This is a genomic window from Bombilactobacillus sp. ESL1187, assembly GCF_058107155.1.
The window spans coordinates 922,742-980,412 of sequence record NZ_JBYLTZ010000001.1 but is presented as its reverse complement, the minus strand read 5'-3'; the positions used below and the strand labels follow the sequence as shown (position 1 = coordinate 980,412).

Sequence of the window (57,671 nt, the reverse complement as noted above, 5' to 3'; positions counted from 1 at the left end):
ATTTAGTACAGCAAAAATAGTTCACACAATAAGATAAATGCACAAGAAAACATCTTAACATTTACCAAGCATTAATCCAACCTTATTGATCAATTTAATTTATAATTTTTGAACATAAATAGTGACAACTAAAACAAAAAAGGTTGCGACAAAAATTGTTTAGAAGTTTTGCTTGCACTTCCAACTTTTGTCTCAACCTAATCTTTTGATCTAGTATCTATTAAAACATCTTAAATGCTTGATCAATTGTTTGATATTCACTCGCAGTTAAGTTAATTTTTAAAGCGGCGGCATTGCCCTGAACTTGCTTGACATTCCGTGCTCCTGGGATGACCACACTAACTAGCGGATTAGCCATATACCAAGCTAAAACAACTTGCGTGACTGTCGCAGCATGAGCTTGCGCAATGGTCCGAACTTGTTCCAAGCCAGTAATTGCATCATTGAACTTAGATTCAGTTAAATCTTCCAATAACTTACCGCCGTCACTTTGGTGAAACTTGTTCCAATCGGCTTTAGTATATTTACCAGTTAACAAGCCCGAAGCTAATGGGAAATATGGTACAAACGAGATTTGATGATCTTTGAGATATTGCATTTCTTCTTGGGCTGGACTTTTATAGATTAGACTAAATTGATCTTCTACAATGTCAACTTGACCATCTTTATTAGCTTCCTTAATTTGCTCCAAAGAAAAGTTAGACACCCCGATGGCGCGAATTTTACCTGCTTTTTTCAAATCAACTAAAGCAGCCACGGCTTCATCTTTAGGAGTCTTTTCATCAGGAAAATGAATATAAAAAATATCAATGTAGTCGGTCTTTAACCGCTTCAAAGCCTTATCAACAGCTTCTGTTAAAAATTGTGGAGTGTTATTCATGGCGAAGTTTTGGGCTGGATCTTGTGCCGCCTTATCAGCCACAATTATCTTGGAACGATCATATTCTTGCAAGACGTCGCCAATAATCTCTTCCGAACGCCCGCGTCCATAATCAAACGCCGTATCTAAAAAATTAACACCTTGGGCAATAGATTCGCGTAACAAATCATAGCCATCTTGCTCCTTCAAATTTTGAAATAGATTATGACCACCAACTTTATTAGCACCCAAACCTAACTTAATTGTCGTTACATCACTTTTACCAATCTGAACTGTCTCAACCATAATAATCTCTCCTTTCGTCAGCACTAGTTATTCTGCAATTTTCGCCAAAATATATTCATTAATCCCCGAACTCATCGATAGCGCTAACATTTGTTTCTATAAATTATTATATTACTAAAAAACACTTTTACTAGTATTTAGTTTGAAATTGCTACCAAATGACGGCAAACAAATTTTTAATTAAGCAAAATTTGAACAATTAAAAAAAGCTGGCAACAGGCAATGAAATTGCTTGTTTACCAACTTTCTGATTTGATTAACTACCAAATATTGACCCGCTTTTCTGGTTCTAACCACATACCATCATGTTCGCCAACATTAAACGTAGTATAAAACTCGTCCATGTTTTGGGCTTGGACATTGGCCCGTAAAGGAGCTGGCGCATGCACATCCATACTCAAAAACATTTCCATCAATTGTGGTGTGGATTTGGTCCGCCAAACGCGCGCCCAATTCATAAAGAATTCTTTTAAATCAGCATCCGCTTCAGACTTAGTGGCCTCTAAAGCACAGCTTAAACCACCAGCATCTGCCACATTTTCACTCACAACCAATTTTCCATTGACTTTGCCATCCGCAAAATCAATCCCATCAAATTCATGAATCATCTTTTGCGTTAATTCTTTAAATTTCGCATAATCTTCTTTAGTCCACCAGTCATGCAGGTTTCCATATTCATCAAATTGAGCACCGTTATTATCAAAACCATGCGAAATTTCATGAGCGATCACGGCTCCAATGCCACCGTAATTAGCACTGCTAGATTGCTCTAAACTGTAAAATGGCGCCTGTAAAATTCCGGCGGGGAATGTAATGTCATTACGAGATGGGTCATAACAAGCATTAACCAAATGCCCCGGCATTGCCCATTCGCCCCGATCCACTGGTAGTTTAAATTTAGCAAAATTGTCAGCAATCAAAACTTCAGTAATGGCTTGAATATTAGCCCATAAAGATTCCTTTGGATCAACAGTTATCTTTTGGAAAACAGCATTAACTTTTTCAGGATAGCCTATTTTGAGCACCATCTTATCTAACTTCACAACAGCTTGTTGTTTGGTTTGAGAGCTTAGCCAATCATTCTGCTGAATCCGCTGTTCATAAATTGCAATCATTTTACGGACCATTTGCTCAACATCCGCTTTGGCTTGCTCACCAAAATAAGTTTGCCCATAATACTGGCCAATGACTTCATCAAAATATGAGCCTGCTAAATGATAAGCTTGCTTTAATGGTGCCTGTAATTCTTGATTACCGCTCAAAGCCAAACTGAACTGTCCGGCAATTTCTCGTAAATCCTGACTTAAATAAGCACCCGCACCCATAACATAATTAACTAACGTCCAGCTCTTTAAGTTATCAAAAGTAGCTGCATTAACAATCTCTGTAAAGTATTTATAAAAACGCGGTTCACTGACATTTACAGTGGCTACGTTGTCTTCGACTGCTCCTTCGATCAAGCTCTGAAAATCAACGACGCCGCCTAATTTAGTCAAATCACTTAAGGCTGTTGGGTTATAGTCTTTGACATAATCGGCTTTTTCTTCAGCACTTTTCACTACTTTAGCTAATGACTGATCAAACGCCACGGCTTGTTGGGCAATCTGGGTAGCATTGGCGGCAGTTTCTCCAATGGCTTGTAGTAATTGTGTTGCTGTTTGTTGATAAACTGCTAACAATTTTTGACCACTCGGATTATCTTCATAATAAGTCGTATCTGGCAAGATCAAACCCGGCGCAGAAAAATCGACAACATTTTTACTGGTATCCTTCATATCTGCCGTCACATAAACACTAAAAGGCAATGGATATCCTGCTGCTAGCCATGCTGGCAATTGCTTAACCCAATCGGCCAAACTAGTAACTTGCTTAATTTGCTCATAACCAGCTTGGGCAGGCTGAAAGCCCTCTTGATTGCGGCGCTCCATATCAGCGGCTACTTGATAAAATTTAACAGCCTGCGCCAGTAACGGATTAGTAATTTCTTTAGTGCCCGCCGCAAAATCTGCCAAATCTTGCATTAATTGTTGTTCAATGCCTAAATCCAAATCTGAAAAACCACCGACACGCGACTTGTCAGCAGGAATTTTGGCAGTCTTTAGCCATTCACCATTGACCGCCAAATACAAATTATCTTGCGGGGTCGCAGTTGCACCTTTAGTCGTATCGCCTTGACCACCAACTACTTGTTGGATTGTTGAACTCATATCATTGCCTCCTATAACTTTATTAATTAATAGTTCAAATTCTATCACAATCAAGTGGCAGACGATAATATTTACAAACAACATTATAATAATGCAATAAAAAAGCTCCTAGATCTAATCGCATCTAGGGGCTATTTGAATTTAATTAAAATATAAATGGATACTATTATTTGCGAATTGCTTCAAACTTTTCTGTTTGTTCTTTAATACTCTTTTCTGCTGCTAAACGTTCAATGCTGGAAGCACCAAAGAATCCGTCAATTCCGTTAACACGTTCAATAACATAAGCTGCATCTTCAGGTTCAGCAATTGGACCACCATGACAAATTACCATAATATCTGGGTTGACTTTACGTCCAGCATCCAAAATTGCCTGTACTTTTTCAACGCATTCATCCAAAGTTAAAGCGGTCTGTGCCCCAATGGCACCTTTGGTAGTTAACCCCATATGCGCAACCAAGATATCAGCACCCGCTTCAGCCATTTTCGTTGCCTGATCAGTATCAAAAACATAAGGTGTTGTTAGCATTCCTAATTCATGAGCCTTATGAATCATGTCTACTTCTAGATCATAACCCATACCTGTTTCTTCCAAGTTTTGACGAAATACACCATCAATCAAACCAACCGTTGGAAAGTTTTGAACACCATTAAACCCTTGATCCTTTAATTGCTTTAAATAAATATCCATTACTCTAAACGGATCAGTTCCACAAACGCCCGCTAAAACAGGAGTATGCTTAACAATTGGTAGCACTTCTTGGCCCATCTCAACTACAATCTGATTAGCGTCACCATAAGACAATAGACCGGCTAAAGAACCACGACCAGCCATTCGATAACGACCAGAATTATAAATAATTAACATATCTGCACCACCAGCTTCACTACTTTTAGCAGTAATACCGGTTCCTGCACCAACCCCAACTAACACTTCACCTGTTTGGCGTTTTTGTTTAAAATCTGCAATAATTTGACTTCTGCTTCTATTATCCAATCTAATCATTTCCTTTCATCAAATAATTTAATTCCGTCACACAATTAGAGGTAAATTGTGGATCATTTATGTTATAGAGTAATTCTTTAACTGTAACTAACTGATTATACAAGCGAGATTTTAATGTAGTAACAAATGCTTGATCAGCATCAGGATCATAAAATGGACCACCTATAGCATCCAACTCTGAAAATCCTTTTAAAGGAATCATAAACGTAACAGGTGATTGTGCCTGATTTAATTTATCACTAATATATTCGGCAAACATTTTATTTTCAGCTGGCGTTGTCCGCATTAAGGTTACAGTCGGATTATGCTTAACTAAATTGCGCTGTCGATACTTATCAGGAACACTATCAAATGTTCCAAAATTAACCATGTCTAAAGCTCCTGGAGCAATTACTTCAGGAATTTTGGATATAATCCCCGCTTCTAATCGTGTAGGTCCAGCTGTCAGGACACCGCCACAAAGTTCATCAGCAATTTCTGTAGTAGTTAAATCTATAATGCCCTCAAAATAATTTTGGGAAATTAAAGATTCCATCGTTTTACCACCAGTTCCTGTAGCATGAAAAACCAAAGTTTCTAAGTTTTGCTGTGTCAATAATTGACGCACATGATCCACTGCCGGAGTAGTCACTCCAAACATGGTAGCTCCAATTAATGCCTTGTCATCACTTTCAGTATGAACTTTCAAATTAACCATTCCCGAAACAGCTTTGGCAGCATTTTCGAATACATTCCGTGAGATTTTATTGATACCGGAAACATCAACGATTGATGGCATCATTAAAATGTCACTGGTTCCTACATAGTCACTAGTATTACCTGAAGCCATCGTCGAAACCATGACTTTAGGCACACCCAAAGGTAATGTCCGCATCGCTGGAGTAACCAAAGCAGTTCCACCTGAACCTCCTAGTGATAAAATTCCTTGAAATTTACCTTCTCGATATAACCTTGGCAATAGTATTCTTAACCCATGGCCCAAGATAGCATTAGCTTCACCACGTGTATAATTACTGCGAATATCATCCATGGTTAATTCTTCAACATTAGCTATTTGATCATCATCAATATCTACTGGTACCGTTGGTTCAAAAACACCTGCATTGATCATAATTACTTCGTTTCCCAACTGTTCCAGTATCTGACGAACATAGCCATACTCTTGACCTTTGGTATCTAAAGTCCCTACTAAAGCAATTGTGCTCATTAATTAACCTCCCTTCAACTTTATGAATTCATATTATGTCAAAAGCGGTTACAAAAACAGGTAATATTGTTCACGCTACTAGTGATTATATGTGTTTTAAATAAACACTAGGAGATTGACCAAAATACTTTTTAAAAATTTTATTAAACTGTGCATAATCAGAATAACCAACTAATTCCGCAATTTTACTAAGTGATTGCTCTTGATGTTTCATCAATTCTACTGCTTTATTAAGACGAAAACGGACCAGATATTCTGTAAATGATTTATTAGTTTGCTTCTTAAACATCGTGCTTAGATAAGTAGGTGATAAATGTAAAATCTGTGCTAAATCTGCTAAGCGAATAGGTCTTGAATAGTTATTTTGAATATAATTTTCAATAAATTGAATTGGTTGATAATGGAGGCAATCATCACTTAAAGTCTTTATAGTCAAAGAATCATCTGGTGTATGATCAGCGGTTTTAAAATCATGAACTTGTTTGGCAATTGTCTGTTCCTGAATAATACGTTCAAAAGTAGAACCACCAATATAGCCACTAATAGTCGGCAAAAGATTATAGATATAACGAACTTCTGTTAAATCATTGATAACACCTCCGTACAACATCAGGATACTTTGACAAGAGGCTTGGTTCAAAACTTCACAAACATTTTTAACTTTATCAATAATTGATTCAAAAGTAGCCATTCTACGTGCACCCAGTACACCACCTTCTGTTAACCCCAGGTGAATGCAAATGACATCCACTCCAACTTGATTAGCTGCTAGCGCTTCCTTTTCATTGGTAACAAAAGCTACCGTAAAAACACCCTGCTTATGTAGCGTTTCTAACAACTCAATTTCTTGATCATACTTAATATTGGCTTCACTCAAGGCTTCTCTAAATTGACCATCTAACAAACTAACCGTAGGATAATTTACTACACCGGAAATGTGATACTGCTTTAAAAAGTTGATAAGATTCGACACACTTAGGTAAGGATCGGTAGCATTAATACCAATCACGCAAGGAAAATCATTAATAAGTGGCAATATTTCTTGCTTAGTGATATCAAAAATCTGACGATTACTGTTAGTAAAAGGTAAATATGCCCCTAAAGATGAGCGTCCCATTTGGCGGAACTTACCAGAATTCAAAACCATAATAAAGTCTGCTCCAGCATTTAAGGCACGTAATGCACTCATCCCTGTGGTAGTACTAATACTTAAGAGCGGATGCTTTAATTTTAATTGTCTTTTCAATAAACTTTTTAATTGATTAACCATAAATTGACCTCTGATAAAGATTTACTTTTAACCAAATCTTACTATTTTCAACAATAATTAAAAAGACACTGGTTTGTCCAATAATCTAGTAACATTAAATATGTCATTTGGATGTGACTCCACACAAAAAGTATAGAACAAAAAAATGTTCGCATTTAATACGAACATTTTTGTGCTTTAAAAGTCAGATATTTTGGTTAAACTTTTCAGCGACTTTGGGCCAATTTAATTTAAGACTGATTAACAGCTTGAATAAACCGTTGAAAAGCAGCTTGACCACTGTTATCTTGTTTAAACACACCGACATCTGCCAAGACTTGTTGAAACACCAAACCTAATTCTTGTTGCAAAATTTGTTGAATATTATGTGTATCAATCTCTGGATACTTCTGTTGCATCATTTGCGCCCAAGGTCGATGATAATCAGCCATTTGGTTTGGTTGTTGTAATAAAAATTTAGTTACTTCTTGTAATTCGGGAACTAAGCGCGGCGGTAAAATGGCTAAGCCCATCACTTCAATTAAACCAATATTTTCTCGTTTAATATGATGCAAATTTTGATGTGGATGAAAAATACCATCCGGATATTGAATTGAAGTGCGATTATCGCGCAATGCTAAATCTAACACGTATTGACCCTGCTTTTGATAAGCAATAGGCGTAATTGTATGGTGATTTTGCCCTGCAGTTTGTGCTAATACCGCCACTGTTTCATCAGAATATTGTTGCCAAACTCGTAAAATTCGCGTAGCCGCAGCGACCAGGCGTTGCTGATTAGTGCCTTGCAAGCGAATAGTGGCTACCGGCCACTTCACAATACCAGCCGTCACATCAGTAAAATCTTTTAACGAAATAACAGTTTGTATCGGCGCTTTTTGCATTGCAAACTGATGCAGACCACCTTGATAATGATCATGGCCTAAGATCGAGCCGCCAACAATCGGTAAATCAGCGTTACTGCCAAAAAAATAGTGTGGCAAAATTTTAACAGCTGCTAATAAATTACTAAAAGTGGTTGCGTCAATTTTCATCAGCCGCTCCGCTTGTGATAACACAATACAATGTTGCTCAAAATAAGCATACGGTGAATACTGCAAGCCCCACATTTCACCACCTAAACTCAGCCGAATTAAGCGATGATTGCGACGCGGTGCTTGCTGCTCACTTCCCAAATAGCCTTCATTTTCAAAACTAAGAGCATCATGAGGATAGCCACTAACTTGTTTTTTGGCCTTGGCAATTTGCTTAGGATCTTTTTCTGGTTTCGAAAGATTAATCGTAATTTCCAAATCACCATATGGACTCGGCGTTTGAAAGGCAATATTCTTTTTAATTGCGGCTTCTTGAACATACCCATTAGATTGACATAAATGATAAAAGTTTGTGGTTGCTTGTTGTGGACTTAATTGATATTGATTCCAAAATATTTGATTAATTCGGCTCGGAGTCGGCGTATACAAATCTGTTAATTCCGCTAACAGCTGTGCTGATTGCCACGGTTTCGTTATTCGTTGATTATTTTGCGCACAAATAACTAATTGTTGTGCTAATTCCAATAAAGACCCTTGCAGCGCTGAGCCTTGCGGCGTAGAACCAACCTTTTGCAAAATCAAATTAATTAAATAACGTCGATCTAGCGGTTGGTAAGTTTGCTGTGTTTGAATAATTCGGTCGGCGTACACTTCAATCAAAGTTGCCATTCAGTTCAACCTTCCTTAATTTCATGAGGTCCATCAGCAATTTCTGCTACATAAAAATCCGCTGTTTGGTGCATTGCTTGTTGGTAAGTTTGCCCTACCTGTTGAATAAATGCTGTCGTTTGTTCATTTTGCACAATCGCAATCGCGCACCCACCAAAGCCTGCCCCCGTCATCCGAGCTCCTAAGGCGCCAAATTGCCAAGCGGCATGTACTAAAGTATCTAACGCCATGCCACTAACAGCAAAATCTTGTTCCAAGGAAACATGCGACGCGTTTAACAAATGACCAAATGTCGTTAGATCTTGTTGTTTCAAGGCAGTTTGTGCCCGTAAAGTGCGTTGATTCTCCCAAACGACATGGCGGGCTTTACTCAAAACGTCTGCATCCACCAACAAATAGCTATATTCATCTAATTGCTGCGGCGTAACCTCACACAAAGTTTGAATTGCTAATTTGGTTTGCAACAAATTTAACGCAGTTTCACAAGCATTTCGCCGTTCATTATATTTTGAACCAGCTAAAGCTCGCGGTTGATTGGAATTCATAATCACAATTTGATAGTCGCCCAAGTTCACCGGTACATATTGATAAGTTAACGTCTTCGTATCTAATAAAATAGCCTGCTGCTTTTGTCCTAACGCCACCGCGTACTGATCCATAATTCCCGAATTGACTCCAATAAAGGCATTTTCTACTTGCTGTCCATTCAAAGCCAATTGTTGTAAAGAAATCGACAGATTAAACTGGCTTTGACAAATAATCCCTAGCAATAACTCTAAAGAAGCTGATGAAGATAAGCCTGCACTATTAGGCAAATCCCCCTGAATCAAGATGTCAAATCCATGTGTTAATTGAAACTTTTGCCGCAGTAATAATTCTAATGTTCCTACAACATAATTCAGCCACGTATTATCCTTAAATAAATGTAAATTAGCCAAATCAATTTCACAGATACCACTTGTGGCAAAGTTTTCGGAGTAAAGTCGCCACTTTTGATCGGTTCGTGGTCTGATAGCCGCATAGGTTCCTAGACTAATTGCACAAGGTAAGACCATCCCGCCATTATAGTCCAGATGTTCACCAATTAAATTGATCCGTCCCGGTGCAAAATAAAAGTTCGTGGGTTGCTGTGCAAATTGTTGTACAAAAGCGTTCGTTAAAGTTGCTGGGGTAATGGTCATAAAATTTCCTTCTTTATTAAACAAGGTTGCAACAAGATATGAATAATCTTCAATTTAAATTGCTTTAATTACCAATAATTGTGCTTGAAAATCAGCTTCTTGCTTCGTTAACTTGGGCAAAACATAACCCGCATTCATTAACTGACTGCCTGAATAAGCAGCTGGTTGTCCATTAATCTGGTACTGCTTCTTAGGATCTAAGCCCTGCAATTTCAACCGTGAATTCAAACATTGGGGCTGATTGAGTAATTGATAATGTGCTATGATGGCCACTGTTTGTTCAGCATTAACGACACCCCAACTTAACTCATTATGGTTGCCTGCCAGCGGACTTTGTAAACGATAAAAATTCCCAAATTGAAAGATCTTCCGATAACGTTTATAAAACTGAATTTGGTGTTTAATCTGAGCTAATTGATCAGGAGTTAATTGCGTTATATCTAATTCATAACCTAAATCGCCAAAGTAGGCCACCGCTCCGCGAGTTTTTAAGGATGTCTTGCGTCCCAATTGTTCATTGGGGCTCGCTGAAACATGTGCTCCCATCATTGACAAAGAATAACCAAACGACGTTCCGTATTGAATCAATAAGCGCTCCATGGCATCAGTGTCATCACTAGTCCAAGCTTGTGGCGCATAATACATCAGTCCTAAGTCAAAGCGCCCGCCTCCGGAAGCGCAAGATTCAAACAACACCTTGGGAAACTTGGTTGTTAACCGCTCATACAATTGGTAAACACCTAAAATATAACGGTGTGTTAACTCTTGCTGCTGCTCGGGGGCAAAAGCTGCACTGTACATTTCAGTAATATAGCGATTCATATCCCATTTCACATAATCTAACTGCGTTTGGGCAATAATCTCACTCAAAGCTTGTGCTAAATAATCCACGACTTCTGGCCGCGCTAAGTCTAAAACATACTGGTGCCGTCCTGGCGTTGCCTTACGTCCCGGAACATGGAGCACCCAATCGGGGTGTTGTTGATATAATTGGCTTTTTAAAGAAATCATTTCGGGTTCAAACCATAAACCGAATTTTAATCCTTTGTGGTGAATCTCTTGCGCTAAATGAGCTACTCCTTGTGGCAACTTGCGGCGATCGCTCACCCAATCACCTAAAGAAGTAGTATCATCATCCCGCTTGCCAAACCAACCATCATCTAAGACAAATAATTCAATCCCCAAATCTTTTGCTTGATCAGCCAAATGTAACAACTTAGTTTCATCAAAATCAAAATACGTGGCTTCCCAATTATTAATTAAAATTGGGCGTTCTTGCTGTGCAAATTGGGGCGCTACGAGGTGCTTCTGGTAAAAATCACTCAGTTGCTGACTCAATTGATTTAATCCTGCCGTAGTATAGCTAAAAATCGCTTCGGGTGTTTGAAAACTGGTTTGAGGCTTTAATTGCCAACAAAACTCGTCCGGGTTAATCCCTACTAAAACTCGCGCTTGTTGATACTGATCTACTTCCACACTATCCAAAAAGTTGCCAGAATAAACAAAGTTAAAGCCCATAGCCTCACCAGTCAAATTCGTTGTTGTTGGCCGCGCCAGAATAAAGAACGGATTATGTTGATGACTTGAAGCCGTGCGTAAACTACTAATACTTTGCACACCGTCATGTAGATGATTACGACTTAAATGGCGCTCACGGGCCCAGGAACCTGCAAATTGTAAGAAGTCATAATCACTATCTGGCAAGTCTAACTGTAAACTTAAAGCCCGGGGTAATTGTACTGCTTGGGTACTTAAATTTTCAAAACGAGCACTGCGGACAATAACATCTTGCGTTGGAAAAACTGTGTAATTTAATTGCAATTCTAAATTGGCCAACTCATCATGTAAAAAAATGGTTAAAGTTTGACTTTGATCTTGATTATCATCAAATGTGGACGGTAGATGTGCTAGGCGTTGTTTTCCATTAGATAATTGATATTTTTGATATTGAAATTCACTAATGCGATCCCCCGCCGGTGAAGTAACTTGGTAAGCACTTGGTCGAAAATCGCCGTGGCCAAAACTACTATACTCCTGATTGATTACGTCCCATTGAAATTCTTGACCATCAACCTCTTGCGCTGGAGTGGCATCTTGTCCAGCTACTTGTGTTAAATTAGCAAGATTAATAGGCTCACTTAAGCGAGCTCCATAATATAACTGTTGTAAATCACCAGTGGGCAAAACTTGAAATAAATAACTGGCATGGTTTGTTTGTAAATGAAAGGTCTTTTTTGCTTCATCAATAATAATCGCCATAATTTTACTCCTTATTTTTGTACCTTCAGTAACGGTTGTTGTGCTGTAATGTTTTGCTCTGGCTGCGTTAATAATTCGAATTTAGTTAATTCATTAGCGTTTAAAATAGTCAGTAATACTTCATCTGACAAACCAGCAGCTTGAATCACTTGCGGATCAAATTCTAGTAAAACATCACCAGACTGGACTTCTTGCCCTCGATCGACCAACAAATTAAAGCCTTGGCCACGTAACTGCACCGTATCAATACCGACATGAATCAGGACCATTAATCCATTATCTGCCAACAGACCAATTGCATGTTTACTTGGTAATAAAAGTTGCACTGTCCCCTTAATAGGGGCAACAATTTGGTTCGTTTGCGGCATGATGCCGACTCCGCGGCCCATTTTACCAGCAGAAAAGGTTGGATCGGCTACTTGTGCTAAAGTTTGTACTTGTCCAGTCACTGGAGCTAACAAAACTAGTTCGTCATCAGCAACTGCGGCACTACTATCCGTATTGTTGCTCTCTGGTGCATTAGTTGTTGTTTGTGCAAATTCACTACCCCAACTAGCTTCTAGTTGACTAACAATTTGTGCATGTTTAGCTTCCGTAATTTTAACCTTGCGTAAATAAACTACTAATGAACAACATAATAACAATAGTGGCACTGCTAACATATAACATTTAAATTGCCAAGAATCCGCACTGGTAATACTCGAAACTTTGGCATTACCTGACATGTGAGTAGCGATAACAATGATTGAAACTAAACCATTAACGATCGCGGAAGCTAATTTATCAACTAACGGCCGAACAGATAAGACTAATGATTCATCACGATGATGTAATTTTAACTGACCATATTCAATGGTATCAGTCATTGTCAACATAATAACCAAGAACAATAATGGTTGTGGAGCAGCCGCTAGTGCCGCCGAAAAGATCACAAATGGTGTGGAAAAGTTAGCAAAGAATAATAAGAAAATGCCTAGCATCATCACCAGTGTTCCAATTAAAAAGACCTTCCGTCTTTGAAAACGGTGTGCCAAAGCTGGAAACAGCGAAACGGAAATCATCCCCACAATAAAGTTGACCGTACCGTAAATCGCAAATTTGGAAGAATTACCTAAAATAAAGGTAAAGTAATAGAGTAATAATGAATTCACCAAATCCCAGCCCATCGCAAAGAAGAAGTGAGCCACTGCCGTCCACATTAACTGATCATTTTGGAAAAGAATTTTAAAAACATCTTTAGTACTGGTTTTCTGCTTATTTTCACGTAAAGGTGTGGATTGCTCTTTAGTACCAATGCCAATAATTAATGCACCCAGAATGGATAACAAAGCAGTGACAACTCCAAAAGCAAACCAGCCCCGCCGATCACCTTGACCGCCATTATAATGGACTGAGAAAAAGAGGGCGATCGGAACTACCGCTAAGGTAACTAAGTTACCGCCAATTGTCGAACCTAGACGCCCCCAGGTGCTGATAGTATCTCGTTCATTGGAATCTAGCGTCAACGCTGGTACCATGGACCAAATACCAATATCTTTAAACGAATAAAAAACATCCATGATAATGTAGATGACCGCAAAAGCAACAATATATAACCCCGGATTGTTGGTTGCTAGATTACCTAAACTGGTATATAACACCGCTAAGGCAATACCAGACACGATGGCTCCCGTAATTACCCATGGCTTAAATTTACCAAAGCGTGTATGCGTATTATCTACCATATTACCGATAAACGGATCAATAAATAATTCAGCAATTCGAATCACTACCATCGTGGTTGTAATTAAGCCAATCATTTGGTTATTAAAATGATTATTATTGGTAATAAACAAATGATTGGTAATAAACATAATGAAATAATTCAACATGGCTGCCGCAAAAAAGTCATGTCCAAAAGTCCCCAGCATATAGGAAACTCGTGTTTTTAATTTTGCCATTTTCTCACCTCAGTATTTATGGCCATTCAAGTAAAATGTTTGCGCTTCCTTGAATCGCTTACATTTAATTGTAAATGAAGCCTTTTCAAATTAAAATTGCCTTGATTGTGTTAAAATCGATTAAATGTAGTTTTTTATTCCGTTATAAGGAGCTTTTCATGCAAAAAATCGTCAATATTTTCAACCAAACCACTGATCCTAATGCTAATCTCTTTTTAACCCACGCCGGTTTTTCCACTAATTTAGCCGATCATCATTACGGTCCAACAATGCGCCATGAATATTTAATTCATATTATTTTGAAAGGACAAGGGATTGTCAAAACGCAACAACAAATTTGGCAATTAAGCGCTGGTGATGGATTTTTATCAACGCCACAACAAGTCATTGCTTACCAAGCGGATCACCAGAATCCGTGGCAATATTTATTTTTTGGTTTTCAAGGTAGTAAAGCCCATCTTTATTTAGACAAAATGGGCTTTTCCAACCAGCGCTTAGTCTTTCAAACCAGCCAATTAAACTTTTTTGTGGATTGCGTCAAACAATGTCTACAACACCAATCTAAAAACTTGGTCGATGAACTATTCATGACAGGGATTATTTACCAATTATTAGCAGGGTTAGCTCATTATCAAACAGACGTGATTACACCGGACAAAGCCGTCATCTTACATCCCTGTACGATCAAAGCCACCGATTACTTAGCGCAACATTTTCAAGAACCAATCACGGTCAAAACCATGTGTCAGGCTATTGGTTTTGATCGCGTTTACGTTTCCAAATTATTTAAACAAGATTTACAAATGACGCCGCACGACTATTTGAACCATTTAAGAATTGAATATGCGGTAGATTTATTAAGTATGACTACCATGTCTATCAGTGATGTTGCCCACGTCGTTGGCTTTTCCAATGTGGATGTTTTTATTCGCTCTTTTAAAAAACTCTTCGCCATTACCCCCAAACAATTTCAAAAACGTGAAACCACCAGTCATTCCATCAAAAACGATTTGACTAAAAAACTGAATTTTCAATTACGGCGTTAAGACCGACTCTCATGACAAGTTACTGAATTTTTCAATACAACTAATTCATTCCAGAGTATAATGGAATTGATAAATTATTAAGATAAGGGTGAAGTTATGAAAAGCAAAATTGCGGTTTTAGGAGCTGGATCTTGGGGCAGTATCCTAGCCAGTGTACTAGTTCAAAACGGTCATGATGTTCATTTATGGACACGCAGTGCCCAACAAGTTCACGAGTTAAACACACAACATACCAACGAGCACTATATTCAAAATTATCACTATCCGCAAGAGTTAATTGCCACCACTGACTTTACAACTGCTTTAACAGGCGCACAAATAGTCTTATTTGCAGTACCGACTCCTGCCATTCGTAGTGTGGCCCAACAAATTCAACCTATTTTACAAACTTTGCCACAACCACCGATTATTGTGCATGCTAGTAAGGGATTAGAACAACAAACTCATTTACGAATTTCAGAAATCTTACAGGCTGTGTTACCGACCAATCTTTATCAAGCTATCGTTGCTTTATCCGGTCCAAGTCACGCTGAAGAAGTTGCTAAAAAAGACATCACCTTAATTACTGCAGCCTGTGCTGATTTGGCCGCAGCCCAAACAGTCCAACAGATTTTTATGAACGACTATTTTCGTGTTTATACTAATTCAGACGTAATTGGTGTGGAATTAGGCGCCGCTTTAAAAAATGTCATTGCCTTAGGAACCGGGGCCCTCGTTGGACTCGGTTATGGCGATAATGCCAAGGCGGCTTTAATGACCCGTGGCTTAGCGGAGATTTCGCGTCTCGGAGTTAAGCTCGGCGCCAACCCGTTAACCTTTACCGGTTTATCGGGCGTGGGTGATTTAGTGGTCACTTGTACCAGTGTTCATTCTCGGAATTGGCGAGCTGGTAAACAATTAGGCCAAGGCCAAAAATTACAAGACGTGATTGATAATATGGGCATGGTCGTTGAAGGAGTCAAAACTTGCCAGTCTGCTTATGAATTAGCGCAACAAGAACAAATCGAAATGCCAATCACCGAAGCTATTTATCACGTTTTATACCAAGAAGCCGACGTGAAAGCAGAAGTTAAAAAACTTATGCAACGTGAAGGCAAAGCAGAAATTTAATCATATTTTGAACATAAAGCTGGAACAAATATCAGTAGTAGATGCAAACTACTAATATTTATCCCAGCTTTTTTTGATGATACAAAAAAAGTACTTCTCAAGTAAATGTCGGAACAATAAAACTAATACTCAAATTCTGTTTAGAATTACATAAGCATTACTTAATTAATTGTTCCCACTTCACTGAAGAAGTACCTCATCATTATTTTAAAAATTAGTCACGCACTATTAACACACTAACAGGTGATTTTTCCATAATTCCTTTGGCTTCATTGCCGACAGTCTTGCCTAACAAGGTTTTGGCTTCAGAACCTAGCACAATTAAGTCTGGCTGAAAATCAGCCACAACTTCATCCAAAATAACTTTATCGGGATCACCTTCGGCTAAGATAGGCTTAGCTTCTTTCACACCAAAATTATCAGCTTTTTTCAGATATTCTAACAAGTCATGTGACAAGTTCAAGCGCTTATCATCCATTTTTTCTGGTGACATGCTGTCAAAAACATTCACATCTTGCGTTTCTAAAACAGCAACAATTCCTAGTTGTGCATCCAAATCTCTCGCCATGGTACAAGCAGCATTAAATGCATGATCAGATGAAGTAAAATCGTCCACATCAATGCCTACTAAAATCTTCTTAAACCGCTTTTCTGTTACTTGGTAATTCTTCAATTCTGAATCCAAATTCCTAACCTCCACTAAAATTATTTAAAGTTTTGGCCCTTATTTTCTTCAAAGTAACGTTTGAATCGTCCTCGATAGCGATAAAACATGTAACTTAACAACACTAAACGTTTAATTCCGAAGTCACCTTTATAGAAAACAGTTGTGCCATACCGATCTTGTCGCAATAATTCGAGAGCAATTTCTTTATATTGATTTTCCAAAGCATACTTTTTAAAGACAGCCGTCGGAACTCCCAGCCATAGTTGATGCTGTGCTTTATTCTTATTACCGTAAACGGTTGGCTGTTCATCCAAGGTTTGTTTGACATAATCATCAACCACAAATTGAGCCAAATTATAACCATTTAAAGTAACATAAAAGCTACTACGTCCTTGGCGTAAATTAATTTCAAACAGCTTAAATTCCTGATCACGATCATCGAATTTCATATCAAAATTAGCGAAACCGGTAAATTCAATTTCTTCCAAGAAGCGTTGCAAAACATCGTACAACTTTTGATTGTATTCCGGTAAAATTGCCACATAATTACCAATTGCCGCCGGTGTCGGATCTTCCAATAACGGATGGCCTAAGCACATTAACTTGACATGATGATGTTGGTCAACATAGGCGTTTAAGACCCGCATATGTGAATCATCTCCCGGAATAAATTCCTGCAAAATCAAGTCGGATTCATAACCATTATCATAAATTTTGGCAACAATATCCAGAAATTCCGCTTCATCTTGAATAGTAAATGCTTTTTTGCGCCCTTCAAAATGAATATCCAACCACTCAACACTATTAGCTGGTTTTAACGCTACTGGATAATCAAACGGTACCGTCAAGTCCTGTTGTTGATACATTTGTTTGGTAATTATTTTTGTTTGTGGATGTGGCAAATGGTATTGTTCACAAATCTGATAAAATGATTCTTTATTATTTAATTTGCGTAACAAGTCATAGTCGACATAAGGACAAACAAAAGTTTGTGATAATTCTTCTTTATGCTTAGAAATCAATTCCGCATAACCGTCACCCATCGCCAATAATATAACGGGTTCTGTATGTTCAGCATACTTTTTGGCAATTTGGCGCATGTTTTCAATAAATGCTGGATCCTCAGTAAAACCGTCATATAAATTGACATTAATAATTTTTGAATACTTGGTGGGTGCCAAAGCTTCTTGGGCATAGGCTTGCACTGGTTGATGCGTTAGTTCATAAAACGACCGCGCAAAACCGTAAGCATTAATATCACTGCCTAAAATAACTGGTGTAAAATTCACTTCACTCTGATTATCGATAATCTCTCACATTCCTTTATTACTAAGTTTGAATTAATTAATTTTGAGTTTCCGAAACTGATCTCAGCTATTCAATGGAATAATCAATGATCAAGTACAACCACATTGTACCAAATCAGCCGTCAAATATAGCACTAAATTTCAAATTACAACCAAATTTTAAACTTTACTGCGACAAAAGCGCTTAGCAGCTGAGCATAGTCAAGAATCAGTACTTAAGTTTTGCACTTTAAACTTGAGGACTATTCGTAGCTAGACGCAAACTGCTGCTTTTGGAGCGCTAAATCAACATACTGCGGCAAAGAACGCTTACTCATTTGCTCAAGAACCTGCGGCCTGACAATTTAAGCATCAGTCTTAGTGGTACTATCTTTAACATTAATCGCAGGTTGCTGCTTTAAACCAAAATCCGCTTGCTGAATATTTTTTTTAGGTGGTTGATTTAACATCATATCATCATCACCCACATACATATTAGGGGCTACTTGATAAAATAGTTGTCCTTGGTTATTTTTAATCACTTTACCAATTTTCCACGTCGACTGCTTAGCAAAATCAACGCCATCGCCCATGTACAAATAACCTTGCGCATTATAAATTTTCGTTGTGGAATTTTTGATAGTTCCAATCAATCCCATGTTTTGCGCCGGATGTCCGTTAATTCCAAAATCAGGCTGTTGCACAATATGATCTGGCGTGCCATTCACCGCTAAATCATCATCACGCACATACAAGTTGGGCGCGACTTGATAAAACAAATGGCCTTGGGCATTCTGAAGTACTTTGCCAATTTTCCATGTTGATTGATAAGCCAGATCGACCCCATCATTGATGCCTTGTTGACCATCAGCATAATAAGTCGCACTAATCGGGTTTTTAATCGTTCCGACCAAACGCTGTTTCAAGCGACCCGATGTTGGTTCAAAATTAGCCCAAACATCACTACTCTTGACCCATTCGTTACCCGCAATTTGATAATAGAACAGATTACTCATCGTTTTAATTTTGCCGACACGCCAATCAGTATTAACCGGCACAAAGCGCTGTTTAATCAATTGCCCTTGATTATCGTATAAATTAGTATATGGCCCGCTGGTCGTAGTAACCACTTTATAATTATAATCTTTTGCGTGGACTGTCTCGCCCTTCTGTGCCATGAATACGCCCCAAACACTACTAATTAATAAGAAACTACTGATAATTTTTGATTTTGACATTGCCAAACTCCCCCTCAATTAAAAATAAGTCTCTCTAAGGCTTATTATAGTCGGGCACACCATGAACGCCAAAATTTGTTATTACTCAACTGCAATTTATTTAAAAGAAAAAAATAAGATTTCTGAATTCTAACTTTTTCATAGCAAAGTCAGAGTTTAGAAATCTCATAGTCAGACTGAATTCAATTAAATAAACCGCTGATAGGCAACACATGGTTTATGCATTACATTATCAATCGTCCCGCATTGGGTAAAACCATTTTTTTCAATCACATGGCGCATGGCCAAGTTATCGAAGTGCGTATCAATACGGACATCACTAAAATTCAACGAAGCGGCAATTGTTAATAGGTGCTGAATAAAAATTGATGATAGACCTTCGCCTTGATGTCCCTGACAAATCGCTACGCGATGAATAATGGCATAATTTTTGTGCGAATCCGGACTCCATTGACCATCATAAATTTGATCATAATTACTCTCACCCTGATCCTCCAAGGCGGCAACACCGGCAATTTGATCATCTTTAATTAAAAAGTAAGCGATACCTCGGTCAATATCATCTTGTAAAATAGCTTGATCAGGGTAACCATCTTGCCACAAGTCGACACCCCGACCGCGAAGGACACCTTTCGCTTCTTCAATAATTTCGACCACTAATTCAATTTCATCAGCGTGAACTTTCCGTAAATATGTGACTGGCATTATCTATCCCTCCCAAAATTGAAACACCAGAACATGGTACATAGGTCAATCACAAATTGCAACCTTTTAAATAAAATTTTTTTACTTTTGCCATTGCTCAATTTGATTAGCCGCCAAAGCAATTGATAGTACAGCATCTGGCGATAAATTATTCCGCAAATCACTCATTAGTGTATTGCTGGCGACTGCCCCGATAACTTCTAACGCATATTCAATCAGATGTAGATCACTTTGAGCATTATAACTGCCTGTTTGGTAAGGATTTTCGTGATTATAGTCAAAATTAATTTCATTGTTCACAAAACTGCCATCAACATGATTAACTAAAATCCGATCTTGCAGTTGGGCTAAAGTTTGTTGTTCATGTTGCAAAGTTAAGCGATGATCGGATTCATTTTGGTAATATTGTTCTTCGGTCATAGTTAAATAATTTTGCACAGGCTGGCGTAAAATGGCCAAACCATCTAACAGTTCATAGATCTTTTGCACATCTAAAGTTTCAGTCTGTGCAACAATTTGCGCGCTGTGTTCTTCTAACCAATCGGCTAATTGACTAATCGTTTGTGTTTCCATAGTTTTCCTCCCGCAAGCCACAGGCTTTTATTATTAAATTATAACTGTTTCGCCTATGAGATACCAGCAACTATACTGCAACTCCAGCGCTTAAAAGCTAAGCACAGCAAAAGTTGCTTTTACCTTTAGTTTTTGGACATAGTTAGACTCACGTTTTTACTTCTTGGAAAAAATGCTAGATTAATCTGTGCCAAAAACCAATTTAAGCTATGAAAAAAATGTAAAAAGTATGATTTTAAATGTACATATTTACAAATTAGTGTTTTAACAGCACTTAATTTATTACTATTTTTTGCGAAATTTAATTGTAATAATCGCTTTTATGAGCAATAATGCTTTTATTTTTAACCAATATTTCCTAATTACAGAAAATTTATCTTAATTTTACTTTAATTGATATTGTTAATTTTTTTTCTTTAGTATAGAATTAACTTTTAGGTTAAAAACGTTATCAATCAAATATTGATAGCATTACTCTAATAATGGAGGGATTACATTGAACGAAAAGGATTTAGCGGGACAAATCCTTCAGCTCGTTGGCGGTGATGAAAACGTCAACGCTGCTTGGCATTGTGCCACGCGTTTACGCTTTACTTTAAAGGATGAAAGTAAAGCTCAGAAAGATAAAATTGAAAGCCTTGATGGTGTGATTACTGTCGTGCAAGCCGGAGGACAATATCAAGTTGTTATTGGTAACAATGTTGGTAGCGTATACGATGCTTTAGTTGGTATCGACCCCCGCTTGGGTGAAGGTGATGATGCACCTGCTACACCAGCGGCCAGTGAAGGTAAGAAAAAGTTAACTGCTAAGGGCATGTTTGATGCTTTTGTTTCCTTTATTTCTGGTGCTTTCACACCGTTTTTAGGTGCCATGGCTGGTGCCGGTATTTTAAAGGGCTTATTATCTTTATTTGTCGTCTTACACTGGATGACACCCAAGACTGGTGCTTATCAAATTTGGTATGCCGCGGCTGATGGAATCTTCTATTTCTTACCAGTTATTTTAGCGTTTACTGCTGCTAAGCAAATGAAAGTTAACCAATATGTGACCGTTGCCATTGGGATGGCTTTGGTTTATCCAACCATGGTTAACATGAAAGGCTTAGACTTCTTCTCCATTCCAGTTTCTAAAGCTACTTATACAAGTACGGTTATTCCTATCTTGTTAGTGGTAGTCGTTCAAAAATGGTTAGAACCTTTATTTAACAAGTTTTGGCATGAGTCAGTGCGTAACATTTTAACGCCATTATGTATGTTAATGATTTTGGTTCCATTAACCTTCTTAATTGTAGGACCAATCAGTAACGCCATCAGTGGTTTCTTAGCTGGTATTGTTTTAGCTTTGTACCAACATGTCCGGATTCTCTCTGGATTAGTCCTCGGTGCTTTCTGGGAAGTCTTTGTTATTTTTGGTGTGCATTGGGCGTTTGTTCCTGTTATGATGAACGACTTATCAAAATGGGGCTATGATCCATTAATGCCAATCTTATTACCAGCTGTTTTATCGCAAGCTGGTGCTGCTTTAGGAGTCTTTTTAAAGACTAAAGATGACAAGATGAAAGGTTTAGCTGGTTCGAACACCATTACCGCAATCTTCGGTATTACTGAACCAACCGTTTATGGTATTACCTTAAAAATGAAGAAACCATTTTACTGTGCTGTCGTTGCTGGTGGAATTGGTGGGGCCATTGTCGCCTTTTCCGGTGTGCATGCCAATACCGTTGGTTTAGCCAGCATCTTGAGTTTGCCAACCTTCATCAGTAAAGGTTTCGCTTTATCTTGTGTGGGTGATGCTTTGGCCTTCGTCTTAGCTGCCATCTTCACTTATCTCTGGGGTGGTGTCAACAAAGATGTTGCTCCAGCAGCAGCTACTACCGAAACAACTACTGCTTCTACTGAAAATATTTCCACTGCTACAACTAATAACGGCACTGAAACAGAATTAATTGCCCCAGTTGCCGGTACTGTTATTCCAATTACTAGTGTTAGTGATCAAGTTTTTGCCTCTGAGGCAATGGGTAAAGGAATCGCCATTGTACCTACTGCTAAAGTTGTAACGTCACCAATCTCTGGAACCATTAGTGTTGCTTATCCAACTGGACACGCTGTCGGCATCACCGGTGATGATGGTGTTGAAGTGCTATTGCACTTAGGAATTGACACAGTTAACTTGAACGGTGAACACTTCAAATTATTGGTTGAAAAAGATCAACACGTTGAAGCGGGAACACCTTTAATTGAATTCGATTACGAAGCAATCAAAGCAGCCGGTTATGACAATACGGTAATGATGATTGTGACTAATACGGACAATTATGATTTCCAATTTACCGATGACACAGAAGCTGATGGTAACCCATTGATTACCGTTACTCCGAAAAATTAGTAATAATCAAAAAATCCTTCAAAAATTTTGAAGGATTTTTTTGTACAATCATTTAATTAATTATTTATTTTTGGCAGGTACGGTTTTATTATCCAATTCTGTCCGCACTACAATCACATCTGTCGCAGCATTGCGAATCACATATGAAGAAACTGAACCGACCAATAGTCGCTCTACCGCATTCAGTCCCGTGGAACCCAAGATAATGAGATCATCATCGTAATCCTTAAAGAAATCTGCGGCAATAATTACTTTCGGATCGCCAAAGCGAATATGAATTTGAATTTTATCAGCATCCAAGCCATCAGCAACCATTTGCTCTTTTAATTGCGCTAAATAATTCTGTGAATCTTCCGTAATTTGATAGATGATATCACTAGTTAACATGCCGCCATACGCCCCAACAAACTGCCGCGTATCCAAGACGTTCAAAACATCAACCGTGGCATGATTTCTAATTGCGACTTGTGTTGCTTTTTTAAGTGCCGTTTCTGATTCCTTAGAACCATCCACAGGGACTAAAATTCTTTGATATTCTTGCATAAGGTTTGCCACCCCTTCTCGTCAAAGACAATTGCAGTTCTATCTTGGCGAAGTTTCTAGTCCTAAAATTATAAATAATTTTATTAATTTAATTATAACATAATACTATCATTTTTCAGACAATTTACTTGGAATTTCGTGAATGAAAAATTAAAATGACTCGCCTATTGAACCATATCTTTGATAAAATTAAGTAAAAGTCTACGGAGGTACATTATGGATCAAAAACAATTATTAGATATTTCATCTGGAAATAATTTTCGTGAATTAGGCGGCTATCCCACGAAAGATGGTCACCATTTAAAGTCACATAAATTAATTCGGTCTGGTAGCTTAGGCAGTTTGAATCAGCGAGATTTAGACTATCTCGACGATTATGGCGTCCGGTTTGATATTGACTTTCGGTCTGCCGATGAACAAGCTAAAGTCCCCGATCATGTTCCCGCACAGGCTAAATATTTATTTGACCCGGTTTTCAAAGTAGATTTAACCCAAGCCTCTAAATTTAATGCTGATGAAGAAGATAAAAGCGCCTTGGAAAAAGAGGCTTTATCGGATATTCCTGAAAACGGCCACGCTAACATGTTAGATACTTATCAGGATATCATCAATCTGGACAGTGCCAAAAAAGCCTATCGCATTTTCTTTGAACAATTATTAGCTAATGATCAAGCCGATGAAACTTTATTGTTCCATTGTACTGCTGGCAAAGATCGAACCGGGATTGGTGCAGCCCTACTTTTATCCGCTTTAAATGTTGATGCTGACATTATCATCAAAGACTATCTGTTTACTAATGTGGCGTCTAAAGCTTATATTGACCAACAATTGGCCGATTTGCAGGCCCAAGGCTTAAATCCCAAACAATTAATTTCCGCCAAAGCCTTACTAACTGTTAGTCCTGATTATCTGCGCATTGCGGATGCTGAAATCAAAAAAACCGCTGGCAGTTGGTTAAACTTTATTCAAACTGAACTAAATGTCAGTGATGGCGATTTACAAGATTTACGTAAAATTTATTTAGATTAACAAGCAATTAAGCAATGATTCAAGCTCCTAAAATTGGCTAACAAATGCTAAGTTTAGGAGCTTTTTTGTCGTATAGATTCATTATTACCATAGCATTCATAAAATCAGTGGAATGTTAAATAACTGATTTATTGTGAAAAAGTTAATTAGTTGTTGACGCCGCTTTCACTAGTCATTTAAAATATAGTTGTCGTTATTAAAGAAAGGAGTAGTTATTATGAAAGCAGCGCGCATTTATGGGAAACAGGATATCCGGATTGAAGATGTAGAACTCCCCGAACCCCAAGATGATCAGGTACAAGTCAAAGTCAAGTTCATTGGAATTTGTGGCAGCGATGTGCACATGTATGCCGATGGTTTTGCTTTACCTTATGAACCGAATCCTTTATCTGGCAAAACTGTTCCGATTATTCAAGGACATGAATTTTCGGGACAAGTAGTTAAGCTTGGCAAAAATGTGCAAAATATTGCGCTCAATGACCGTGTGGCAATTGAGCCTATTTTAGCCTGTGGTCATTGTCCCAATTGTCTGAAGGGGCAATACAATTATTGCCTCAATGCCGTTGGCCCTGATGGTAGCGGTAATTTCATTGGCGTTTCAGATGATGGCGGCATGGCAGAATATGCCAACGTTAAAGCCCAATTTGTTCATCCTATCCCGGATGAAATGGGATTTGACTTAGGAGCTTTAGCGGAACCGACTTCTGTCGCCTATGAAGGCATCAAACGTAGTGGTTTAATTGCCGGCCAAACAGTTGCGGTCATGGGCGCTGGTCCCATTGGATTATGCACGGCACTACTTGCCAAAATTGCTGGAGCCACCAAAGTTTATATTTCTGATGTCTCCACACAACGTCTAGCTAAAGCTCAAGAACTGGGAATTACGAACACTTTAAATCCTACTAGCGATGATGTGGTCGCAAAAATCCATGCTGATTTACCAGCTGGCGTCGATATTGCCTTTGAATGTGCTGGAGTGCAAGCGACATTCGATACTGCTAATCAAGTAACTGCTTCTACTGGCTTAATTCAAGTGGACGCTTTATTTGGTCAATCCATTACTTTGGATATCAATGATGCCATCATGAACGGTCACAATATCCATACCACCCTAGGCTATGAAAACTGTTTTCCCACAGTAATTAACATCATTAATAACCATCAAGAGCTTTTCCAGAAATTAATTACAAAGAAAATTCCGTTAGAACAAACTGTTGACGGAATTAAATCATTAACTACGGATAAATCACAGGTCAAAGTTTTGATTTCTCCCGAACTGTAAATAATTTATCAATCATCAAACCAAAAAATCCTTAAGCCCACTGAGCCTAAGGATTTTTATAATGCTATTTACATATTTAATTAATCTGCAAAGCCTTTGAATTGCCAATTATCAACTTCAGGTAAATCTGCACCATTTTCCCGAATATAATCATGATGCTTTTGTAACTTAGCATCCATTTGGTGACTAAAGTCTTGGGCTTGATCACCATAAACCAAGTTAGCTGCATGTTGGGCTAAGTGGAAGCGATCCAGTTCATTAACGACCCGCATATCAAATGGTGTCGTAATATCACCATTTTCCCGATAACCATGCGCATACATATTATGATTATTCCGTTCGTAGAAGATATCCCGTAATAAATCTTCAAAACCATGGAAAGCAAAGATGATCGGTGCCTTCTTGGTAAAGATGGCATCAAATTGTTCTTGACTCAAGCCGCGCGGATTCTTGCTTGGTACTTGCAACTTCAATAAGTCAACTACACTAACAAAGCGAATCTTCATTTCTGGGAAAGCAGCATGCAATAAATCAATCGCTGCTAAAGATTCCATGTTAGGTTCTGTGCCCGCCGCTGCAAAGACAATATCTGGTTGTTGACCGTGATCATTAGTGGCCCAATCAATGACTTTCACACCTTGTTCCACAATCTCCTTAGCTTCTGCCATGGAGTAGAATTGTGGCCGTGGTTGCTTAGAAGCAATGATTAAATTAATTACTTCTTGTTCATTCAAAGAATGTGCAGCAACTGCAATTAAAGTATTCGCATCGGCTGGTAAATACTCCCGAATATATTCCGGTTTCTTTTCAGCCAAATGAGTTAGAATACCCGGATCTTGGTGTGTATAACCATTATGGTCTTGTTGGAAAGAAGTCGAAGTTGAAATAACATTCAAAGCTGGGTACTTCTTCCGCCAAGGTAATTCGTTGGCCTTACGAATCCACTTGAAGTGTTGCGTCAACATTGAGTCAACTACCCGTAAGAAGGCTTCGTAACTTGAGAAAATTCCGTGACGACCAGTTAAAGTATAACCTTCCAACCAGCCTTCAGCTTGGTGTTCAGACAATTGTGCATCCAAAATTCGCCCAGCTGGAGCTTCAAATTGATCATTCGGCTTTTTAATGGGTTCCAACCATTGGCGCTCACTAGTTTCAAAAATGTGCATCAAGCGATTGGACATGGTTTCATCCGGTCCAAAAATTCTAAAAGTGGTTGGGTTAAGTTTAATAATATCACGTAAATAATTACCTAATTCCACCATATCTTGACCAATGACGGTGCCCGGTTGGTCAAATTTGAATTCATAATCATCAGGATTAGGCAACTTTAATGGTTTTGGATCTAAACCACCATTAGTAATAGGATTCATTGACATCCGTTGGTTACCTTTAGGTGTCAAAGCTTTGATTTCTGGCTTTAAAGTACCATTTTCATCGAATAATTCTTCAGGATGATAAGATTTCAACCAAGATACTAAGGCATCAGCATGTTCCATGTGGTTAGCATCAACTGGAATTGGAATTTGATGTGCTCTAAATGAGCCTTCAATTGGTTCATTATCCCAAGATTTCGGACCAGTCCAGCCCTTGGGTGCCCGGAAAATAATTACTGGCCAATGAGCCATTTTGGCATCTGCAGCTGCATTTTGACGAGCTTCTTGTTGAATGGAATGAATTTTTTCAATGGCTTGATCCATCGCAGCAGCCATTTCGGGATTCATTTTTGCTACATCGTCGCCTTCCACAAAAATTGGATCCCAGCCCATACCGGTAAAGTATTGCTTTAGTTCTTCATCAGTTTTTCGAGACAGAATAGTTGGATTTGAAATCTTAAAACCATTTAAGTTTAAGATCGGTAAAACAGCACCATCCGTCACAGGATTAATAAAGACATTAGAGAACCAAGAAGTGGCTAGTGGACCAGTTTCTGCTTCACCATCACCGATTACCGCCGCAGCAATGACGTCGGGATTGTCTAAAATAGCACCAACACCATGAGAGATTGAATAGCCTAATTCGCCTCCTTCATGCATGGAACCGGGAGTTTCCGGAGCAGCATGTGAAGCCACACCACCGGGGAACGAAAATTGTTTAAATAATTTTTGCATACCGGCTTCGTCGGCAGTGATTTCTGGATAAATCTCACTATAACTGCCATCTAAATAAGAATTAGAGACCATGACCTGTCCACCGTGACCAGGTCCTTCAATGTAGAACATGTTTAAATCATATTTATTGATCACACGATTCAAATGAGTATAAATAAAGTTCTGCCCTGCAATTGTCCCCCAATGTCCAATTGGATGAACCTTTACATCATCAGCTTTGAGTTCCCGCTTTAATAACGGATTATCCTTTAAATATAATTGACCAATTGAAATATAATTAGCCGCATCAAAATATTTGGTCATCAAATCAAAATATTCTGGACTACTGTAATCTGTCATTGCTCTTCCTCCTAAAAATAATTCGGTTGCAAATATTGTGACAATCAGCACTGCAAAATCTACTTCACTAAGAGCCCTTACATGATATTTATAAACCTTGCACAAACTTTTGTCAACCATTTTAAAAAATGGTACGACCCAATTATTTATTTAAATTAACGAAGGTGGCAAAATTCCAGTACTTATAGTGCAAACGCATGCTCGAATATTCAAACGGAATACCGTCATCACGAAAGAAAATCCCCGCCATAATGCCCACTGGTTCAGTCGGTTTTAACTGCAATAATTTTTGATCCGTCGGTGAAGACGGTTCGGCAGCCATATCTAAATACGCCCGATTAATCACCTCTCCTTTTTGTTCTTCTAAGTAATTAAACAAAGAATTTTCCAAAACTTTTTGTGAGAGATTAGGCAACAAGCGGACTGGTAAATAACTCGTCTCAATTAAAATTGGAATTTCATCCAGCTTGCGGAGCCGCTGAAATACATAAACAAAATCGTCGTCATTTAAAAATAAATTCTGTTGGATTTCCAAAGGCGGCTTTTGCACATCTAAACCTAAAACTTGAATTTGCTGAGTTTGTCCATTCTTAACCATGGCTGTTGTTAAACCAACATTGTCACCCGTATAATCTAGTGCAGTTTTATTTTTTAAAAATAACGGATTAATAAAATTGCCTGAACCTTGTTTTTTAAAGATGATACCTTGATCAGCTAATAGTTGGATCGCCCGCTTAATTGAACTGCGGCTCACAGCAAAATTTTCACTTAGGCTGCGTTCATCCGGCAATTTGAGATTAGCATAGTGATGGTGAGTAATGTTGTGCTTGATCGTTTGGGCAATTTGAACATAAATTGGTTTACTCATGCATTTTTCCATCCTTACTTTTGAAAGTTATCAAATCTATTATGCCATGTCAGGGGAAGCTTTTTCAAAATGAATCCGCGTCCATGAACAATCACCTCAAATTTATCAAAAGTCAAATAAAATATTTTCAGTAAAACTATTAGAATAATTATTACAATCTCACAAAAATAGAGTAAAATTACAATTATTAACTAGGTAATTCACAAAGTTGGTTCAGGGAGATGCTAGAATGATTGCCAAACGAAATTGGCTGATTATAAAAAATTCTTACTGCACGATTGCTTTCTTAATTGGTTTTATCTGCCTATTTACTAGCCATCTAACCCAAGCGGCTGTTAATTTGCCGCCAACTAACGTTCTGCAATCGAAAAGTATTAATTTACTTCCGACGCAAATTCAAAATCCACTGATCAAAGATAGTGAACCACTAGCTAGTTTGACTCCACCTAATGGTAACGCCGTCGATACCTCTTGGTGGAATTTTACTGCAACCACCGGCACTTTAACCATTAACCTAGATGCCTTAAAGCAAGACAGTACCAAATTTCAGCCGACTTACACAGATTCTGAAAATTACAAATATTATCCGTGGTATTATGCTTTAAACGGCAACTTGTCCCAAATCAAAACTGTGACTTTTCAAAATACCAGTAGTCAAAAATTTACCCCGCCCAATGATGATCTGGGTTGCTTATTTTGGGGAATGAGTAATTTGACCAAGATTAATGGTTTAGACCAACTCAACACTCATTATGTTGTGGTCTTTAGTAGTTTATTTAACGGTTGCCAAAGTTTAGATTCAACGCAAATGAATAAACAAATTGCTGCCTTAGATTTATCTGCCGCTAATACCACGACGAATATGTTTAAAGGCTGTACAGATCTCACGCAATTAGATTTAAGCTCCTGGTCAAAAAGCGCCAATGGTCTCAAGACTAGTAATATGTTTCAAAATTGCACTAACTTAACGACGATTAACCTAGGAACTAACTTTGCTAGCAATAATTTTACCGATATTTCGGGAATGTTTAGCGGGGACAGCGCTTTAACAACTATTCAAAATATTGAACAACTAAATGTTACCAATGCTGCAGATTTATCTAACCTGTTTAACAGTTGTCAAGCACTAACAACCCTCGACTTGAGTCGTTGGCAAATCGGCGCTCAAATCGGCACTAGCAATATTAAAACTATTAATTTAGCTAAAATGTTTCAAGGGTGTACTCATCTAACTAGTATCTCAGGACTTGAACAATGGCAGACTGATAAAGTCGGAGCTGCCAATGGTCTTTTTGATCATTGTAATGCACTAAAAGACATCAACATCAGTACTTGGAACCTGGATCAAGCTACGAACCTTGGCAGTATGTTTTCCAACTGTTCAAGCTTACAAACCATTGCTTGCGCCAATTTAATCGGCAGTCAAAATAAATTTTTTGATAATCTTTTTTATAATGATTCTCAATTAGTCCAACTTGATATCGGCAAATTAAACATGAAATCCAGTACGGCGCAAGCCAATATGTTTACAGGAACGACTAATCTGTGTAAATTAACACTCAGTCCGTATTTGAAATTAGGAACCAGTTGCGGTTTACGAGCTGCCCCTGGAAATGGTAAGGCCTTTAGTACTGATCCAACTGAAGCCAATCCCCAACATCTTTCGACGTCCGATAGTTGGCAAGAATTAGGGACTGGTGTCGACGACTATCAGGCCAATGGTCCTTTATATAGTAATAATGATTTAATCAAACTTTACCCAGGTACAAATAATCCCACAACTGTGAAAACTTACGTCTGGCAATCAGGCTGGTGGGGATTGTCATTAACCACGGGCAACTTAGTTTTATTTAATGATGGCAATAATAGCGTCCATCAACCACAAGCAACGACCACTGATACTCAAAACTCACCATTAGGGACTTGGCCGTGGCAGCCTTACGTTGACCAAATCAAAAGCGCGAGCGTTAACGCGACTGTAAACACGGGGAAAGTGACTTTCAGTAACGCCAGTGGCTTACTGGCCAATTGTAAAAATTTACAAACCGTTTCTAATCTCAATGATTTATCGATTGATAACGCCTCAATTGACCATCTTTTTTATCAGGATACTAGTCTGAAACAATTGGACCTAACTAATTTGGACACTACTAAAACGACTAATGATACTAATTGCTTGGCTGGTTTAACTAATTTATGGAAAATCACTTTAGGCAAGCAAACTAAATTAACGCTTGCTGCTAACTTGCCAACAGCTCCTGGCAATAATACCGCTTTTCCAGAAAATAATAACTATCAAAGTTTGACTAACAATTGGCAAGAAGTTAAATCAAGTGACACTAACATTTATCAACCTAGTGGTGCTCTTTTGACTAATGCTCAAATTGAACAACGGGCATTAGGGCAAGTTCAAACCTATATTTGGCAGCCGAGCTGGAAAGTCGTCTTATCTAAATATCCTCGTTCTTTATCACTCAATCACATTTATGATTATCGCGCGGGGTCTGCGCCCTTAGTAGGGCCACAAGAATTTGAAATTCAAGACAATCGTCCTACTCCTAACAATGACTGGCAATTAAATGCCAGTGCACGCCAAACTAAAGGTTCAAATGTTGCAATCTTATTTAACCAGCAAAGTATTATGAATCAAAACACTGTGATTCAATCTAGTAAAAATTTAACTGCAAATACGAGCGAGCAATATCAATGGAATTATCCTGCTAGTACCGGCTTTGGTGTTAGTTGGCAAAATGGTGTACAAAGACCGAGTTTAAACAATCAGTTTATTATTACCTACTCTCTAACAGATTCACTACATTAATTGAATAATAACTTTCAAAATAAAAAAGTTGGAGTAACAATCAGACTGTGACCGCAGCAATGCTTGTTAATACAAGCATTAGTCTCAGATTCTTGTTCTCCAACTTTTATTTATTCAGCGCTTGATTCTAAAAAAACTGTTCGTCGAATTTGACGAAAAATTATATTTATTCTAGCTTCAGCAGCTTGGATTTACCACTAAAATCTTACTCAAGATGAGGTTGCCCCGTAGAAGCGGTCGTGCCGCCGTCAACAGTTAAAATTGTGCCCGTAATGTAAGCAGCATCACTGGATGCTAAGAACAAGACTGCGGGGGCAATATCCGCTGGCCGACCTGGACGTTGTAAAGCAATCCGATTAATAAATGGTTTTAATTGTTCATCAGATTGTGCCATCCCCTTCGTCATATCTGTCAGTGTAAAGGCTGGCGCCACCGCATTCACTCGAATACCATCTTTACCCCAATCTAACGCTAATGATTTGACAAAGCCATTCACGGCATGTTTGCTGGCATTGTAAATGGATTGTTGCCAATCACCATTGCTGCCAGACACTGATGATACCGCAATTAATGTTCCTTTGGTTGCTTTTAAAGCTGAATAGGAAGCTTTCGCCAAATAGAAAAAGCCATCAATATTAGTTGCTCGAACTTTTTCCCAGTCAGCTTGTGTTAAATTAGCAATTTCATCGGCAGCAAAGGCGGCCGCATCACTGACCACAACATCTAACTGACCAAACTGGGAAATCGTTTTGGTTACCGCCATTTGTGCTGTATCCGGCTGAGAAATATCGCCAACAATTACTAAAGTTTTAGCAGCATCATAACCTTGAACAGTTTCTTCCAGTACCTTTTGGCGCCGACCTAAAACAGCCACTTTAGCACCATTATCTAAAAATCCTTGCGCAATGGCGCGGCCAATACCACTGCCACCACCAGTTACTAAAACTACTTGATCATTTAAAGCGTATTTATTAGTCATTTTCAATCTCCAATTGTTATAATGAATTATTATTTCGTACTCCAAGAAAGGTCGTTTCACTCATGAAAAAAACCTACGAACAGTTACTAAAATGCAATTGTGCCACAGCGCAAACTTTATCTTTAATTGGTGGTAAGTGGAAAGTTTTAATCCTGAATCACTTAGCCGAAAAAAGCTACGGTTTTAACGAATTGCAGCGTTCTTTATACGGCATCACCGCGCATACATTGACCCAAACTTTAAAGGAATTAGTGGCAGACCAGCTCATTGTGCGCACCGATTTTCAAACTAATCCGCCCAAAACTCAATATTCTCTTTCCAAAACGGGACAAGAACTCAAACCACTTTTGAGTGAAATTACTAAGTTTGGTGAAGAATATCCTGCTTTAAGTCTGAATTAATCTAGTTCGGTTAACCTTGCTTTCAAGAAATCGTGCGCTTTAATTGCTAAAGCTAGTGAATCGACGTGGGCTGGATTTAGTTCCGCGTCTACCATGACCCAGCCATGATAACCCTGCTGAATAAAATCAAACACTGGTTGAAAGTCCAAATTCCCTTGTCCGGGAACCGTAAAAGTATCATTTAAAATCGTCTTGCCGAAGGCCGAACCGGTTTGTTGAAACTTCTTCAGCTGCTTTACATGGACATCCTTTAGATGCAGATACACGATCCGGGCAGCATATTGCTCTAAAAGTGGCTGATAGGAACCATCTGAAACAAAAGCATGCCCTGTATCTAGCAATAGTCCGACTAAATGAGGATCAGTATGATCCATCAAGCGGGATACTTCCGCTATGGTTTGGACACCAGTTCCTAAGTGATGATGATAGGCAATTTGGACATCGTATTTTTGCGCTATTTTGCCAAACTCATTTAATCCTGCACACAATTGTCGCCATTGATCATCAGTAAAGATCGGTTTATCAGTAAAAATATTCTGGTCTGTTCGGCGTTGAATGGAATTAGTTTGTTCTGATAAGACTGTAAAATGAGCTTGCATAGTAGCTAATTTTTGACAATGCCGTTCAAAATCAAGACAGGCTTGTGTGATGCCGTCTCGCAAGATAAAACTGCTAAACCACTGACCCGCAATTTTGATGGTTCTAAGATCTGCTTGTGCTTTCACTTGTTGTGCACTGGGAAAATAACCCGCTCCTTCGGTTCCTTGATAACCTGCTAAAGCAACTTCATCTAGGATTTGCCGGTAATCTGTCTTTTGCCCAATTTTAGGGTCATCTTCATTCCGCCAGCTAATTGGTGAAATCCCCAATTGCACTTGATACTTACTTTCAGAATTCATCAGCTTCACTTCTTTTCAACCAACTAATCCAACAAAATTTAATTATTATCTTTTGCAAAAACTTGGTCGTAACCGCCCATGGTTTCGGCAATTTGCTCTAAAAAGCTCGGTTTGATGCCCAAATCTTCCATGTCAGCTTGCACTAGCCGGTATCTAATCGCCTGTTCCTCATTGCTTTGCACTTTTTGCACCCATTTAGGTTCCCAAATGGACTCGTGCCCCATTGCTACCAGGTCAAATTCTGCACTGGCTGTTTGAGCTTGTTGCGGTGTTTTGATGCCACCAACCACAATTAAGGGCATCGCCCCAGCAACTCGTTTCTGTATAGCTTCATTAACAATGACCGTCGATTTTGGATCACGACTTGGTGTTTTCCAAACATCGCCTTGCGAAACATGTAGATAGTCAATTGGATATTGCTTTAATTCATCAATTAATTGCAACGTATCATCTAAAGTGATCCCCGGATTTTCTAACTCTTCCGGTGACAACCGATAACCGAGCAAAAAGGACTTCGGCGCATATTGTTCAATTACCTGAGCAACCTCTTGCACAACGGCTAATGGGAATTTCATTCGCTTTTCTAATGATCCGCCCCAAGCATCTGTGCGCCGATTAGAATGCGGAGAGAAAAATTGTTGTAATAAAAAGGTGTTAGCGCCGTGGACTTCCACGCCATCAAAGCCAGCTTGAATCGCTCTTTTTGTAGCTAAGCCAAAGTCCTTAATGGTTTGTTCAATCTCAGCAGGCGTTAATTCACGGGGCACTTGAGCATCTGGACGTTCTGCCGCTACAGCACTGGCACTGACTGGTTGTTCTCCCCGCAAAATTTTGTTATTGGACATGCGTCCTGCACTAAAAATTTGAATGACAGCTTTAGTACCATTTTGCTTCATCGCAGCTGCTAAACGACTTAAACCAGGAATAAACTTGTCATCAGCAATACTCAATTCACCTTCAAAGCCTTTGCCTAAAGCATTGACGTTTGCTGTGGCTGTAATAAATAAACCCGCGCCACCTGTATGCTGAGCATAATAAGCAATTTCATCACTCGTGACCGTTCCATCTTCAAAGGACATTTGTTCTGTCATAGGCGGAATCACAATGCGATTTTTTAATTGCACAGCTTTATTTTTAAAATGATATGGTTGTAAAAACTTGTATTCAGTCATATTTATAATTGGCCTCCCTAGCTTCGTTTTGATCTGTGCCAGTAGTATAATTCATAAAATTAGTCAATAACAGTACTGACTTTTTTGATACTATTCACTTCAACTTGTCAGAAGCTGACCCTTATCTTATGATGAAGCCAAGAGTTAGAGGTGATACCCATCGACTATTACCAAGTATACTTAGATATGTATCAATTATTTGGACCCCAATTTTGGTGGCCATCAAAATCCGATTACGAAACTCTAATCGGTGCTATTTTGGTGCAAAATACTAATTGGAAAAACGTTGAAAAATCGCTATGTAATTTACGTAGCCAGACTAACTTTGAGCCCCAATTATTATGTAATTTATCCTTAGAACAGCTGAAAATTTTAATTAAACCCAGTGGCTTTTACAACGCTAAAGCCCACACCATTCAAGCGGCGTTTCGTTTCTTACAACCTTATCAGTTCAATTTTCAAACCGTAGCCGATGAATTTCCGCAAGCTAAATTGCGTCAGCAGCTTTTAAAGATTAAAGGCATTGGCAATGAAACAGCTGACGCCATTTTATTGTATATTTTCAACTATCCAGTTTTTATTGCTGATGCTTACTCTAAAAAGATGATTTTCTACTTAGAAAACAAAGACGTACAAAAAAAGACCTATCGGCAAATCAAAAATTACTTAGAGCCACCGTTACTGGCGCATATGTCCGTCAAAGATTTTCAAGAGTTCCACGCTTTAATTGATGATCATTTATTCGATTATCTACACCAAAAAATGAATTAGACTGGTTGAAAAAAGACTAAGTTCCTTCAAAATATGAGTAAGGCAGATGACATGCAATCAATATCAAACGATTTGATACAACTAATTTTAAATTTATTATCAAAGGCATCCTGATTGGCATTTTAACAGGACTGGTCGTTGGTAATTTTCGCTTATTAATTGTTAAATCTTTAGCTACTTGGCTCAAACTTTACCAATTAGCCCATATCCAGCATTCATTCTTATTAGTTATTTTACTTATTAATGTTGCAATTGCCATCATCATTGGTTTATTAACTAAACGACAACCCCACATTATGGGTTCCGGTATTCCGGAAGTTGAAGGCCTATTAACTCAACGGATTAGCTTAAAGTGGTGGCCCATTCTTTGGCGCAAATTCATTGCTGGCGTTTTAGCAATCGGATCAGGGTTATATTTAGGGCGTGAAGGACCATCCATTCAGCTAGGAGCAGCGGTCGGTCAAGGAATAGGTGAATACTGGGAACCATCAGCTAAAAATCAACGAATTTTATTAGCTAGTGGCGCTGCTGCTGGATTATCAGCGGCCTTTAACGCTCCGATAGCAGGGACTTTATTTATTTTAGAAGAAGTTTATCATAATTTTTCCCCATTAATTTGGATGACCTCCTTATCCGCTGCCATTAGTGCAGATTTAATCTCAATGAATATTTTTGGTTTAAAACCCGTTTTGTACATGGCTCATTTACCCGTGTTTCCCCTCCATTCCTACTACCATTTGTTATTTCTTGGTCTAATTCTGGGCATTTTCAGTTTTTTCTATCAAAGAATTTTATTACTGATGTCTTGGTTATACGCCAAATGTTTCGGCTGGTTACCCCGTATTTTTCATGGTTTAATTCCTTTGTTATTAGTAATTCCTTTAGGCTACTTTTTACCACAAACTCTTGGTGGTGGTAACAGTATTATCTTGAACTTAAGTAAATTGAAGTTGGGACTTCAAGCTTTACTGTTTTTATTATTATTGCGCTTTATTTTTTCGATGATTTCCTATGGCTCAGGACTAGCTGGTGGAATTTTTTTACCAATTTTAACTTTAGGAGCCATTACGGGCACATTATATGGCACTATCGCTGTCAAGTTAGGTTTACTGTCAACCAAATACATCGTCAATCTCTTAGTATTTGCCATGGCTGCTTATTTTGCCGGAATCAGTAAAGCTCCGTTTACTGCTATTTTATTAATTACCGAAATGGTTGGCTCTTTGCAACACCTTGTTCCACTAGCCCTTTTGTCGTTAGTGGCTTACATTGTTGATGATTTATTCGGTGGTGCGCCCATCTACGCATCCTTATTAGCCAAAATGACTATCCCGAAAACGCTCCACCAGATTAGTGGTCACCCCATACAATTTGAGTTACCAATCTCGACTGATAGTTCATTCAACGGCCAACAAGTACGTGACATTCAGTGGCCGAAGGATTGTTTGTTAATCGGTATTCGCCAAGGCGCCAAAACCCTGATCGCTCACGGTGACACACTCATCATGGCGGGTGAAACCTTAATTATTCTAACCGATGCTAGTCAAGCCGACACAGTTAAAAACCTCTTGCATCAATTGGAATAATCTGCGTATTCTTGCACATTTTACTATTTTTGTTAAGATATCAATGATTATCAATTTTTTAATAAGTATTGGTTGGAGTTTCGACTTTCAAGAATTTGCTTTGGTTTGGGTTGCCAAAGGCTTTTTTTGAAAGTCTTTTTTTATGATTTGAAGGAGTTTGTTCGCTAATGAAGTTTATGAGTTCATTATGTTTAATCTTAGTCACCACCACTATTTTAGGTCATCTTAGTAATAGATTGCACCTCCCAACTGTTATCGGTGAACTGCTGAGTGGCGTCATTTTAGGCCCGGCATTTTTGCATTGGGTCCAGCCAAGCAATTTACTTCAAACTTTTGCAGAGATTGGCGTCGTCTTGTTAATGTTCATGGCCGGGCTGGAAAGTGACTTATCGACCCTTCGCCGCTTTTGGCGTCCCAGCATTTTGGTTGCAGTATTGGGGATGATTTTACCAATTTTCACCGCTTATTTTACTGGCCGCTTTTTTCATTTTTCACGATTAGACAGCTTATTTTTAGGTGTGACATTTGCTGCAACTTCTGTTTCCATCTCTATTGTCGTTTTACAGGAAATGAACCAATTGACCAGTGCTGAAGGAGCCACGATTCTCGGTGCAGCGGTAGTCGATGATATTTTGGCAGTTATCGTTTTTAGCATCTTGCTTAGTTTTGTCGGAAGTCATGTTACAACTAGCACCCAGCAGCAACATTTACCGTTGACACTAGCACTTCAAGTTGGCTATTTGATAGTTTTATTAATTCTCGGTCGGTGGGTAATTCCCTATCTAATGAAACTCAGTTCTCAATTGCTCCTTCCCAATTCCGAAACTATTATGGCCTTAATGATTTGCCTTAGCTTAGCTGTTCTAGCCAATGCAGTCGGTTTAAGTGATGTTATCGGGGCCTTTTTTGCTGGCCTAGCTATCGGTCAAACTAACCATCAAACGAGTATCAATCACGAATTGCAGCCCATCGGCTATGCCATCTTTATTCCAGTCTTTTTTGTCAGCATTGGCTTGAATATTTCTCTATCCGGAATTATGCAAAACATGGGATTATTTTTGGTATTAGCTATTGGTGGTATCATCACAAAAATGTTAGGTGCTGGTTTAGGTGCGCGCTTAACTAAATTTTCTAGACATAGTTCTGCTATCATCGGTGCTGGGATGATCTCGCGCGGGGAAATGGCTTTAATTATTGCCCAGTTAGGACTACAGAGTCACTTATTCTCTAGTAATCGTTACTCAGCAATTATTGGTGCTATTATCGCCACAACATTAGTCGCACCGTTACTTTTAAAAGCTGTCTTTTCTCATCCCTAAAAGGTCAGCAACCATTATATAATAATCATTAGATAACTAATCGAAACTAATTACTGTACCTCTCTCATAGAATAATCTGGCTATCACTGGTATAATTAGTCTCAAAATTCACTTTGAAATGGGGAATAATTGTTTTGTCAGACGCTCAGATATTTATCAACCTTATCTGGATTGTTGTCATCTTTGCGATTGCTTTCTTCTTTATTTTGGCTGAGTTTGCCTTAGTAACCACTCGCGTGAGCCAAATTGAAGATGCAATTGAAAATAAGCAAGGAAATCAAAAAAAATTACGCCGTGCACTACACATGGTCAACAACTTAAATGAGTACTTATCCACTACTCAAGTGGGCACAACGGTGACCAGTTTAATTTTAGGTTGGATTGGTGAAGACACCTTGCAATCTTTCTTTGATCAAGTTTTGGGTATTTCATTGAAATCTTCAACAACGCTTCATGCTATTAGTTCTGTGGTTGCTTTGCTTTTATTAACTTACCTGCAAGTGGTAATCACTGAAATTGTCCCGAAAAATATCAGTATTGATTTACCAATGAAAATGCTTCTATTAACTGTCACGCCACTACAAGCCTTTCACACCTTAGCCTATCCTTTCGTCTGGCTACTGAATATTTCGGCAACGGGCATTGTCAAAATGATCGGAATGAAGCCCGCTGACTCAGAAAGTGAAGTTTTTAGTCAATCAGAAATTTTGCGTTTATCACGTGATTCGGTCAGCAACGGCGAATTAGACAAAAATGACTTACTGTATATGCAACGAGCCTTTGATCTCAATGACAAAGTAGCTAAAGATATCATGATTGATCGCACCCGGCTTTACGTCGTCGATGTAACTGACACCGTCAATGAAGTCATTAAAGATTATTTACAGCAAGGTTTTTCACGTTTTCCAGTTGTGGCGAATAATAACAAAGACAAAATTTTAGGTTACGTTTATATTTATGATTTAGTGCGGCAAAAACAGGTTAATGGCCAGATTCCCATTAGTCGTATGCTGCGTTCCATTGTGACCGTGCCCGAAAACATGCCAATTCACAATATCTTAACGCAAATGATTGCCAAGCAAACGCCCATCGTCGTCGTCGTTGACGAATATGGTGGTACCAGTGGTATTGTCACTGACAAAGATATTTATGAAGAATTGTTTGGTACGGTTAAAGATGAAGTTGATAATGTTTCCGAAGAGTACATCATCAATAATCATGATGGTTCTTATTCAGTTAGTGGACAAACCACACTTTATGATTTTGAACGTTACTTCAAAGTTGATTTAGCTGAATTTGAAGACGTGGACTCCGTTACTTTATCCGGCTATATGCTCGATCAAAATCCGAACTTGCATTTAAACAGTATTGTCCAGTTAGATAAATTCACCTTTAAAGTGGTGGATTTCGAGCATTCTTATGTTAATAAATTTTTAGTAACTATTAATAAACCAGCCAATCAAAAGTCGGTTCCATCATCAAATGAATAATTGCACCATAACTTTAAAAATTAAAAGCATTACAATCAGAAATTAATCTTGATTGTAATGCTTTTTTAGTTGGTACAATTGAATTAAGATAATATTTTTAACCTAATTGACTTTGCCGAGTAGTGAGATAGCGTTTCGCCAGCCAACTAGAATACAAGACACTCAAGACAAAAACACTCAAAACAATCAGTAATCCTAATCCCCCATTAACACTCATATTGCCACTTCCAGTCACTGCATTTTGGCACAAGTCCCACAATGTATGGATTAGTATCACTAGTAATAGATTATCGGTAATTAAATATAAAACAGCAAAGAAAACCCCAATGCCCGCCGCATCAATTGTCGATAAGAGTACCGCTTGCCAGTGCTGTGGTGCACTGAAAAGATTCATTACGTGCATTAAACCAAAAGCGATTGAAGAACTCCAAATGGCAAAGCCATAACCGGAATGCTTTTTAACATAAGACAATCCCAGGCTTAAAAATAAACCGCGATAAAGCAGTTCTTCCAACACTCCCGAACGAACTGAAAAGACTATTTGCTCCAGATTGGGCCACTGCCAAGTTTTGAGAGGATGAAGCCAAACTGCTGAATCCAAATAAAAGATAATGATAAAGAAAATAATCATGGAACCAAAGAGAATCCCCTTCTTTTTCAAGCCTGTCCAGTTCCATAAAATGATAGGTTTTAATTGTAATTCCTGAATAGAAATATAGATAAACGGAATGATCATAAAAACCATGCAAGCCAAGAGTGAATTTCTCCAAAAGAGCAGACCGTGCGGGATTGGTACCGCAGAATAAGTATAGCCTGCAAAAATATTAATCATGAATTCATAAACTAAAATAATCAATAATGGCAATACTACTATTAACGACCAGCGATGATGTGGCCGTACTAATGTGATAGTAAAAACACTACTAATGGATAATAATGTCATCAACAAGATGAGCCAGAACGTGCTGATAAAAAATGAGCTGTGTGCCAACCAAGTTTTCAAAACATAATTATTAATAAATACATCTTGCGTCAAAAGTACCAGCACAAACCATTGTCCCCAAAAATTAATTTGATTTAAAATATGGGAGTGAAAACGATGTGTTAATTTCGGTAACCACCGATTATCAAATAAATCAAATCTCAACCCGAACGCGATAAACACAATCCCAATTATTAAATAATTAAATTCCAATTGTTGTGAGAGCATATTGGTTCCTACACCCAAAAACAGCAATATTAAAAAGGTTGCTAAATAACTGAAGTTCATAAACGTTTTCCAACTTTGGTAATTCATCTTTGTTGCCTTCCTTCACATTAATCTTACTATCCCACAAATTATGCCAAAATTTTCCAGAATTAAAAGAATTTTCCACTAAGTGCTACAAAAATGAACATTGATGACACATTGCTGCCACTATTCAAACTTTGTTGCGCCTACATAATGAATCTGGAATCAAAAAATTTTATCATCAATTTAGACGAGTATTGTTTTATTCCAAACCACTTTGTCTTTCCTTAAGATAATTTATTTAACAATTTTTAGCAAGTACGTGCTTGCTTTTAAAAACGAATGCGCGTATGCTCTCCTATATCAAAATAAGGAGTTGAAATCATGCATTTGAAAAAATTTTTAAGTAATCGCGGCACTATCTTAGGTTTTCTAGTAACTTTATTGTTTGGAATTTTCGTTTTTTTGATTTATTTTACTGGTTATCAAGCCATGCCCAACAACTTGGACCAATTACCGGTGACTATTGTCAATCAATCCAAATCTAATCACCAAATTAGTCAGCAATTAAAAAAGCAGCTTCCTTTCAAGCACATTCATGAAACTCGAGATCTCCAACAGGCGCAAGCTAATTTAGCAGCGCGCAAAACTTATTTAATTATTGATATTCCTGCCCATTTTGCACAACAAGCACTGCACAATAAGCAACCACAATTAACCTTTTATGTTAATCAAGCCAATCCCACTAGTGTTAATACTAGTTTGAACACGGTAACTCAAAAAGTTAGCTTCCAGCTTACACGACAGCTAACTTTGAAACAGACTACTTTAAAACTAGCTCAACCACAATTAACTGCATTAAAGCAAACACTAGTCCAACAACAGCAAGCGGCCCAAGTAAAAGTCACCCAAGCCAAACAACAAATTGCTGCCGCACCAGAAGATCAACAGGACAAATTAACTGCCCAATTACAACGCCAAGTTCAACAGCAGCAACAACAGGCGAAAAAAGCAGCCCGGGCCAAAGCGCAAACAATTCTGCGAGTCGCCAAACAGCAAGCACAAAAACAGAGCCAACCTGTTATTAAAGTTCAACTACACACCACCAATCCCGTTAAACAGGGCATGAATTATTCCATGGCGCCTTTTTTCGCCACCATTGCTTTATTTTTAGGTACGATGATTGCCGCACTATTACTTTACGGAACTTACGCCAAATTTGCCCAACAGATCGGCCGTTTTCAAGCTTTTTTCCATATTGAGATTGTCTACTTGTTAATTTCTTTCGTTAATGGCGGCCTAATTTCCTGGTTCATGAGTGTCATGTTAAATCTCCACCAGCTGAACATAGGATTACTCTGGTTGGTTCACAGTCTCTTCATGCTGACTGCATTTAATTTTACCAGTGTTATCTACTTTGCCATTGGTCAAATTGGCGTCACAGTAAATATTTTGCTCACGATGATTCAAGTAGTTTCTGGTGCGGGCATGCTGCCAGTGAGTGCTATGAATGGCTTTTATCGCACCATGCACTACATCTCACCGATGTATTACAATATTCAGGCAGACATGATTAATTTTTATGGCGGTCACGGTCTCAGCGCCAATATTCAAGGCCAGTTATTCTTATTAATTAGTTTGATTGTTTTGAATTTAATTATTATAATTATTCGTAAAAAACAACCATTTGTTGATTTAAGAAAGCTGAGTTAACTATGACAGACGATACCGACCAAAAAATTATGCTAGCGTTTGCTACATTAGCTAGTAAATATGGCTACCGTGGAACTACCACCCGCAAAATTGCCCAAGAAGCTGGCATTAACGAGAGTACTTTATTTCGCCATTTTCCCAACAAAAAGGCTTTATTAAAGTACTTAGTTGATAATTACATTAAGCAAATTCAAACAAATGCTAAGTCTTTTCAAATCAACGGTGATGTGCGGGCTGATTTTCAACGTGCAATGCAAGATTACCGGAATTTTATTGACCAACACCAATTATCATTTTTAATTACGGTACGAGAGGGACATGAATTTCCAGAACTAGTTGATGCTAGCCAAAGATTTTTTGATACGCGCTATCGTCTGTTTGTCGATTTTTTTCAGGAATTACAAAATCGTGGTCTTATTAAAAAAGCCATTAACGTCGAAGCCGAAGTTTTGAATTTAATTTTGATGAACTTTGGCAGTTCCGTGTTGAAATATGACTTATCAAATATGACTATTGGTAGTCATGCTCCAGCAGACAATACAGAGATTTTCTTAGATCATTTGATTGCGGACAAAGACTAGAATTGAACCATAAAACTACCCAAATATGAATTTTAAACTAAATAACAATGATTTAAACCAATATAAAAAGGCGTTCTTAAACTTATCAGAAAAGTTTTTGAGCGTCTTTTTTAGTTATTAAGAACCACATGTTCTAAATTCATTTTACAAATTGATATGATACTATTACAACTCGTAAATTTATGTTCCTCAAGTTGGATGAGTTATGAATTAAAACCATTATTGTTCGTTTTTCTGGAGCAGATTGAGCATAAGAATAATTTTGATTAACTACTGCAAAACCATTTTTTACAGCAATTGGATTTTGGCCGCTGCACATTGCTCTTGCATTTCTTCGGGCCAGACACTAGCTTGCACTTCACCAATGTGTGCTTTACCTAACAATAACATGCATAAGCGTGACTGCCCGATACCACCACCAATCGTTAATGGTAACTCGTTATGCAAAATACCTTGGTGATACGGATATTTTAACCGGTCAGTTGCTTTTTCATGTTCCAACTGACTTTGCAGCGATTTTTCGTCAACCCGAATTCCCATACTGGACAACTCTAAAGCAGCTTGCAACGGTTCATACCAGAATAAGATATCCCCATTTAATTGCCAATCATCATAGTCTGGCGCCCGGCCGTCATGTTTTTGACCATTGCTTAATTCACCGCCAATTTGCATTAAGAAAACGGCGCCCAATTCTTTACAAATCGCGTTTTCACGTTCCCGTGGCGATAAATCTGGATAACGATCTAATAACTCTTGTGTGGTAATGAAATGTATTTCATCAGGCAAATGATAAACTGCTTGTGGATAACGATACCAGACTTCATCTTCTAAATGCTTCACTACCTTAAAAATTAATTTAACAGTTTGCTTTAATGTATCTAATGTGCGTTCTTCGCGTTTAATTACTCGTTCCCAATCCCACTGATCAACGTAAATCGAGTGAAAATTATCCAAATCTTCATCTTTGCGAATCGCATTCATATTGGTATATAAACCTTCATGAACTTGAAAACCGTATTTTTTAAGTGCTGCGCGCTTCCACTTAGCTAACGAATGGACAATCTCAATTGAATCATCAGGATAATCTTTCATCTTAAAAGCAACCGGAGTTTCCACGCCATTTAAATTATCATTCAAACCGGTGCCATGTGGTAAGAACATCGGCGCACTTAATCGCTCTAAGTGCATAGCTGCACCAAATTCGGTTTGAAAAGTTTCCCGAATATACCGAATTGCTTTTTCGGTTTCTCGAACTGATAATTTTGGATCATAGTCTTTCGGAATTATTAATGTCATGGAAATATCCTCCTTAATTAATTATCAATTAAATAAAACTAAAAAAAGTCCTTCATCCCAATCAAGGGACGAAGGACTCGCGGTACCACCCTAGTTGCTTTGCAGCCAACTCAAACACGTACAAACATACGCTATGGATGATAACGGCCATTACCGGCAAACCTTACTTAACTAGTATTTTCAGGCCTACAACTGACGAAAGTGTTTTTCAAATAGTTAATTCTGGTATTGGGTTCTCACCGCTCCCAACTCACTGTCCAGTTCAACTATTTTACTCCTCTTTCTGAATGTTTTTAGTTTTTATGGTTATCACTATAACACCAAAAATTAAAATTGCAAGATATATATTAAAAATAGATTAGCAAAAAATGTTATTTAATAGCTATATTATTATCTTCAGACACGTTTGAAAACGTTTTTTATTTTGCTATAATAGTTTGTATTATAAACCAACTTAATTACAAAATAAAAAAGAGGAAGAACCATGAAAAAAATTTCAACTGGTTTCATTTATTTTTTTGGTGCATTAGGTGGATTACTTTTCGGTTACGATACAGGCGTTATTTCTGGAGCCATTTTATTTATTCAAAAGCAATTCCATTTAAACAGTTGGCAACAAGGTTGGGTCGTTAGTGCCGTCTTAGCTGGAGCAATCATTGGTTCGGCAATCATTGGACCACTTTCTGACAAGTTTGGCAGAAGAAAACTATTGTTATTATCATCTATTATCTTTTTTATCGGAGCTATTGGTTCAGCATTTTCGCAAGGATTTTGGAATCTGATTATTTTTAGAATTATTTTAGGGATGGCCGTTGGTGCGGCCTCAGCTTTAATCCCCACTTATTTATCAGAATTAGCACCCGCAGAAAAACGTGGTACCGTCTCTAGCTTATTTCAATTAATGGTAATGATTGGTATTTTTATCGCATATGTCACCAACTATTCCTTTTCCGGAATGTATACAGGCTGGCGTTGGATGTTAGGTTTTGCTGCTATTCCTGCTACAATTCTATTCTTTGGTGGATTATTATTACCTGAAAGTCCCCGCTTTTTAATCAAAATTCAACATGAAGATCAAGCTAAGCAAATTCTCTTAAACATGAACCATGGTAACCAGGCTGCTGTAGAAACGGAACTCAATAACATTCATGCTGCTGCTCAAATTAAGAGTGGTGGTTGGAGCGAATTATTTAGTAAAACAGTGCGTCCGGCTTTAATAATCGGTATTGGACTGGCTATTTTTCAACAAATTATGGGGTGCAATACTGTTTTATACTACGCACCAACAATTTTCACCGATGTAGGCTTTGGCGTTTCTGCAGCATTATTAGCACATATAGGCATTGGCATCTTTAATGTTATTGTAACTGCCGTAGCCGTCATTATAATGGATAAAATTGATCGTAAAAAATTATTGAATATTGGTTCCGTTGGCATGGGGACTTCATTATTTATTATGAGTTTTGCCATGAAATTTTCTGGAAAATCACAAATTGCGGCAATCATCTGCGTATTAGCATTAACTATTTACATTGCTTTCTTCTCAGGAACCTGGGGACCAATTATGTGGATCATGGTTGGTGAAGTCTTTCCATTAAATATTCGCGGTTTAGGCAATTCATTTTCTAGCGTCATCAATTGGACTGCCAATATGATTGTTTCGTTAACTTTTCCTTCTTTATTAAACTATTTTGGTACTGGTAGTTTATTTATTGGTTATGGAATTCTTTGCTTCGCAGCTCTTTGGTTCGTGCACAAATACGTTTTCGAAACCAGAAATCGCAGTCTGGAAGAAATCGAAGCAACTCTAAGAAGCAAAAGCCAACAATCTATTCATTAGTTAAAAATGTAAGCCCTTTATTATTGCTTGACTTATAAAAATAAAAGATGTATTTTAGTAATTGAATTAAGTTGGTTTTTTATACAAACTAATTAATTGGGAGGAATTTCTCATGAGTTATTGGAATATTGATAAAATAAAATATGTTGGTCATCAAAACAATACCAAATCTACTCTCGGATTTCGTTACTATAACCCTGACGAAGTGATTGCTGGCAAAAAAATGCGGGATTGGTTACGTTTTTCGGTTGCTTATTGGCATACCTTTGATCAACGACTAGTTGATCCTTTTGGTGATGGTACTGCTATTCGCCCCTATGATAAATACACCGATCCAATGGATAATGCCCTAGCCAAGGTTGACGCTGCCTTTGAATTATATGACAAATTAGGCGTCGATTTTTTAGCATTTCATGATCGTGATTTAGCTCCTGAAGGCGATACCCTAAGGGAAACTAATAAAAACCTTGATAAAATCGTAGATAAGATTGTTGAATACCAAAAAACTACTGGCATGAAAGTTTTATGGAATACTTCTAATATGTTTACCAACCCGCGCTTCGTTGCTGGAGCCGCCACTTCACCATACGCCGACATTTATGCCTATGCCGCTGCTCAATTAAAGCATAGTTTGGAAATTGGCAAGCGTGTTGGTTCTGAAAACTATGTATTTTGGGGTGGGCGTGAAGGCTACGAATCACTTTGGAATACTGATATAAAAAAAGAACAAGAGCATATCGCCCACTTCTTCCATATGGCCAAAGATTATGCTAAAAAAATTGGATTTAATGCTCAAATGTTATTAGAGCCTAAACCAAAAGAACCAATGACCCATCAATATGACTTTGATGCTGCCACTACCATTGGCTTTATGAAAGAATATGACTTAGATAAAGACTTTAAATTAAATCTTGAAGGCAACCATGCCAACTTAGCTGGACACACTTATCAACACGAAATTCGAGTGGCTAGAGATGCTGGACTGTTAGGATCACTTGATGCTAATCAAGGAGACAAGTTATTAGGATGGGACATTGATGAGTTTCCATCTAACTTATATGAAACTGTTGCCGCAATGTACGAAGTTGTTGAAAATGGTAGCATTGGACCACATGGTGGCTTAAACTTTGATGCTAAGCCGCGGCGCTCTTCTTTTGAAGCTAACGATTTATTCTACAGTCATATTGTTGGTATGGATACCTTTGCTGCTGGCTTAAGAGTTGCTGTTAAGCTCAAGGAAGACAAAGTTCTAGAAAACATTGTGTCTGAACGCTATAGTTCTTATCAAACTGGTATTGGCGCAGAAATAGAAAATGGAACTGCAGACTTCAATAGTTTGGAACAATATATCATTGATAAGCCACAATCCGAATTAAGAGCTGCTACATCATCTGACCATCTGGAACAAATCAAAGATATCATCAATCAATATATCATTTCTACTTTGAGTGAATAAATTAATCAAGTTAAAGACTGAGACTGTAAAGATAAAAAGTGCCTAAAAGTTTATGTAACAACCTTTTTACCTTGAAGTCTCAGTCTTTATTATTTTCAAGGAGATGAGTTTCATGGAAAAGTATGTATTAGGAATTGATCTAGGAACTAGCGCAGTTAAAGTATCGGCCGTATCTCAAGATGGAATCATCATTGCACAAACCAGTTCTTCATTTGCAGTTAGTCATCCCCGGCCAGGTTTTAGTGAGCAAGACCCCAATTTATGGGTCACGGGCACCAGCAACGCGATTCAAACATTGCTACAATCTTCTCCCATTCAAGCAAAACAAGTTGAAGGCTTAAGTTTTTCTGGACAAATGCATGGCTTAGTTTTATTGAATAAACAAAACCAAATCTTAAGACCAGCCATTTTATGGGACGACACTCGTACTACTTCGCAATGTCAAGAAATTATGCAAAAAATGGGGCCACGTTTTATCGATATAACTTATAACAAACCGCTAGAAGGTTTTACTTTGCCTAAATTACTTTGGGTACAAGAGCACGAACCAGAAATCTGGCAACAGGCCCAACTTTTTTTATTACCTAAAGACTACTTACGCTATCAAATTACTGGTAATCTAGCAACTGATTATTCTGATGCCACCGGTACCGTCATGCTCGACGCTCAAAAACAAAATTGGAGTTCAGAAATTTGTCAAACATTTAATATTCCACTGAGTATGTGTCCTCATTTAATACCATCCACAGCCTTTACTGGGTTCATAACACCAGCTTTTGCTCAAAAAACCGGCTTACAGACTACTACTAAAACATTTGCCGGTGCTGCTGATAACGCTGCCGGTGCTATTGGTGCAGGTATTTTAAAGCCTAATATGGTTTTATCAAGTATTGGTACATCTGGCGTAATTCTCAAATACGAAACTGACAAAACCAATTATCAAGGCAAACTTCAATTTGAAAGCCATGGCATATCTAATTCTTACTACTCTATGGGTGTTACTTTAGCAGCAGGTGATTCCTTTAATTGGTTTAAGCAAACTTTTTATCCCAATAATAGCTTTGAAGATATGACTGCTGATGCCCAGCAGTCAACTCTGGGAGCTAACGGATTGTTATTTACTCCTTATTTGGTAGGCGAACGTACTCCTTATGCCGATTCACAGATTCGTGGTAGTTTTATTGGCATAGATCGCAATCACAAAAAACAAGACTTTGTGCGAGCGGTTATGGAAGGTATCACATTTAGTCTACAAGATTTATTAGATATTTATACTCAAAATAACTGTCAGTTTGACACCGTAGTCTCAATTGGCGGTGGGGCTAAAAGTCAGTTATGGTTACAAATGCAAGCAGATATTTTTAATAAAAAAGTTGTTTGCTTAACGACAGAACAAGGTCCTGGATTAGGAGCAGCAATGATTGCCGCAGTAGGCTTAAAGTGGTTTGACAGCTTTAATAACTGTGCTAACACTTTTATCCATCTTAATAAAAGTTATACCCCTCAGCCAGATAACGTTCAACAATATCAAGCTTTACATCAAATCTATCAAGAAGTTTATCCCCAAACTAAAAAGATCAGTAAGGAATTACTCAAATTTAAGCACTAAAGTTATTTATAAAATCTTCAAGCGTAAGAATGATTGCTTGGAGATTTTTTTAGTTAATAAAGAATATTTAGAACAGCATTTTGTCATAGGGGCCAAAAAACACTTTCTATATATCTTTTTTTTAAAGTTGTATAATTAAACCAACTAAATTCTAAAGAAAGTGTAGGAAAAGCATGAGCAAAATTGCTAGTCGTAAGGCTTTTCATCAAAATAATATCAATCGTGTTTTACAGCAAGTCATTAATAATGGTCCTATTTCTCGAATTGAAATTGCCCGCAATTTAGAACTTAATAAATCATCAATTACCGCTCTATACAATGAAATTGAACAAGTAGGTTATTTGAAAGAAGTTGGTAATGGCTCAGCCTCCAAAAATGGCGGTCGAAAACCCGTTTTAGTTAGTTTAAATGAAAAGTTTGGGTATACCATCAGTATTGATATTGGTTATCGACACCTCCACTTTATGGCTAACTACTTGAATGGCAGTATTGCTTATTACCAAACTAAGGAATTAACTAAGCATAATATTCAAGACATTCTCAAATTAATCGATCAAACCATTGATACGTTTATAAAACAAGAAACTGAGACTACCAATGGGTTATTGGGGATTTGCTTTTCCATTCATGGTGTAGTTTTTCAAAATAAAATTCTCAAATCACCATTTTTAAAAATGGACAATATTGATCTAGTTCAAAAATACCAAACCAAATATCACGTTCCAGTTATTTTAGAGAATGAAGCTAATTTATCAGCCGTTTATGAACGTGATTTTAACGAAGCTAAAAATGAAGACAATATTTTATGTATTAGCATCCACAAAGGAATCGGTGCCGGAATTATTTTAAATCGGCACCTTTACTATGGTTCCAATGGTGCTGCCGGTGAAATCGGTAATTCCTTAATGTTTACCCATCACAATCAATATCAATATGAAAAAGTTGAACAATATTGCTCAGAAGACGCCATCTTAGACACTGTTAAAGAACAAAAACAAGTATCTTCTTTTAATCGCCAAGACCTCGAACAATTACTTCAACAAAACGATCCAGAAGTTCAAGCAGTTTTGGATTCTTTTATCACCTCCATTGCTCGCATTATTTTTAATGCAGCGGTTTCTTTTGCACCAGAAAAAATATTTATTAATTCTCCGCTAATGGAAGAATTGCCAAGTATTTTTAAAGCAATTCAAGCGACCACCAGTGAGTTAAAAATGATTCCTAGTTTACAATTAACTAAGCATTCACACCATGCTATTTTATTGGGAGCATGCTCGTTAATTACACATCACGTTTTAGATTTAGATCAATATGACTTGATTCTGAATAACACTAATATTGATTGATGATCCTGTTCAAGATTTGTTTTTGAATTAAAAATAAAAGACTAGAGCACATTGTAGAAGTTAGATATTATCAGATTAAACCATTCAACTTCTAAACCACTTTGTAACTCTAGTCTTTTATTTTAAGATTGAATTTCTAACAACTCAATCCAACTATTTTTTAACTGATTTAATACACAAAATGGAAATTCCACCAATTAAGGAAAAAGCAAATGAAACAATAAAAATGGCTGAAAAATGGAACCAAGAGATAACCGCTGCCGCAATCACTGGTGCTAAAGCTTGAGTAATAGTATTACCTAAATTATAAATTCCTAAGAAAAAGGCCACTCGATTCTGATCCGGGATAACTTCCAGATTTAACAAATTATCTAAAGAGTTCCAAATACCCATTCCTAATCCGGCAAACAATGAGTAAATTACAATTCCAGCCGTATTACGCACTAAGAATAAGGTCAAAGCACCAATAGCTAAGAAAATCGTTGAGAAACCTACTGGAATTTTTAAAATTTTCAATTTATCAGAAATGGGGCCAGCAGTAAAGCCCATCAAGACACCCAAAATCACCATAATAGTATTAACTAACTGAATGGAAGATTGCGTTTGACTACCACGATGTAAAAAATCAGTCATAATATACAAAATATAACCTGTAATCGCAAAATTGCCGATACCTTGAAAAAATTTACCAATTAATCCTAAATAATAATCGCGACCAACAGACCAACCAGGAAAAATTGCCTTAATTTCTTTCCAAGACCAATGATTATGTGTTTTATCTTTTTTAGAAACTTCAATTTGCTCATCCAAATTAGATGGTTCATGAACAATAATCGTCGCAACTGTAGTTCCTACAAAAGTAAAGATACCAAAAATCAAAAATCCTAATTGATAATGGCTTAAAAACATTGCTCCAACAATATTAAAGGCATTATTCCCCAAAGCCATCCCTAAGCCACCATAAGCCGAAGAAGCAGTTCCCTTTCCTTCTTCAGGAGCTAAATCTAACCAAGCCACCATTGGTGCCACAATAGTATTCAAAGCAATTTGTCCTAAAATCCAAATCACTAATAAATAAGGAATACTTTTGGCAAAAGATGCCATAATCATTAAGATCATGAACGCTAAAGATCCTCCAAAAATCCAAGGTGCCCGCTTGCCAAAACGTGAACGGGTGCGATCAGATAAGGCCCCAGCCACCATATTAGATAAGGCGGCTGCAATCATACCACAAGTTGAAAATAACGCCACAATATTCACCTTATTAGCTGCATCTAAATGCTGAATAATTGCCGGTAAAAATAAACTATTTAAAGTTACATATGGTCCTAACCAACTAGCTGGGCCAATAATCAATCCTGGAACTAACCGCTTTAAAGGAATCGTTAATTTTTTCATAGGTCATCTTACTCCTCTTTAAAATTTTCAACGCGATAATAATCAAAATCCGCAAACGACTGATGTTGGTAAGCATCTACTGCTCCGATAAAATTAAATAATCCTGTAAAACCACCAATTTCACCAGGTTCTCCATTAACGCCTTCATCTGATAGATAAGTAACATCAATCTGATTTTCCAAAATTTTCCATGATTCATTCGTTGAAAAACGGTAACTAACAGTCACCATTCCTGCTTGATACTTCAATTTGAGCTCAATATGCCCCGCAGTTATCGCTACTTCATTAAATAGATGATCAATGCGTTCACCTAATTTGGCTTGTAAAATTCTTAAAACTACACCTTGTTCATCGTCAGTTTGACATAAGCGTGCGTACAACCAGTTATTAGAGTCATAATAAAGTCCTAAACCAGCCGTTTGCGAATAATGCTGTGGTTGAAATCGCAGACTAGTCTGTACCTCATAATTAAAGGAGGTTGCACGAGTCGCCATAATAGATGGATCGTCCTGTGAAAAGAATGAATTACGACCATAAATACGCAAATGACCTGGATTATCAGTCGTATTAACCCAATCAGAACTCTGTTCATGATAAGGTGTCATAAAACGTAAATCATAAGTCTTTTGTTCAAATTCATCTTGAAAACTATCATGATCATGTTGAACAGTAGTGGTTCCTTTCGGAGCAGCAACTTTAATTTTGGCTAAGTTAGAGCCATCTGCCATTTCTAACCAATCTTCTTGATTCCAAACCATTTTTTGTAAGGAAGTTTCACGTCCTAATGGATTTAACTTAGTTGTTGGTAAAGGCCGTGACATCAAATGTGCTAAATACCATTCATGATTAGGAGTTTCAACCAGTGAACCATGGCCTGCTTTTTGCATTGGTGAATTGGGATTATACATTTCAAAATGTCCCGCGTCAGGATCGCCTAGAGAGAAAAGATGATGTGGCGAAGACGTAATAATCGGTTCGCCTGTCGGGTTAGGTTGATATGGACCAAAAATCTGTGATGAGCGACCAATTTCAACTCCATGAGCATAACCAGTTCCCCCCGCAGCAATTAATAGATAATAATAGGAATTATGCCGGTAAATTTGTGGTGCTTCGGCACATCCTCTAGTCGTAAAGTGCGTCGCAACTCGATGCCATGGACCAACTTTGCAAGTTGGCAAATCAATCTGCGCAATGACAATATGTCCTGGAGCTTGAAAACCAGTACGACTTTCCCACTCTAAAATAGAAAGATAATGTTTGCCATCAGTATCATGAAATAAGGCTGGATCAAATCCAATGGATGTCACATAAGCTGGTTTAGTCCACGGACCAGTGATTCTATCAGCCGACATAATATAGGAATCCGCGTTAAATTCACGACCAGCCATATTTTGCATATGCGAAAAAATTAACCAAAATTTCTGTTGGTGTTCATCAAACGATAGATGTGGTGCCCAAATACCAGCTGGTGTATTAGTTCCTCGCAAATTAATTTCTCCAGCTGTTAGTGCATAAGAAATTAGCTGCCAATTTACTAAATCTTTGGAGTGAAAAATTTGAATAGCTGGATTCCAATGAAAAGTGGAATTAGCAATGTAATAATCGTCTCCCACTCTAATGATCGAAGGATCTGGTGCCATTCCCGGAATAATTGGATTATTAATCTCTGACATAAAAACTCTCCCCATTAAAAATATTGATTAATAGCATAATCTGGTTATTAATTAACTGAAATCATGCTATAATGAAAGCGATTTTGTGTCAATTGGTTTAGTTTGTTTAGTAAATAAATTAACATTAAGATGTAAGAATTGTCACTTTTAGAAAGGTGCTGAAAATTTTGGATCATCATGAAAATGTTATTCCCAATTTAAAAATTGGTGTGCGCTTTTATGAATCAGATGTCACTATCAATGGTTATGTACCCTTTCACTGGCATAGTAGTATTGAATTAGTTTTTGTGATGAAAGGCAAACTATTATTTAACTTTGACGGGCAAACTCATCCGGTATATCCTAATCAATTTATTGTAGTTTCTTCCGGTGTTATTCACGACGTCACTAATACGCCCAATCAATCACTAGTTTTACAAATACCATTACAATTCATCGAGCCTTATCTGACACATCCGGAAAAGTTAAATTTTCAAATCATTGATAACAATTCCCAGCCTGCACAAATAATTATGGCTCTACTTAAGCAATTGAATACCATCGTTCAAACCAAGACTCCCAGCACTAATTTAAAGATTGGAACGATTATCTTGCAAATAATGCAACAATTAATCGACAATTTTGCTCAAAGTCAAGAACAAACATCGGAAAGCACTAGTTATTTAAAAGACATTATCGTTTACATTAATAATCACTTTACACAGCAAATCAAGGTCCAGGATTTAGCCAAAATGTTTGATTACAACGCCAGTTATTTATCCCGCTTATTTAAACAGCAAACCGATATCACAATTACACAATATATTTATAAATTAAGATTAACCGCCTTTTATCAGGATTTAATTGATACTGATTTATCTATTAAAGATCTTATGAATAAATATGGTCTCAAAAATCCTAGAACTACTCGAAATCTTTTTAAAAAAATGTATGGTAAATTACCTATTCAAGTTCGCCAAGAACAAACATCTCTTTAGTTTTACATGATTTAATTTTTTGAGAGATAGAAAAAGTTTCAGAATAAGTATTTAAAAACAAGCAAATTAGAATTGCCCATATGCCATTTTAATTTGCGCAATTTCCAAGCGAAATTTGCTGGTAGCACTCGCTATTTTTAGCTATATTTAGATTAAAAAAGCAAGGAGCCTTAACCTATGAAAATCCAATTTGCAGCTCAACTCTTACAATTAAGAAAAGAAAAAGGAATCTCACAAGAACAATGAGCTCAAAGTTTAAATGTTACCCGCCAAACCATCTCCAAGTGAGAACTTCAAGAAGCTACTCCTGACCTAAATAAAATCCAGGCGATTGCCGCTTGTTTCAAGGTACCTGTTGAAGAACTGCTCTTTGGTTCAGATTTTAAAAATAAAACTATCCCTGTATCTAAAAACAAAAAGCGCTCTCAGCCTATTAATAATGGTTGGGAATTTTTAGCTCGATATTTTTGGAACATTATTATTGGTGTTTGTGTCTTGGCATTTGCTTTATCATTTTTTATCTAAATTAAGAAAAAAATTACCTCGTTCTGTTGCTCAGATCACACAATTACTAACAATTCCGATTTAAAATCGATTACATCATGGAAATGATTGTTCCATTTTCAGAATTACGGTACAATGTGTCTGTAGGTTGTACATCTAGGAGGGTATTTAAATGGCTTATTTAGATAACGGTAATCAAATCTTTAAAGACGCACGGAAAAATCATTATGCTGTTGGTGCTTATAACACTAACAACGTTGAATGGACACGCGCTATTTTGCGGGCTGCTGAAGAAACAAGAACTCCATTATTAATTCAAGTTTCTACTGGCGCTGCTAAATATATGGGTGGTTACAAATTCGTCAAAGACATGGTCGAAGATCAAATGGATTCCATGAACATCTCCGTTCCAGTTGTTTTGAACTTGGATCACGGTGACTATGACTCAGCCATTGAATGTATCAAATTAGGCTATTCATCAGTTATGTTTGATGGTCATGCTTTACCAACAGAAGAGAACTTGGCTAAGACCAAAGAAATCGTTAAGTTGGCTCATGAACGTGGTATTTCTGTTGAAGCTGAAATTGGTAAAATCGGTGAAAACCAAGGCGCTGAAGGTGGCGAATTAGCTTCTGTTGAAGATGCTAAAGCCTTTGTTGCTGCTGGCGTTGACAAATTAGCTTGTGGAATTGGTAATATCCACGGTGTTTATCCAGAAGGCTGGACGGGCTTAAACTTTGACCGTTTGAAAGAAATCGCTGATGCCGTTGATGTACCTTTAGTTTTGCATGGTGGTTCTGGTATTCCTGAAGAACAAATCAAGAAGGCGATCTCTCTTGGTATTTCTAAAGTGAACATCAACACAGAATTCCAATTAGCTTTCCAAGAAGCTACTCGTAAATACTTTGAAGAACACAAAGATGAAGATAAAGCTAACAAGGGTTATGATCCTCGTAAGTTACTTCTTCCTGGTGCTGAAGCTATTACTGATTCCATGAAGGAAATGATCGGTTGGTTAGGTACTCCATCAATTGATGAAGAATTAAAATCTGCTGCCTTTGATCGTAGCTCCTTAAACGAAGAATAATAACAATTAAATTTATTGACTAAACGCAACTGGCAATTTTTCAGCCAGTTGCGTTTTTTGATTTGGAAATTCGATAAAAACCGTGAAACCTACTGTATTTCTTCAGGAATTGGCTTAAAATATAGGTGAAATAAATAATTAAGAGAGGCTTATCATGAAACCACACCGAAAAAAAGGTTCTTGTACAACAATTCTAGTCGGAAAGAATGCATCCATTGATGGTTCGACCATCATTGCGCGCAATGAAGACGGTAATGCACCGCTGCATCCACAAAAATTTGTTTACGTGAAACCTGAAGATCAACCGCATCATTATCAAGCTGTTTTAAGTAAATTCAATTTGGATTTACCAGCCAATCCGTTAGGCTATACTTCCACTCCGGAAGCTGTTAGTGGTCACGGGCTCT

The 57,671-nt window shown here is 37.7% G+C and carries 44 protein-coding genes and 1 other annotated feature (1 of these 45 cut by a window edge); of the genes, 20 read left to right on the top strand and 24 right to left on the bottom strand.

Features of this window, described 5'->3' with window-relative positions; genetic code table 11:
- Positions 1 to 220 precede the first annotated feature (220 nt).
- The 9 genes from AC3B5B_RS04730 to AC3B5B_RS04690 form a co-directional block, all read right to left on the bottom strand.
- Positions 221 to 1,165 (bottom strand): aldo/keto reductase, encoded by a 945-nt coding sequence (locus AC3B5B_RS04730; protein WP_489769445.1) that lies wholly within the window; start codon positions 1,163 to 1,165, stop codon positions 221 to 223.
- 260 nt (positions 1,166 to 1,425) lie between these two features.
- A complete protein-coding gene (locus tag AC3B5B_RS04725) occupies positions 1,426 to 3,372 on the bottom strand; it encodes a M13 family metallopeptidase (protein WP_489769444.1) in 1,947 nt (648 codons plus the stop codon).
- Between the two features lie 166 nt (positions 3,373 to 3,538).
- Positions 3,539 to 4,369, bottom strand: coding sequence for a phosphoenolpyruvate hydrolase family protein (locus tag AC3B5B_RS04720; protein ID WP_489756744.1), 831 nt, complete (start codon positions 4,367 to 4,369; stop codon positions 3,539 to 3,541).
- A 1-nt stretch (position 4,370) separates the two neighbouring features.
- Entirely contained in the window at positions 4,371 to 5,585 is a 1,215-nt protein-coding gene (locus AC3B5B_RS04715; protein ID WP_489769443.1) for a Tm-1-like ATP-binding domain-containing protein, read from the bottom strand.
- 85 nt (positions 5,586 to 5,670) lie between these two features.
- Positions 5,671 to 6,855, bottom strand: coding sequence for a phosphoenolpyruvate hydrolase family protein (locus AC3B5B_RS04710; RefSeq protein ID WP_489769442.1), 1,185 nt, complete (start codon positions 6,853 to 6,855; stop codon positions 5,671 to 5,673).
- Between the two features lie 230 nt (positions 6,856 to 7,085).
- Complete coding sequence (locus tag AC3B5B_RS04705) at positions 7,086 to 8,555, bottom strand: UDP-glucose--hexose-1-phosphate uridylyltransferase (protein ID WP_489769441.1); 1,470 nt, start codon at positions 8,553 to 8,555, stop codon at positions 7,086 to 7,088.
- Between the two features lie 5 nt (positions 8,556 to 8,560).
- Positions 8,561 to 9,736 (bottom strand): galactokinase, encoded by a 1,176-nt coding sequence (locus tag AC3B5B_RS04700; RefSeq protein ID WP_489756748.1) that lies wholly within the window; start codon positions 9,734 to 9,736, stop codon positions 8,561 to 8,563.
- 54 nt (positions 9,737 to 9,790) lie between these two features.
- Positions 9,791 to 11,995 (bottom strand): alpha-galactosidase, encoded by a 2,205-nt coding sequence (locus tag AC3B5B_RS04695; RefSeq protein ID WP_489769440.1) that lies wholly within the window; start codon positions 11,993 to 11,995, stop codon positions 9,791 to 9,793.
- An 11-nt stretch (positions 11,996 to 12,006) separates the two neighbouring features.
- Entirely contained in the window at positions 12,007 to 13,935 is a 1,929-nt protein-coding gene (locus tag AC3B5B_RS04690; RefSeq protein ID WP_489769439.1) for a sugar MFS transporter, read from the bottom strand.
- Between the two features lie 158 nt (positions 13,936 to 14,093).
- Here AC3B5B_RS04690 and AC3B5B_RS04685 point away from each other — a divergent pair, with 158 nt between their 5' ends.
- Together AC3B5B_RS04685 and AC3B5B_RS04680 are read left to right on the top strand one after the other, a co-directional pair.
- A complete protein-coding gene (locus AC3B5B_RS04685) occupies positions 14,094 to 14,981 on the top strand; it encodes an AraC family transcriptional regulator (RefSeq protein ID WP_489756751.1) in 888 nt (295 codons plus the stop codon).
- Positions 14,982 to 15,077: 96 nt separating this feature from the next.
- A complete protein-coding gene (locus AC3B5B_RS04680) occupies positions 15,078 to 16,091 on the top strand; it encodes an NAD(P)H-dependent glycerol-3-phosphate dehydrogenase (RefSeq protein ID WP_489769438.1) in 1,014 nt (337 codons plus the stop codon).
- Between the two features lie 214 nt (positions 16,092 to 16,305).
- On the opposite strand, the gene AC3B5B_RS04675 is transcribed toward AC3B5B_RS04680, so the two are convergent.
- The 5 genes from AC3B5B_RS04675 to AC3B5B_RS04655 all read right to left on the bottom strand — a co-directional run bounded on the left by AC3B5B_RS04675 (position 16,306) and on the right by AC3B5B_RS04655 (position 20,560).
- Positions 16,306 to 16,776 (bottom strand): universal stress protein, encoded by a 471-nt coding sequence (locus tag AC3B5B_RS04675; RefSeq protein ID WP_489756754.1) that lies wholly within the window; start codon positions 16,774 to 16,776, stop codon positions 16,306 to 16,308.
- Positions 16,777 to 16,796: 20 nt separating this feature from the next.
- On the bottom strand, positions 16,797 to 18,047 hold the full coding sequence (locus tag AC3B5B_RS04670) for a carboxylate--amine ligase (RefSeq protein ID WP_489769437.1): 1,251 nt from the start codon (positions 18,045 to 18,047) through the stop codon (positions 16,797 to 16,799).
- A gap of 362 nt (positions 18,048 to 18,409) precedes the next feature.
- Positions 18,410 to 19,282 (bottom strand): hypothetical protein, encoded by an 873-nt coding sequence (locus AC3B5B_RS04665; protein ID WP_489769436.1) that lies wholly within the window; start codon positions 19,280 to 19,282, stop codon positions 18,410 to 18,412.
- A gap of 186 nt (positions 19,283 to 19,468) precedes the next feature.
- On the bottom strand, positions 19,469 to 19,987 hold the full coding sequence (locus AC3B5B_RS04660) for a GNAT family N-acetyltransferase (RefSeq protein ID WP_489756757.1): 519 nt from the start codon (positions 19,985 to 19,987) through the stop codon (positions 19,469 to 19,471).
- A gap of 81 nt (positions 19,988 to 20,068) precedes the next feature.
- A complete protein-coding gene (locus AC3B5B_RS04655) occupies positions 20,069 to 20,560 on the bottom strand; it encodes a hypothetical protein (protein ID WP_489756758.1) in 492 nt (163 codons plus the stop codon).
- A gap of 496 nt (positions 20,561 to 21,056) precedes the next feature.
- Between AC3B5B_RS04655 and AC3B5B_RS04650 the strand changes: the two genes are divergently transcribed.
- Positions 21,057 to 22,946 (top strand): beta-glucoside-specific PTS transporter subunit IIABC, encoded by a 1,890-nt coding sequence (locus AC3B5B_RS04650; RefSeq protein ID WP_489756759.1) that lies wholly within the window; start codon positions 21,057 to 21,059, stop codon positions 22,944 to 22,946.
- A gap of 60 nt (positions 22,947 to 23,006) precedes the next feature.
- On the opposite strand, the gene AC3B5B_RS04645 is transcribed toward AC3B5B_RS04650, so the two are convergent.
- Complete coding sequence (locus AC3B5B_RS04645; RefSeq protein ID WP_489756760.1) at positions 23,007 to 23,489, bottom strand: universal stress protein; 483 nt, start codon at positions 23,487 to 23,489, stop codon at positions 23,007 to 23,009.
- Between the two features lie 216 nt (positions 23,490 to 23,705).
- Here AC3B5B_RS04645 and AC3B5B_RS04640 point away from each other — a divergent pair, with 216 nt between their 5' ends.
- Positions 23,706 to 24,518, top strand: coding sequence for a tyrosine-protein phosphatase (locus AC3B5B_RS04640; protein WP_489756761.1), 813 nt, complete (start codon positions 23,706 to 23,708; stop codon positions 24,516 to 24,518).
- A 217-nt stretch (positions 24,519 to 24,735) separates the two neighbouring features.
- Positions 24,736 to 25,800, top strand: a complete 1,065-nt coding sequence (locus tag AC3B5B_RS04635; RefSeq protein WP_489756762.1) for an alcohol dehydrogenase catalytic domain-containing protein — start codon at positions 24,736 to 24,738, stop codon at positions 25,798 to 25,800.
- Between the two features lie 80 nt (positions 25,801 to 25,880).
- On the opposite strand, the gene AC3B5B_RS04630 is transcribed toward AC3B5B_RS04635, so the two are convergent.
- Positions 25,881 to 28,247, bottom strand: coding sequence for a phosphoketolase family protein (locus AC3B5B_RS04630; protein ID WP_489769435.1), 2,367 nt, complete (start codon positions 28,245 to 28,247; stop codon positions 25,881 to 25,883).
- 142 nt (positions 28,248 to 28,389) lie between these two features.
- On the bottom strand, positions 28,390 to 29,115 hold the full coding sequence (locus AC3B5B_RS04625) for a GntR family transcriptional regulator (RefSeq protein WP_489769434.1): 726 nt from the start codon (positions 29,113 to 29,115) through the stop codon (positions 28,390 to 28,392).
- 229 nt (positions 29,116 to 29,344) lie between these two features.
- On the opposite strand from AC3B5B_RS04625, the gene AC3B5B_RS04620 reads away from it, so the two are divergent.
- On the top strand, positions 29,345 to 31,936 hold the full coding sequence (locus AC3B5B_RS04620; protein ID WP_489769433.1) for a BspA family leucine-rich repeat surface protein: 2,592 nt from the start codon (positions 29,345 to 29,347) through the stop codon (positions 31,934 to 31,936).
- Positions 31,937 to 32,141: 205 nt separating this feature from the next.
- On the opposite strand, the gene budC is transcribed toward AC3B5B_RS04620, so the two are convergent.
- Positions 32,142 to 32,915: a meso-2,3-butanediol dehydrogenase gene (gene budC, locus AC3B5B_RS04615; RefSeq protein ID WP_489756766.1), complete on the bottom strand. Its 774-nt coding sequence runs from the start codon at positions 32,913 to 32,915 to the stop codon at positions 32,142 to 32,144.
- A 62-nt stretch (positions 32,916 to 32,977) separates the two neighbouring features.
- Here budC and AC3B5B_RS04610 point away from each other — a divergent pair, with 62 nt between their 5' ends.
- Positions 32,978 to 33,316 (top strand): winged helix-turn-helix transcriptional regulator, encoded by a 339-nt coding sequence (locus AC3B5B_RS04610; RefSeq protein WP_489756767.1) that lies wholly within the window; start codon positions 32,978 to 32,980, stop codon positions 33,314 to 33,316.
- Here the strand turns inward: AC3B5B_RS04610 and iolE are convergent.
- Entirely contained in the window at positions 33,313 to 34,215 is a 903-nt protein-coding gene (gene iolE / locus AC3B5B_RS04605; protein ID WP_489769432.1) for a myo-inosose-2 dehydratase, read from the bottom strand. The two genes, AC3B5B_RS04610 and iolE, sit on opposite strands and share 4 nt — an antisense overlap.
- A 38-nt stretch (positions 34,216 to 34,253) precedes the next feature.
- Positions 34,254 to 35,387: an NADH-dependent flavin oxidoreductase gene (locus AC3B5B_RS04600; protein WP_489769431.1), complete on the bottom strand. Its 1,134-nt coding sequence runs from the start codon at positions 35,385 to 35,387 to the stop codon at positions 34,254 to 34,256.
- Between the two features lie 150 nt (positions 35,388 to 35,537).
- On the opposite strand from AC3B5B_RS04600, the gene AC3B5B_RS04595 reads away from it, so the two are divergent.
- The 4 genes from AC3B5B_RS04595 to AC3B5B_RS04580 all read left to right on the top strand — a co-directional run bounded on the left by AC3B5B_RS04595 (position 35,538) and on the right by AC3B5B_RS04580 (position 40,553).
- Positions 35,538 to 36,158, top strand: coding sequence for an endonuclease III domain-containing protein (locus AC3B5B_RS04595; RefSeq protein WP_489769430.1), 621 nt, complete (start codon positions 35,538 to 35,540; stop codon positions 36,156 to 36,158).
- Positions 36,159 to 36,214: 56 nt separating this feature from the next.
- Positions 36,215 to 37,744 carry a ClC family H(+)/Cl(-) exchange transporter gene (locus AC3B5B_RS04590; protein ID WP_489769850.1) on the top strand — a complete coding sequence of 510 codons (1,530 nt, stop codon included), beginning with the start codon at positions 36,215 to 36,217 and terminating at the stop codon, positions 37,742 to 37,744.
- A gap of 167 nt (positions 37,745 to 37,911) precedes the next feature.
- Positions 37,912 to 39,063: a cation:proton antiporter gene (locus AC3B5B_RS04585; RefSeq protein ID WP_489769429.1), complete on the top strand. Its 1,152-nt coding sequence runs from the start codon at positions 37,912 to 37,914 to the stop codon at positions 39,061 to 39,063.
- Between the two features lie 134 nt (positions 39,064 to 39,197).
- Positions 39,198 to 40,553 (top strand): hemolysin family protein, encoded by a 1,356-nt coding sequence (locus AC3B5B_RS04580; RefSeq protein WP_489769428.1) that lies wholly within the window; start codon positions 39,198 to 39,200, stop codon positions 40,551 to 40,553.
- A gap of 97 nt (positions 40,554 to 40,650) precedes the next feature.
- On the opposite strand, the gene AC3B5B_RS04575 is transcribed toward AC3B5B_RS04580, so the two are convergent.
- Positions 40,651 to 41,850 carry a CPBP family intramembrane glutamic endopeptidase gene (locus tag AC3B5B_RS04575; protein ID WP_489756773.1) on the bottom strand — a complete coding sequence of 400 codons (1,200 nt, stop codon included), beginning with the start codon at positions 41,848 to 41,850 and terminating at the stop codon, positions 40,651 to 40,653.
- Positions 41,851 to 42,168: 318 nt separating this feature from the next.
- Between AC3B5B_RS04575 and AC3B5B_RS04570 the strand changes: the two genes are divergently transcribed.
- Positions 42,169 to 43,497: a YhgE/Pip domain-containing protein gene (locus AC3B5B_RS04570; RefSeq protein ID WP_489769427.1), complete on the top strand. Its 1,329-nt coding sequence runs from the start codon at positions 42,169 to 42,171 to the stop codon at positions 43,495 to 43,497.
- Positions 43,498 to 43,499: 2 nt separating this feature from the next.
- Positions 43,500 to 44,078, top strand: coding sequence for a TetR/AcrR family transcriptional regulator (locus AC3B5B_RS04565; protein WP_489756775.1), 579 nt, complete (start codon positions 43,500 to 43,502; stop codon positions 44,076 to 44,078).
- Positions 44,079 to 44,366: 288 nt separating this feature from the next.
- On the opposite strand, the gene asnA is transcribed toward AC3B5B_RS04565, so the two are convergent.
- Positions 44,367 to 45,374 (bottom strand): aspartate--ammonia ligase, encoded by a 1,008-nt coding sequence (gene asnA, locus AC3B5B_RS04560; protein ID WP_489769426.1) that lies wholly within the window; start codon positions 45,372 to 45,374, stop codon positions 44,367 to 44,369.
- A 61-nt stretch (positions 45,375 to 45,435) separates the two neighbouring features.
- Positions 45,436 to 45,671 (bottom strand) — a binding site (T-box leader).
- A gap of 187 nt (positions 45,672 to 45,858) precedes the next feature.
- Here asnA and AC3B5B_RS04555 point away from each other — a divergent pair.
- The 4 genes from AC3B5B_RS04555 (at position 45,859) to AC3B5B_RS04540 (ending at position 51,625) form a co-directional block, all read left to right on the top strand.
- Positions 45,859 to 47,214 (top strand): sugar porter family MFS transporter, encoded by a 1,356-nt coding sequence (locus tag AC3B5B_RS04555; RefSeq protein WP_489769425.1) that lies wholly within the window; start codon positions 45,859 to 45,861, stop codon positions 47,212 to 47,214.
- A 112-nt stretch (positions 47,215 to 47,326) separates the two neighbouring features.
- Positions 47,327 to 48,670, top strand: coding sequence for a xylose isomerase (gene xylA, locus AC3B5B_RS04550; protein ID WP_489769424.1), 1,344 nt, complete (start codon positions 47,327 to 47,329; stop codon positions 48,668 to 48,670).
- Between the two features lie 112 nt (positions 48,671 to 48,782).
- Positions 48,783 to 50,279, top strand: coding sequence for a xylulokinase (xylB, locus tag AC3B5B_RS04545; protein ID WP_489769423.1), 1,497 nt, complete (start codon positions 48,783 to 48,785; stop codon positions 50,277 to 50,279).
- A 173-nt stretch (positions 50,280 to 50,452) separates the two neighbouring features.
- Positions 50,453 to 51,625, top strand: a complete 1,173-nt coding sequence (locus AC3B5B_RS04540) for an ROK family protein (protein ID WP_489756780.1) — start codon at positions 50,453 to 50,455, stop codon at positions 51,623 to 51,625.
- Between the two features lie 153 nt (positions 51,626 to 51,778).
- Here AC3B5B_RS04540 and AC3B5B_RS04535 read toward each other — a convergent pair whose 3' ends face one another.
- Positions 51,779 to 53,023 carry an MFS transporter gene (locus tag AC3B5B_RS04535; RefSeq protein WP_489756781.1) on the bottom strand — a complete coding sequence of 415 codons (1,245 nt, stop codon included), beginning with the start codon at positions 53,021 to 53,023 and terminating at the stop codon, positions 51,779 to 51,781.
- A gap of 8 nt (positions 53,024 to 53,031) precedes the next feature.
- Positions 53,032 to 54,696, bottom strand: a complete 1,665-nt coding sequence (locus AC3B5B_RS04530) for a glycoside hydrolase family 43 protein (protein ID WP_489769422.1) — start codon at positions 54,694 to 54,696, stop codon at positions 53,032 to 53,034.
- Positions 54,697 to 54,863: 167 nt separating this feature from the next.
- Here AC3B5B_RS04530 and AC3B5B_RS04525 point away from each other — a divergent pair, with 167 nt between their 5' ends.
- From AC3B5B_RS04525 to AC3B5B_RS04515, 3 genes are all read left to right on the top strand, one after another.
- The gene (locus AC3B5B_RS04525; RefSeq protein ID WP_489769421.1) at positions 54,864 to 55,673 is read left to right on the top strand and encodes a helix-turn-helix transcriptional regulator; all 810 of its coding nucleotides are present in this window, start codon (positions 54,864 to 54,866) and stop codon (positions 55,671 to 55,673) included.
- A gap of 676 nt (positions 55,674 to 56,349) precedes the next feature.
- Entirely contained in the window at positions 56,350 to 57,264 is a 915-nt protein-coding gene (gene fba / locus AC3B5B_RS04520) for a class II fructose-1,6-bisphosphate aldolase (RefSeq protein WP_489756784.1), read from the top strand.
- A 154-nt stretch (positions 57,265 to 57,418) separates the two neighbouring features.
- Positions 57,419 to 57,671: the beginning of a C69 family dipeptidase gene (locus AC3B5B_RS04515; RefSeq protein WP_489769420.1), read on the top strand. 1,160 nt of this gene lie beyond the right edge of the window; only the first 253 of its 1,413 coding nucleotides appear in the window; the start codon lies at positions 57,419 to 57,421; its stop codon lies off the right edge, out of view.

Coding starts and splice junctions, on each gene's coding strand:
- AC3B5B_RS04730 (WP_489769445.1), bottom strand. CDS start 1,165: ATGGTTGAGACAGTTCAGATTGGTAAAAGTGATGTAACGACAATTAAG.
- AC3B5B_RS04725 (WP_489769444.1), bottom strand. CDS start 3,372: ATGAGTTCAACAATCCAACAAGTAGTTGGTGGTCAAGGCGATACGACT.
- AC3B5B_RS04715 (WP_489769443.1), bottom strand. CDS start 5,585: ATGAGCACAATTGCTTTAGTAGGGACTTTAGATACCAAAGGTCAAGAG.
- AC3B5B_RS04710 (WP_489769442.1), bottom strand. CDS start 6,855: ATGGTTAATCAATTAAAAAGTTTATTGAAAAGACAATTAAAATTAAAG.
- AC3B5B_RS04705 (WP_489769441.1), bottom strand. CDS start 8,555: ATGGCAACTTTGATTGAAGTGTACGCCGACCGAATTATTCAAACACAG.
- AC3B5B_RS04700 (WP_489756748.1), bottom strand. CDS start 9,736: ATGACCATTACCCCAGCAACTTTAACGAACGCTTTTGTACAACAATTT.
- AC3B5B_RS04695 (WP_489769440.1), bottom strand. CDS start 11,995: ATGGCGATTATTATTGATGAAGCAAAAAAGACCTTTCATTTACAAACA.
- AC3B5B_RS04690 (WP_489769439.1), bottom strand. CDS start 13,935: ATGGCAAAATTAAAAACACGAGTTTCCTATATGCTGGGGACTTTTGGA.
- AC3B5B_RS04685 (WP_489756751.1), top strand. CDS start 14,094: ATGCAAAAAATCGTCAATATTTTCAACCAAACCACTGATCCTAATGCT.
- AC3B5B_RS04680 (WP_489769438.1), top strand. CDS start 15,078: ATGAAAAGCAAAATTGCGGTTTTAGGAGCTGGATCTTGGGGCAGTATC.
- AC3B5B_RS04665 (WP_489769436.1), bottom strand. CDS start 19,282: ATGTCAAAATCAAAAATTATCAGTAGTTTCTTATTAATTAGTAGTGTT.
- AC3B5B_RS04660 (WP_489756757.1), bottom strand. CDS start 19,987: ATGCCAGTCACATATTTACGGAAAGTTCACGCTGATGAAATTGAATTA.
- AC3B5B_RS04655 (WP_489756758.1), bottom strand. CDS start 20,560: ATGGAAACACAAACGATTAGTCAATTAGCCGATTGGTTAGAAGAACAC.
- AC3B5B_RS04645 (WP_489756760.1), bottom strand. CDS start 23,489: ATGCAAGAATATCAAAGAATTTTAGTCCCTGTGGATGGTTCTAAGGAA.
- AC3B5B_RS04640 (WP_489756761.1), top strand. CDS start 23,706: ATGGATCAAAAACAATTATTAGATATTTCATCTGGAAATAATTTTCGT.
- AC3B5B_RS04635 (WP_489756762.1), top strand. CDS start 24,736: ATGAAAGCAGCGCGCATTTATGGGAAACAGGATATCCGGATTGAAGAT.
- AC3B5B_RS04630 (WP_489769435.1), bottom strand. CDS start 28,247: ATGACAGATTACAGTAGTCCAGAATATTTTGATTTGATGACCAAATAT.
- AC3B5B_RS04625 (WP_489769434.1), bottom strand. CDS start 29,115: ATGAGTAAACCAATTTATGTTCAAATTGCCCAAACGATCAAGCACAAC.
- AC3B5B_RS04620 (WP_489769433.1), top strand. CDS start 29,345: ATGATTGCCAAACGAAATTGGCTGATTATAAAAAATTCTTACTGCACG.
- budC (WP_489756766.1), bottom strand. CDS start 32,915: ATGACTAATAAATACGCTTTAAATGATCAAGTAGTTTTAGTAACTGGT.
- AC3B5B_RS04610 (WP_489756767.1), top strand. CDS start 32,978: ATGAAAAAAACCTACGAACAGTTACTAAAATGCAATTGTGCCACAGCG.
- iolE (WP_489769432.1), bottom strand. CDS start 34,215: ATGAATTCTGAAAGTAAGTATCAAGTGCAATTGGGGATTTCACCAATT.
- AC3B5B_RS04600 (WP_489769431.1), bottom strand. CDS start 35,387: ATGACTGAATACAAGTTTTTACAACCATATCATTTTAAAAATAAAGCT.
- AC3B5B_RS04585 (WP_489769429.1), top strand. CDS start 37,912: ATGAAGTTTATGAGTTCATTATGTTTAATCTTAGTCACCACCACTATT.
- AC3B5B_RS04575 (WP_489756773.1), bottom strand. CDS start 41,850: ATGAATTACCAAAGTTGGAAAACGTTTATGAACTTCAGTTATTTAGCA.
- AC3B5B_RS04570 (WP_489769427.1), top strand. CDS start 42,169: ATGCATTTGAAAAAATTTTTAAGTAATCGCGGCACTATCTTAGGTTTT.
- AC3B5B_RS04565 (WP_489756775.1), top strand. CDS start 43,500: ATGACAGACGATACCGACCAAAAAATTATGCTAGCGTTTGCTACATTA.
- asnA (WP_489769426.1), bottom strand. CDS start 45,374: ATGACATTAATAATTCCGAAAGACTATGATCCAAAATTATCAGTTCGA.
- AC3B5B_RS04555 (WP_489769425.1), top strand. CDS start 45,859: ATGAAAAAAATTTCAACTGGTTTCATTTATTTTTTTGGTGCATTAGGT.
- xylA (WP_489769424.1), top strand. CDS start 47,327: ATGAGTTATTGGAATATTGATAAAATAAAATATGTTGGTCATCAAAAC.
- xylB (WP_489769423.1), top strand. CDS start 48,783: ATGGAAAAGTATGTATTAGGAATTGATCTAGGAACTAGCGCAGTTAAA.
- AC3B5B_RS04540 (WP_489756780.1), top strand. CDS start 50,453: ATGAGCAAAATTGCTAGTCGTAAGGCTTTTCATCAAAATAATATCAAT.
- AC3B5B_RS04535 (WP_489756781.1), bottom strand. CDS start 53,023: ATGAAAAAATTAACGATTCCTTTAAAGCGGTTAGTTCCAGGATTGATT.
- AC3B5B_RS04530 (WP_489769422.1), bottom strand. CDS start 54,696: ATGTCAGAGATTAATAATCCAATTATTCCGGGAATGGCACCAGATCCT.
- fba (WP_489756784.1), top strand. CDS start 56,350: ATGGCTTATTTAGATAACGGTAATCAAATCTTTAAAGACGCACGGAAA.